Origin of the sequence: Paraburkholderia sp. SIMBA_053 (genome assembly GCF_046534895.1) — a bacterium.
GTDB classification, from domain to species: Bacteria; Pseudomonadota; Gammaproteobacteria; order Burkholderiales; family Burkholderiaceae; genus Paraburkholderia; species Paraburkholderia caledonica.
In genome coordinates this window covers 1-57,439 of the sequence record NZ_JAWRXU010000007.1, presented here as the reverse complement: position 1 = coordinate 57,439, position 57,439 = coordinate 1, and the positions used below count along the sequence as shown (strand labels likewise).

Here is a 57,439-nt window from a genome sequence, read left to right as displayed (position 1 = left end):
ATGCCGAACTCGTCGGCTTCACTGTGATGGCTATGCCCGTGCGCGTGCTCGTGTTCATCGCTGTTGAGCACGGCAAGCCAGCCAGGCGTGCTCGACGCCTCGTCGAAATCAAAGCGGCCCGTGTTCAGCACCTGATCGAGCGGCACGGCGCCGAAGCGGCTCACCACCTGCACCGCCCGCGGGTTGATTCGCGCGAGGATGCGTTGCAGACGCGTGAGTTCGTCGGCGCTGACCAGATCGGCCTTGTTCACCACGAGCACGTCGCAGAATTCAATTTGCTCGACCAGCAACTCGACCAGCGTGCGGTCGTCCTCTTCGGTGGCGGCAATGCCCCGTTCGGCAAGCGCATCTGCGGAGCCGTAATCGCGCAGGAAGTTGAACGCGTCGACCACCGTCACCATCGTATCGAGCCGCGCGACGTCGGATAGCGACGCGCCGTCGTCGTCGACGAACGTGAATGTTTCAGCGATCGGCATGGGCTCGGCCACGCCGGTCGACTCGATCAGAATCGCGTCGAAGCGTTTTTCCGCGGCGAGGCGTTTGATCTCGACCAGCAGATCGTCGCGCAGCGTGCAGCAGATGCAGCCATTCGACAATTCGACCAGCTTCTCTTCGCTATGCGAAAGCGCGGCGGCGTCTCGTACCAGCGTCGCGTCGATATTGACGGCGGCCAGATCGTTGACGATCACGGCGACCCGCAAGCCGGCGCGATTCGCGAGGATGTGGTTCAGGAGCGTGGTCTTGCCGGCGCCCAGAAAACCGGAGAGCACGGTGACGGGCAATGGCGGCTGGTTCATCGCAGTACGGGAAAGCTGGAAATTGGAGGGCTTGCCGGGCGCAGCATTGCTGCGTGAGCGTCGAAACGGGATCGACGCTCGAGCGCCGGCGGCAGCACGAAGCCGCATTGTGCATCAAATCGTGGGAGGTAAGCGGACGTTGGCCGCCAGCCGGCTACGGAACGGGTCGCTCTGCGGGCGGATCAACGGGCAGTCAATGGGCCAATCAGCGTGCCGCTACGAGGGCGAGTCACAACCCAATCAACGTGCTGATCAGCGCGCAGCCGGCATCAGGTTCCACTTGCGCAGAATCGCGGCGATCTGTTGCGCGTACTTGTCGCGCAACGAGGGCGTCTCCGAGTGATACGCGCCGATCGCTTGCCACGTATTGCCGTACTTGTTCATCTGACGGCGCAGATGCCAGGCCGCGATATAGACGTTCTTGCACGGCTCCATCAGCGTGCCCTGCGAGATGCCGTATTGAGCAAGCGTGGGCAAGTGAATCGAGTTGATCTGCATGACGCCGTAGTCGGTCGAACCATTCGCATTCTTGTGCTGCGCGTCCGGCCGGTTGTGCGACTCCTGCCACGCGATCGCGCGCAGAATCAGCGGATTGACCTTCTGATATTTCGCTGCCTCGTCGAAACAATCGGCGCGCGCCGGCCCGGCTAATGCCAACAAGGTAATTCCTGCCAGGGCGGTAACGAGGGATCGATTCATCGGTCAAGCTGACTTGGCAAAACCGCAAGGGTAAGGCTTCGTAATGCATTGCGTCGGCCATTGTTCAGACGCAGGAAGCCGGAAACCGCACTGTGGTCGGGCGTTGGCGCAACATCGGGGAAAACCCGCGTTGGCAACAGCGAACCGGCGGCTCGAACGGCTCGTATGATACCGGCAGGCCGATACCCGTCAAGTTGGCTAACAGACATAAGAGCGCGGAACACGAAGTTCCGGCGCGGTTTTCAGTGCGTATCGGTTGCCTTTCAATGTCCCGACGAAGCGGGCGGATGCTGGAGGAAACTCTCGGCGCCTTTCCATTTGTGACAAATCCGACATGAAAAACTGTTACTGTTCACTTTTTTCGGACATTGGATGGCCAGCATTTTAGGGCGGGATTCCGCCCACCTGGCCCGCCAGCAGACCGACAGACCGGCGCTCTGCTCCCATGTCCGCGCTGCATGACCGCCGGCGGCTCGAGCTGCCGGCATCGACATTACATTCCATGAGAAGAAATCGTATGGCTTTGCGTCGCGTCGCAACGGCGTTGCTGGTGGCTGGACTGATCACTGCGCAGACGGCGGACGCACAGGTGACCCTCAACTTCGTCAACGCCGACATCGACCAGGTGGCCAAGGCGATAGGCGCTGCGACCGGCAAGACGATCATCGTCGACCCGCGTGTCAAAGGTCAGTTGAATCTCGTGTCGGAAAACGCGGTGCCCGAGGACCAGGCGCTGAAGACGCTGCAATCCGCGCTGCGCATGCAAGGCTTCGCGCTGGTACAAGACCACGGCGTACTGAAAGTCGTACCCGAAGCCGACGCCAAATTGCAGGGCGTGCCGACCTACGTCGGCAACGCGCCGACTGCGCGAGGCGACCAGGTCGTCACGCAGGTATTCGTGCTGAAAAACGAGTCGGCCAACAATCTGTTGCCGGTGCTGCGCCCGCTGATTTCGCCGAACAACACGGTGGCCGCTTACCCCGCCAACAACACGATTGTCGTGACGGACTACGCGGACAACGTGCGGCGCATCGCGCAGATCATTGCCGGCGTCGATACGGCGGCCGGCCAGTCGGTGTCGGTCGTGCAACTGAAAAACGCCAACGCGCTCGACATTGCCGCGCAACTGAACAAGATGCTCGACCCGGGCGCGATCGGCAGCACGGACGCGACGCTCAAAGTGTCGATTACCGCCGACCCGCGCACTAACTCGCTGCTGATCCGCGCGTCGAACGGCGCGCGTCTTGCCGCCGCGAGAACGCTCGCGCGCGAACTCGACGCGCCCACCAGCATGCCAGGCAACATGCACGTCGTGCCGTTGCGCAACGCCGAGGCGACCAAGCTCGCGAAGACCTTGCGCGGCATGCTGGGCAAAGGCGGCGAAAGCGGCTCGTCGGGAGGAACGAACGAGGCGAACGCGTTCAATCAGAACACCGGCGGTGGGCTCGGCGGCAACAATTCGACGGGCACCTCCGGCACTCCGCCGCTGCCCTCGGGCGGGCTCAACAGCAGTTCCATGTCCTCGCCGATGGGCGGCTCCGGTGCGGGCGGTTATGGCTCGAACAGCGGCAATGCTGCGGGCGGGCTGCTCGGTGGCGACAAGGACAAGAACGACGACAATCAGCCGGGCGGCATGATCCAGGCGGACGCCGCGACCAACTCGCTGATCATCACCGCGTCGGAACCTGTGTACCGCAATCTGCGCACGGTGATCGATCAGCTCGACGCGCGCCGCGCGCAGGTCTATATCGAAGCGCTGATCGTGGAACTGAATTCGAACACGAGCGGTAATCTCGGCATTCAGTGGCAGGTCGCGAACAATTCGCTTTTCGCGGGCACCAACCTAGCAACCGGTTCGAGCAACAGCATCATCAACCTGACCGCGGGCGCCGCGGCGGCCGGAGCCACAGGCGGTCTCGCCACGGCGCTGGCCACGCAAGGCGTGCAGCAGGGTTTGAACATCGGCTGGCTTCACAACATTTTCGGCGTGCAGGGTCTCGGCGCATTGCTGCAGGCGCTCTCGCAGACCGCCGACGCGAACGTGCTGTCCACACCTAACCTGATCACGCTCGACAACGAAGAAGCGAAGATCGTCGTCGGCACGAACATACCTATCCAGACAGGTTCGTATTCGAACCTGACGAGCGGAAGTGCAAGCTCGGCCTTCAACACGTACGACCGCGTCGACGTGGGCCTGACGCTGCACGTCAAACCGCAGATCACCGACGGCGGCATCCTCAAGCTGCAGCTCTACACGGAAGACTCGGCGATCGTGAACGGCACGACCAACGCGACGACGAACCCGGCCGGCCCGCAGTTCACGAAGCGCTCGATCCAGTCGACGGTGCTCGCGGACAACGGTGAAATCATCGTGCTCGGCGGTCTCATGCAGGATAACTACCAGGTCAGCAACAGCAAGGTGCCGCTGCTTGGCGACATTCCGTGGATCGGCCAGCTGTTCCGCTCGGAGCAGAAGAACCGCAACAAGACGAACCTGATGGTGTTTCTGCGCCCCGTGATCATTAGCGATCGCGACACCGCGCAGGCTGTCACGTCCAACCGTTACGACTATATTCAAGGTGTGCAGGGCGCCTACCGGCAGGACAACAACCTGATGAAGGACAAGGACGACCCGGTGGTTCCGCCGATGCCCGTCGGCCCGAGCCAGGGCGGATCGCCGTTGAATCTGTTCGATCTCGACCAGATGCGCCGTCAGCAGATGCAGCCGCCTCAGCCACGTTCGTCCGCGCCGCAGCCGAATAACGGCACGCCCTACACAGCGCCCGCCGCCCCCGCGGTGAACGGCGCCGTGCAGAGCAACCCAGTGCCGGTTGCGCCGTCCACCGCATCGCCAGGAGTTCAGCCGTGAATACGCCGTCCATGCCGCCGTCAGCCTCAACGTCGCCGGCATCGTCGCGGGCCGCCGGAGTTGCATCGGCGGCAATGATAGAGCACGCCGATCATGCGGAGCGCGCGGCGCCGTCGGCGATCGCCGCGAGGCTCGTGCCCTATGGCTTCGCGCGCAGCGGCCAGATTCTGGTCGCGCATCAGCACGCCGACAGCCTCGAAGTGTGGATCAGCGAGCGTACGAGTGAAGCCGCGCTCGCCGAAGTGGCGCGCAATTTCGGCGCGGTGTCCGTGGTGCGTATTCCCGCCGACGAACTCGCGCAGGCGATCAACCAGGCCTATGCGCGCCAGGACGGCAGCGCGGCACAGGTGGTCGGTGAAGTGGAAGGCGAAGTGGATCTGTCTCGCCTCATGCAGGACATTCCCGAGGTGGAAGACCTGCTGGAATCCGAAGACGACGCACCGATCATCCGCATGATCAATGCGCTGCTCACGCAGGCGGCGCGCGAACAGGCGTCGGACATTCACATCGAGCCGTTCGAAACGTCGTCGGTGGTGCGTTTTCGCGTCGACGGTACGTTGCGCGACGTCGTCCGTCCGAAGAAAGCGTTGCATGGCGCGCTGATCTCGCGGATCAAGATCATGGCGCAGCTCGATATCGCCGAGAAACGTCTGCCACAAGACGGCCGTATCACGCTGCGCGTGGGCGGGCGTCCGGTGGACGTGCGTGTGTCGACTCTGCCGACTGGCCACGGCGAACGCGCGGTGCTTCGTTTGCTCGAAAAGGACGCGACGCGCCTGAATCTCGAAGCGCTCGGCATGGGAGCCGACACGCTCGGCAAGTTCGACAAGCTGATCGGCAGGCCGCACGGCATCGTGCTGGTAACGGGCCCAACCGGCTCGGGCAAGACGACCACGCTATACGCGTCGATGTCGCGGCTCGAAACGGCGACCACCAACATCATGACGGTGGAAGACCCGATCGAATACGACCTGGCAGGCATCGGCCAGACCCAGGTGAACGAGCGGATCGGCATGAACTTCGCGCGCGCGCTGCGCTCGATTCTGCGTCAGGATCCGGACATCATCATGATCGGGGAAATCCGCGACCTCGAAACTGCGCAGATCGCGGTGCAGGCTTCGCTCACCGGCCACCTCGTGCTGGCTACGCTGCATACCAACGACGCCGCGTCCGCCGTCACGCGTTTGACCGACATGGGTGTCGAGCCGTATCTGCTCGCGTCGTCGCTGCTAGGTGTGCTGGCGCAGCGGCTCGTGCGGCGTTTGTGTCCGGTGTGCCGCGAAAAGCGCGTCGAAGAAGACGGTCGCGTGCATTGGCATCCGGTCGGTTGCGACAAATGCGGCCAGTCCGGTTATGCAGGCCGCCGCGGCGTGTATGAACTGCTGCTGATCGACGACGAAATCCGCACGCTGATTCACCGTAATGCGTCCGACGCGGACATCCTCGCGGCAGGCCGCGCGCAAGGCATGCTCACGCTGCGCGAGGACGCGGAGCGCTGGCTCGCTTCGGGGCTGACGTCGCTTGAAGAAGTGATCCGCGTGACGGGCGGAGCATAAGCGCATGCCGGCATTTCGTTTTGAAGCGATCGACGCGGCGGGCAAGGCGCAAAAAGGCGTGCTCGACGCCGACAGCGCGCGCGGTGCCCGCACCAACCTCCGTTCGCAGGGACTCACGCCGCTTGTGGTCGAACCGGCGGCCACACGCACGCGCGGCGAGCGCAATCAACGTCTGTCGTTGGGACGGCGGTTGTCGCAGCGCGAGCAGGCGATTCTCACGCGTCAGCTGGCCAGTCTGCTGATTGCCGGCCTGCCGCTCGACGAAGCGCTCTCGGTGCTCACCGAACAATCGGAGCGCGACTACATTCGCGAACTGATGGCCGCGATCCGCGCGGAAGTGCTCGGCGGCCACTCGCTCGCGAATGCGCTGACGCAGCATCCGAAAGACTTTCCCGAGATTTATCGCGCGCTGGTTGCTGCCGGCGAACATACCGGCAAGCTCGGACTCGTGCTGTCGCGGCTGGCCGACTACATCGAGCAACGCAACGCGCTCAAGCAGAAGATCGTGCTCGCGTTCACGTACCCGACCATCGTCACAATCATCGCGTTCGGCATCGTCACGTTTCTGTTGAGTTACGTGGTGCCGCAAGTGGTCAACGTGTTCGCAAGCACCAAGCAGCAACTGCCCTTCCTCACGATCATGATGATGGCGCTGTCCGGTTTCGTGCGGAACTGGTGGTGGGCCGTGCTGATCGCGGTGGCGATTCTCTTCTATGCAGTGCGTTCGACGCTCAGACAAGCCGGCCCGCGCCTCGCGTTCGACCGCTGGCTGCTCACCGCCCCGCTACTCGGCAAACTCGTGCGCGGCTACAACACGGTGCGTTTTGCGAGCACGCTCGGCATTCTGACGGCGGCCGGCGTGCCGATTCTGCGGGCGCTGCAGGCCGCGGCTGAAACGCTCAGCAATACGGCCATGCGCGGGAACATCGACGACGCGATCGTTCGTGTTCGTGAAGGCACGTCGCTCTCCCGCGCGCTCGGCAATACGAAGACGTTTCCGCCGGTGCTGGTTCACCTGATCCGTTCGGGCGAAGCGACCGGCGACGTCACGACCATGCTCGACCGAGCGGCGGACGGCGAAGCGCGCGAACTCGAGCGTCGCACGATGTTTCTGACGAGTTTGCTGGAGCCGCTGCTTATTCTGGCGATGGGCGGCGTGGTGCTGGTGATCGTGCTGGCGGTGATGCTGCCGATCATCGAGTTGAACAACCTGGTGCAGTGAGGGCGGCGTCGCGGCGCTTTTGTGCGGCGGGTGCTGCGGGTCGATGCGAAGCGGCGTGCGTGTCGCCCCGCTCTGCTCCGTTTTAGCGAACGTAGATCGTGGGACCCGCCGCGTTGGCCGGCAGGAATACTTCGGAATGCGCGCCATTGCGGTCGATAACGATCGAACGGGCGCGGACTTCGGAGAGTTTGGCGCCTTGCATCAGTGTGCTGCCGAGCGATACCGCACGCGGAGGTTCGCCGCCCACGCTGACGATGGCCGCGGCGCCTTCACGCAAAGCAAGAATGCCGAACAGATGCACGTCCTGGTTCGCGGTGCGCGTGAGCTGGCCGCCGAACAGCGTGGCGGCCTGGTCGGTCGAGACCTGCGCGTGCGCGGCGGCTGCGGGCAACGGTGCGCCCGACGTCGTGGTGAGCGTGATGATCCAGTAGGTCAGCGTCGCGCAGAACACGGCGAACAGCGCAAGCGACAGAAGGCGGATTTGGATGGCGTTCATGCGCATCATTGTACGGACTATTGTGAAAATTGCGTTGGGTTGAAACCCCGCGATTGCATGACATTAAAATGACCGGCCGGGCGTGTTCAATGGCACCGAAAGTGCTGGACGCGAATCCCGCCCAGTCGAAAATTCACCTGAAAAGAGGTAGCAAGCTATGCAACTGTCGACCACTCGCCGCACAGCAATCGCGGGTCCGCGCAGCCGTCGTCAACGCGGCTTTACGCTGATCGAAATCATGGTCGTGATCGCGATTCTCGGCATTCTGGCCGCGTTGATCGTGCCCAAAATCATGAGCCGTCCGGACGAAGCGCGGCGCGTTGCCGCGAAGCAGGACATCGGCACCGTGATGCAGGCGCTCAAGCTTTATCGTCTGGACAACGGCCGTTATCCGACTCAGGAGCAGGGCCTGCGCGCATTGATCGAAAAGCCGGCCACCGATCCGGTGCCGAACAACTGGAAAGACGGCGGCTACCTCGAACGTCTGCCGAACGATCCGTGGGGCAACGGCTACCAGTATCTGAATCCGGGCGTGCACGGCGAGATCGACGTGTTCAGCTACGGCGCGGACGGCAAGGCGGGCGGCGAAGGCAATGACGCCGATGTGGGCTCGTGGCAATAGACGACAGCAAAGCACGCGTGACGATCGAGCCGCCGCTCGCCGCGGCCGGCACGGCTACGCACGCGCGTGACTGCCGCCGTTCGGCTGCATGGAGCGCAATGAGTGCGAGAGCCGGCCGTCGACGCGCGGCGGGTTTCACACTGCTGGAAATGATGGTGGTGCTGGTGATCGCAGGCTTGCTGGTGTCCTTGACCGCATTGACGATGACGCGCAATCCGCGCACCGATCTGAACGAAGAAGCGCAACGTCTCGCGTTGCTGTTCGAGTCGGCCGGCGACGAAGCGCAGGTGCGCGCGCGTCCCATCGCATGGCAACCACTGGACGGTGGCTTTCGTTTCGACATGCGTACCGAAGACGGCTGGCGTCCGCTGCGCGACGATCTGCTGAAGCCCCGTCAGTGGGAAGGCGGCGTGACCGGCGTGACGATCGACTATCCGGGTTCGAGTTCGCAAGCAAGCCGTGTTGTGTTCGGCACCGAGGCGATCGACGTGCCGGTGCGCATCACGCTCTTCTCCGCTGCGGGGCGCGCGACGATCGTCGGCACCGGCAACGGCCGCTACGAGGTTCACTGACATGCGTCGTTGCAGCAGCACGGCGGCGCGCAAGGCCGCTAAGCGCCAGCGCGGTTTCACGATGATCGAGGTGCTCGTCGCGCTTGCGATCATCGCGGTGGCTCTCGCCGCATCGTTGCGCGCGGTGGGCAGTCTCGCGAGCGGCGAAGCCGATCTTCACCGGCGCCTGCTGGCTGGCTGGAGCGCGGACAACACGCTCGCGCAATTGCGTCTTACGCATGCATGGCCGAACGTCGGCTCGACGAGCTTCGATTGTTCGCAAGGCAATCTGCAGTTGATCTGTACCGAGCATGTGACGTCGACGCCGAACCCGGTGTTTCGTCGCGTGGAAGTCATGGTGACGATGCCTGGGCGTTCCGGCAACCTCGCTCAGATGGTCACGGTGGTCGCGAATGAAAACAACCGTTCGCTCTGAGCGCCGCCGCCGTGCGGGCGCGCATGGCTTCACGCTGATCGAGCTGCTGGTCGCGATTGCGATCATGGCGGTGATCGCGGTGTTGTCGTGGCGTGGACTCGACCAGATCATTCGCGGCCGGCAGACCATCACGAATGCAATGGAAGACGAGCGGGTCTTCGCGCAGCTGTTCGACCAGATGCGTATCGACGCACGTCAGGCCGCCTCGGACGACGAATCCGGCCAACCCGCGGTCTCGCTCGCGGGCGGCGGCTTGCAGATCGTGCGGCAATTGACCTTGCCCGGCTCCGCGCCGCGTTTGCAGGTCGTGCGTTACCGCGTCACCGAAGGACGCGTGATTCGCTATGCGTCGCCGCCGCTTGCGAGCGTCGGCGATCTACGCTCGGCGCTGCGCGGCGGCGAAAGCGAAGGTTGGACCGGCTTGCCTTTGATGGGTGGCGTCGGCGCGATTTCCGCGCGCCTCTACGTGCCGAGAGTCGGCTGGACGACGCAGATGAAAGACGTGCAGGGCGCAATCACGGAGGCCGACAATAACCTCAAGGTGCCGCAACTCGGCAATGCGCCGTTGCCGCGTTCGGTGACCGGACTTGAAGTGAGCGTGGGCGCGAAGTCGCTCGCGCGGCCCATCACTCGCGTTTTTTTGATTGGAGAATGACATGAGATTCTCCTCGCCTCATACGCGACGTTCTGCCGTTTGTTCAGCCTCGATCGATGGCTCGCGTGGCTTGGCGCAACATCGGACGAAGCGAGGCGGACGTGGCGGCCAGGGACGTGCACAACAACGTGCACAACAGCGCGGCGCGGCCATTATCAGCGCGTTGCTGGTAGTGGCGTTGTCGGCGATTCTGGTCTCCGGCATGCTGTGGCGCCAGCAGGTTCAGGTTCGCCGAATCGAGAATCAGCGCCTGCTCGCGCAGGCCCAATGGGTCTCGCGCGGTGCGCTCGACTGGACGCGTCTGATTCTTCGCTCTGAAGGCGATACCTCCGCAGGCATTACGTATCTGGGCGGCGTGTGGGGCGTGCCGATCGCAAAGACGAGGCTCTCCGATTTCCTCGGCCAGATCGGCGAGGTCCGCGCTCAGCAGGGCGCCGCCACCTACCTGTCGGGATCCATTGAAGACGCTCAGGCCAAGTTCAATCTTCGCAACCTGGTCGCGAGCCCCGCGCCCGGGGTCATGCAACTGGACACGGAGCAGATCGGCGCATACCAGCGTCTGCTCGTGTCGCTCGGCCTGAGCGGCCAGCTCGCCAAGAACACCGCCGTGCAGGTGCGTGCGAGCCTCGCACAGTCGGCAACGCGTTTTCAGACTGTCACGTCGACGTCCGGCACGACAGCGACGGCGCCCATTCAAGGCGGCGCAACGAGCGGCGGCTTCACCGACAAGCCCGGTATCGAAGACGGCGACGACAGCGCGGCGCACGCGCCGTTGCAAATGACCAGCGTCGACTCGCTGCTCGACATTCCCGGCTATACGCCGGAGATGGTCGCGCGCTTGCGGCCCTTCGTCACCGTGCTGCCTACGGTGTCCGCGGTCAACATGAACACGGCCTCCGCGGAGGTCATCGCCGCGATTGTGCCGGGCATGAGTCTCTCGTCCGCGCAAGCATTCGTCGCGCGCCGGCAGACAGTGTTTTTCCATAATGCCGGCGACGTGCAGCTTGCTTTGCGCGGCGCGGGTGCGCAGACCGTCTCGGTCGATCCGAATCAGTACGACGTCAATACGAACTACTTTCTGATCCACGGGCGCGTGCAGCACGAGCGCGCCGAGGTGGACCGCACGACGCTCGTCTATCGCGATGCTTTGACTCACACTACGCGTATCGTGCGGGTGCAAGACCAACTATGAATAACGCCTTTCCCAAAGAGAGTGGCCTTTGAGCACGCTGATCGTCTTATTGCCGCCGCGTGATCCGGCGGTGCCGTCGCAGGAATGGCAACTGCCGGACTTGCCATTCGTGCTACTCGACAAGTCGGGACGCACGCAACGCGCCGGCCGCTCGGCGCTTGCGCTGCTGCCGCGCGCAACGTCGACGGTGCTGATGGTTGCCGCGCGCGACCTGCTGATGATGCCCGCCACGCTGCCGCCGCTGCGCGGCCCGAAGCTGCGCCAGGCATTGCCCAATATCGTCGAGGATCAGCTGATCCAGGACCCGCAAACCTGCCATATTGCCGTCGATTCGCAATCGGCCGCGGGCGGTCGTCAAATGCTGGCGATCATCGACCGTGGATGGTTCCGCTTCATCTACGAGGCTTTTTCCGCAGCCGGCCACCGGAGTCTGCGCGCCGTGCCGGTCACGCGTTGTCTGCCGGAAGCAACGTTGCCCGCCGTGCCGGCCGAAGTTGCCGAAACTGTGAGCGCGACCGAGCCGGCCATGGCGGGCGCGTCGCTCGCCGACGCTGCGCCGGTGCCGGTTGCGGCCGACACTGCGCCCCAAGTCGTGCCGATGGTGGCGGCGGTGCTCGGCACCGTGGTGCAAACTGCGCCCGCAATGCTGCTGGAAGGCGCCGTCGAAAGCGGCATGCCGCGCGTGGAGCTGGCGATTGCCCGCGGCGCGCAAGGCGAAGGCCTTGCCGTGCCTGCGAATGCGGTGAACGCGACGCTTGCCGCGCTCGCCGGCGCAACGCCGGTTTCGCTCTATATGCTGACCGAGGTTCCGGGCAACGAGCCGAGTCTTGGTGCGAGCAGTCCGGCACGTCTCGGCGCGCTCGTGCACGGCGCGAGTCCGCTGCCCTTCGAGCAGCTTGCGCGTCGCGCGCTCACATGCCGCTTCGATCTCTGCCAGTTCGAATTTGCGTCGCAGCCATGGCGGCTCGACCGCGCGACGCTGCGCCGTCTGCGCCTGCCGGTGCTGCTGGCGCTCGGCGCGCTGGTCGTCGCCATCGTCGGTGCAAATGTGCAGTGGTTGATGCTTTCACGTCAGCGCGACGCGATCAGCACGCAGATGACCGAGCTTTTGCTGACCACCTTTCCGAAGACGACGGTCGTGCTCGATGCGCCCGATCAGATGTCGCGTCAGTTGCAGCAGCTGCGCGTGGCCGCCGGTGAGCTTTCGCCGGGCGATTTTCTGTCGCTCGCCGATGGCCTCGCAAGGTCGCTCCCGCCTGTGCCGGTCAACGGCATCGCCGCGCTCGATTATCACGACCGGCGTCTCGACGTTACCTTCAAACCCGAAGTGAAGCTGGACCCCGACTTCGCCAAACGCCTTGCGCGCAACGGACTGAGCGGCGCGATCGACAGCAACACCGGCAAGTGGACCATCAGGAACGGACAATGAAAGCTGAACTCGCGCAAACCTGGGCAGGCTTCTGGTACCAGCGAACCGACCGCGAAAAAGCGTTGCTGACGTGGGGCGGCGGCGTGCTCGCAGTGGTGATCGCGTGGTCGGTGCTGTGGGCGCCGGCACAGGAGGGCCGCGCGCGGCTGCGTGAATCGCTGCCCACCTTGCAGCGGCAGCTCGCGCAAATGACCGCGCAGGCCAACGAAGCGCGCCAGCTTTCGGCGGCGGCACAGGGCGTTGCGCCGACCGGCGGTGCGCTGAAGGACGCGCTCACCGCGTCGCTGAGCGATCATGGCCTTGCGGCCACGCAAGTGCAGGTGATCGGCAACGCGGTGCAGGTGCAGATGAAGAACGCGTCGTTTCCCGCGTGGACGGCCTGGGTCGACGACGTGCGCCGCCAGTTCAAGGTGCAGGTCTCCGAGGCGCACGTGACCGCGCTGAAAGAAGACGGCCAGGTGGATGTCACTGCGTCCTTGCAGCCATCCACGGCGAAATGACCGCGCTGTCACGGGATCTCGCATGACTTACTGGATGCGGCGCCTTCGCGCCGTGCTGCCCTGGGTGCTGGTTGCGGTTCTCTCGAACGCCGCCGTGATGCTCGCGCTGTTACCCGCTGCGTGGATCACGCCGCAATTTGCCCGCCAGAGCGGCGGCCATGTGAACCTCGTCGACCCGAGCGGTTCGCTCTGGCACGGCTCGGCTACGCTGATGCTGGCGGCCGGCTCCGACATGAGCGCCGCGACGCTGCTGCCGGGACGGATCGAATGGCGCACGGCGTTCTGGCCGCTCTTCACCGGCCGTGTGCGCATGACCATGCGCCATAGCGAGGCAATGCCCGATCCGATTACCATCGACGCGACGCCGCGCAGCGCCAACGTCACCCCCGGCACGATAGGCGTCCCTGCTTCGCTGCTAAGCGGTCTGGGCGCGCCGTTCAACACGCTGGATCTGCAGGGCGACGTGCGGCTTTCGTGGTCCGACTGGCGCAGCTTCAACCGCGAGGCGTTCGGCCAGCTGACGGTAGCGCTCAGCGACGTGAGTTCGCGCGTATCGCCGGTGAAGCCGCTGGGCTCGTACCAGCTCGTGTTCCAGGCGGAGGGTGTCTCGTCGACAATCGAGTTGCGCACAGTCAAGGGCCCGCTGATGCTGAACGGCCGCGGTGTCGTGTCGCCGGCTTCCACGTCATTTCACGGAACGGCGACGTCCGCGCCCGAGGCTCGCGACAATCTTGCGGGACTGCTGAATTTGCTGGGACGGCCGAGCGGACCGGACACCGTCACGTTGTCTTTCGCTCATTGAGCGCGGTGTGGCGCGGCAAGAGGAAGGTCGCACTTACGTCACGCTGCGCGAGTTCTCAGACAGAATAAAAAAGAGGCATGTCCGGCTCCGTTAGCCGCTCATGCCTCTTTCGTATTTCAGCGCCGTGCGGCGCTTGCTCACGCCTGCGAGTTCTATTTGCTTTGCGCTTGTATCTGCGCCTGAGCGGGCATTGACGCCTGCGGGGCATCGCTTCGCGCAACCGGCGTCGCCGGTGACGTGGATGACGCTGGCAATGGTGCTGGTGCGGCCACATCGCCGGTTTCGCGGTTCATCTGCGTGACGTCCCAGCCACCGCCCAGCGCCTTGACCAGACCGACCGACGACACCATCCGCTGACCTGCGATGGTCTGCAGCTTCTGTTCGGCCGTGAACGCCGTGGTTTGTGCGGCGAGGACGTTCACGAAGCCCACCGTGCCGGCCTTGTATTCGTTCGTCACGATGGCAAGCGCCTGGCGCGCCGATTCCACGGCCTGCTGCTGCACCACGATTTCCTGTTCGAGGATGCGCTGCGACGCGAGGTTGTCCTCGACGTCCTGGAACGCGGTCAGCACCGTTTGGCGATAGGTCGCGACGTTCTGGTCATAGGCGGCCCGGGCGGCTTCGGTTTGCGCGCGGCGCAGCCCGGCGTCGAACAGGGTCGCCGCGAGTTGCGGACCGACGGTCCAGAAGCGCGACGGCGCGGTCAGCAGTTGCGAGAACAACGAACTCTGGAAGCCGCCGCTCGCCGACAACGTGAGCGATGGGAAGAAGGCGGCAATTGCGATGCCGATCTGCTCGTTGGCCGCCGCAGCCTTGCGCTCCGCAGACGCGATGTCGGGCCGCCGCTCCAGCAGTGCGGACGGCATTTGCGCGGGCACGGCGGGCGGCGTCGCGGTGAGCGGCATCGGCGGAATTGAAAACGTGGAAGCCGGTTCGCCCACGAGCACTGCGATCGCGTGTTCGTCCTGCGCGCGCTGAACGCCGTTGTCGATCGCGGAGGCCTGCGCCGATTGCAGCTGCGTTTGCGCCTGAATGACGTCGGAGCGCGCGGCCACGCCCGCGGCGTACTGGTTCTGCGTGAGTTGCAGCGAGCGTTGATAGGCGGCGACGGTTTCGTCGAGCAGCTTCTGGTTCGAATCGAGCGAGCGGAGCGCGAAGTACGTCTGCGCGAGCGTGGCCTGCGCCGACAGACGCGCGTTGGCCAGATCGGCGGCCGCGCTTTGTTGGCCCGCCTTCTGCGCGTTCACGGAACGACCCACCGAGCCCCATAGATCGGGTTCCCAGCTGGCGTCGAGTTGCAGGTTGTAGCTGTTGATGACGCCCGAGCGGTTGCTCCCGCTCGCTGCAACCGCATTCGACGAAACACCGCTGCCGGAGCGCGTAGCGCCCGCGGACAAGCCGACGGTCGGGAAATACGCCGCGCGCGCCTCACCGACCAGCGCGCGGGCCTGACGGTACGCGGCGGCAAACTGGGCGACGGTCTGATTCGCGGCGTTCAGCTTGTCTTCGAGCGCATCGAGCTGTGGATCCTGATAGACGGTCCACCATGCGCCGCGATCCTGCTGATCCGACGGTTGCGCGACTTTCCAGCCGGGTGCGGCTTCCTTGTACGAGGCGGGAATCTCGGCGTCTGGGCGCTTGTAATCTGGACCGACCGCGCACGCGGCCACGAGGCCCGCGACGGACACCGCTACCGCGAGGGTCAGGACGCGCGGCGCAAAGGTCCGCGCGGACGAGATTCGGTCAGACTGCATGCATGATTTCCTTCTGGACGCCGCGATGCCGCCGATGACGGCGCCGGCCGGTATGGTTTGCCGGCATGTTAGCGTAAGAGCCCGCTGGGCGCGGGAAACAGAAAGGTTAATGCGGCGAGCGATGTAGGTGTGTTACCGACGGTGTCGCGAAGGTTACGCGCTGTTACCGGCGAGCGACGCCACCCATCACGCCCGCGAGTCGACCCGCGATTCCGCCGATGCCGGCTTGCGCGCGAGCTTGCCTGCGGCTGCCCGGCATGGGGCGTCGCCGCGCGATTGGCAGGCGCTCGCCGGATTGTGCGCGGGGGCGGCGGCAGTGCCGACCAGGCGCACCGGCTCCGCTGCGATTTCGACAGATGTGCTGCTCGAACTCTTGCGCCCACGCCGATGCTCGACCCACGCCAGAATCGCGACCCCTACCGATCCGCCGGGCAGTACGAACAACACTGCAAATAGCGCGAGCTTCCACCAGCGATGCGGGCCCTGGAAGCTATGCAAAGCTGAATCGGTCAATGAGCGGCCTAAACCGCCGAGGGTATTTTTGAGGTACAGCATGGGAGGAACATCCTTGGGTCACGCCGCATCGGCGGCGGACAGAAAAGCGGTCAGAACATAGTCTCGGGTGGCGCGGAACGCGTAACTCGTTGCTTTGTATAATATTGACTATGCAAGTAAATTTCAAGATACTGATGCGCGATATGTGGGTGCGCTGTTGTTTTTCGGCGGTTCCTTCTGGGCGGCCTGCGAAAATCGCCATTGATCTTCCTGCTTAGGCAGCTAAACTTCGCTTGCCCAGCGATGTTCCGGATACAAGATGACAGACGGCCCCTACAAAGCAGATGAAATTCGGCTCGAGTCCAGTCTCGGCTATTACCTGTCGAAGGCTCGCAACGTGCTGGTTGAGCGCACCGACCGCGCGGTGAAGCCGCTTGGGCTGACCGCCCAGCAGATCGGCGTCATTCTGATGCTGGCCGCCGGCCGGGCGAACACGCCGTTCGAGTTGTCTCGCGTTATGTCGTACGACAGCGGTTCGATGACGCGTCTTCTTGATCGCCTTGAAAACAAGGGCTTTGTGTCGCGCACGCGCAGTGACGCGGATCGACGCATGATCAAGCTGGAACTGACGCCGCGAGGTCACGACGCGGCGCGCCAGTTGCCGGACATTGGCGCTGCGGTGCTGAACGAACAGTTGCGCGGCTTCACCGCCGCTGACCTTGCCACGCTGATCGATCTGCTCGGCCGTTTCATTGCGAACGGCGTCGATCCGGATTCGAGCGCCGGTTGTGGCCTGTGTTCGCCAGATGAGTTGCCTGACGAGCCGCTTCAGGATTCATCGCCGGAAAACGGCAAGCAGTAGCTGGAGCGCGAATTACAGGGCTGTACTGCACATATATCTCTGTCTGGGCAGAGTGTGATGGTGCATATATGCGTGATGGCTGGATCGACGCGATAAACGTGGCACAACAATCTTTTCCGCGCTGAGGAGAAAAACATATGGACGCTACGGCTTCCAACGCTACTGGACCGGCGGCCCAACCCGCCACCCCGCCCGCAGCCGAGCCGGCGCCGCTTATGGGCGGCGCGCTTGCGCTGCTGACGGTGGGCCTCGCGCTCGGCACCTTCATGGAGGTGCTGGACACGTCGATTGCCAACGTGGCCGTGCCGACCATCTCCGGCAGTCTCGGCGTAGCGACCAGCCAGGGCACGTGGGTGATCTCGTCGTATTCGGTTGCGTCGGCGATTGCTGTGCCGCTCACCGGATGGCTGGCACGGCGCGTCGGCGAAGTGCGGCTCTTCACACTGTCCGTTCTGCTTTTTACGATCGCCTCGGCGCTGTGCGGTTTCGCGCAGAATTTCGAGTCGCTGATCATGTTTCGCCTGGTTCAAGGCCTTGTGTCCGGGCCGATGGTGCCGCTTTCGCAGACCATTCTGATGCGCTCCTATCCGCCGGAAAAACGCGGGCTCGCACTCGGCCTTTGGGCGATGACCGTCATCTGTGCGCCGATTTTCGGGCCAGTGATGGGCGGCTATATCACCGACAACTACACGTGGCCGTGGATCTTCTACATCAACGTGCCGATCGGCCTTTTCTCCGCGGGCTGCGCGTTCGTGCTGCTGCGCGGCCGGGAAACGAAGACCACGCAGCAGCGTATCGACGCGGTTGGTCTTACGTTGCTCGTAATCGGCGTGGCGTGCCTGCAGATGGTGCTCGACCTCGGCAAGGACCGCGACTGGTTCAACTCGACATTTATCGTGACGCTTGCAGTGATCGCGGTCGTGTCGATTGCGTTCATGCTCGTGTGGGAGATGACCGAGAAAGAACCCGTGGTCGACCTTTCGCTGTTCAAGGACCGCAACTTCGCGCTTGGCGTGCTGATCATCTCGTTCGGCTTCATGGCGTTCTTCGGCTCGGTGGTGATTTTCCCGCTATGGCTGCAAACCGTGATGGGCTACACCGCGGGCCTCGCCGGTCTCGCCACCGCGCCGGTCGGCTTACTCGCCCTCTTTCTCTCGCCGATGATCGGCAAGAACATGCATCGTTTGAATTTGCGCGTGGTGGCGAGTTTCGCGTTTATCGTGTTCGCGTTCGTGTCGTTCTGGAACTCCACTTTCACGCTCGACGTGCCGTTTAACCACGTCATCTGGCCGCGTATCGTGCAGGGTATCGGCGTGGCGTGCTTCTTTGTGCCGATGACAACCATCACCCTATCGAGCGTATCCGACGAACGGCTCGCAAGCGCGTCGGGTTTATCGAACTTTTTCCGGACCTTGTCGGGGGCGATCGGAACTGCGATCAGTACGACGTATTGGGAAAACGATACGATTCGCCATCATGCGATGCTGGTCGACAACGTGAACGTCTACACGCCGAATACGAATGCGTACACCGATGCACTCGCCGGCGTCGGCTTTTCCGGTGGCAGCATTACCGCGCAGCTCGAGCAGGTGGTGACTGCGCAGGCTTATATGCTCGCCACGAACGACTTCTTCCGCATATCGTGCGCGGCGTTCCTCGTGCTTGCGGTGCTCGTGTGGATCACCAAACCGCGCAAAGGCGTCGGTCCTTCAATGGGACATTGATCGGCGCAACGCTTCGCTCATTGACTGACGGCTTCGCCGGTCGTTGGCGTCACCGACTGCCCCTGCAACGCGTCGGGGTGCATGGCGGTGGGGGCGGGCTGCGACGGCTTCACATCGGGTTTCTGTGTGCCCGCCGCGGTGCCTCGAACGTATTGCTTGAAGTCGGCGCCCGCTTCCCACGGGTTCGGCGTGCAGCCAAGCGATCCATCGCAATGTGCGGCGAAGCCGATCGTCGCGGTGCCGTCGGGATTTGCGGTGCGGGTGATCTGATACGCGAGCGCGCGTTTGCCGCCATCGGGGGCGGCCGTCTGAATCAGCGTGTCGGTCGCGGATTCGACTTTATATTTTGAGTTGTTCGTGACCCACGTCTGCGCGCGCTGCCACCAGAGGTCGCACTGAGCTTTGTTCGAACACGTCAGGGGCGTGGTTGCAATCTGCATAACGTCGGGATCGACTTGTCCTTGCGTTGAACATGCGGTCGCGGCAACCGCCGCCGTCGCAATGCACAGTGCGGCCAACAGACTTTGCTTCATCACGTTGATCCTCCCTCTCGCTAGCGTGTCGTAACAGTTTGGACCGTTACGCGCGGAGGGCGTTTCCTTTACGTCAAAGAAACCTGCAAGTCGCGAAGGTTCTGCCGACGCGCCCGCTGTTGTGCGCGTCGCGTTGTGCGCGTCGATTACGTAGCCGTTACCGCGCATGCACCGCGCAATAAAAAAAGCGGCTACTCGAGCCGCTTTCGCACGTTGCTTCGCGCACGTGAGCCGGTGTGTTCAGACGCTGAAACGATTCAACGTATACGCCCGATAAGCTGCGACAAATGCATCGAACGAGCCTACTTCTTCGCGTTCGAGCTTCGCCTGCTCGTCGAGCGATTGTTTGGCCAGTTCTGCAAACTCCTTGGCCTCGCCCGGCTCCAGCGGACGCGCGCGGAAGTAGGCCGCGTGCGCTTCGCTTAGTTCCAGACCGAATTCGAGGAAGCTCTGCTGCTTGTCGCGCATCGTCTGCAACACCCGCGCCGATGGCGTAAGCGACGGATCGGCAAGTTTCGCCCGTTGAATGGCAACCGAGCGCGCGTGCGCGTCGCCGCCCTGCAGTGCGTCGAGCGTGGCTGCCGCGGCTTCGATCTTGACGAATAGCTCTTCGGCCCACTCGATCATCGCGAGCGGATGGCCGTCACGGACCAGTTCGAGGCCGGGCTTGCGCCCTTCGGTCGTTACGCGCGCGAAGTTCTGGTTGGCCTCCGCGTAGGGCTGCGGCGGCAATGGCGCGCTGTCGTCGAGCGCGCACACAAGCAGATAGGCGTCGAGAAAGCGTGACGTCTCCAGAGAAATACCAACCGGCTCGAATGGGTCGATGTCCATGCAGCGCACTTCGACGTATTGCACGCCGCGCGCGGCCAGCGCATGCAAAGGACGCTCGCCGGGATACGTGACGCGCTTCGGACGGATCGTCGAGTAGAACTCGTTTTCGATCTGCAGCACGTTCGTGTTGATCTGCACCCACTCGCCGTTTCGCTGCGTACCGATTGCCTCGTATGCCGGATACGGCTGGCTGACGGCCTTCGCAAGTGCGTCGAGATAACCGGGCAGCGTGTCGTAGTCGGCATGCAGCGCCGCTTGCGCGGTGGTGTTCGAGTAGCCGAGATCGCTCATGCGCAGGCTGGTTGCATACGGACGGTACAACGTGTCTGCGTCGAAGGTTTCGAGCGTATGTTTACGCCCGCGCAAGAAGCGGCGGTCGAGCGCCGGCGACGCGCCGAACAGATACATCAGCAGCCAGTTTGTGCGGCGGAAATTGCGAATCAGCGCGAGATAACGATCCGACTGGAAATCGACGGCGCTTGCGGTGGATTGCTGATCGGCATGCAACAGCCGCCAGACTTCCTCGTTCAGCGAATAGTTGTAGTGGATGCCGGCAATGCATTGCATCGTGCGACCGTAACGCAGCGCAAGGCCGATCCGATAGACGTACTTCAGCTTGCCGATATTGGAGGTGCCGTAGTTCGCGATTGGAATGCCGTCGTCGGTATCGGGCAAGAGGCCGGGCATTGAGTTGTTCCACAGAATCTCGTCGCCGAGTTCTGCGTACACAAAGCGATGCAGCCGGTCGAGCTTATCGAGCGTCAGCGCGACGTCCTGCTCGGCCGGCGTGATCAGTTCGAGCAGCGCTTCGGAATAGTCGGTGGTCAGCGAAGGATGCGTGAGCGCCGATCCGAGCGCGCGCGGATGCGGCGTCAGCGCGAGTTCTCCGTTATGGTTCACGCGCAGGCTTTCTCTTTCTATGCCGCGCAGGCCGTGCAGCAGCGCATCGCGTTGCGGGCCAGAAGTCAGCACGGACAGGCGGTGCGAGAACGCGTCGGTCGTGCGGGATTGTGTGGTGTTTGGCATTGATGCGAGTCGGGCGTTGTCGGCCGCCATGTGCCGCTTCGCTGCTCACTGGCAGCATGGTGCGGTCGACAACGTTCGGCGGAATTTTCAGTAGCGGGCACTTTAACATCTCGCCACGGCGCCTGCTTGAGGCCGCCTCGGCGGGCTGTTCCGGCCGGTCTGACCGACTGTTTTCACGCCGGATTCGCGAATCTGGCCACGGGAATTCGGGTTATTGCGGGTATTGCGGCGGTGAGGTTTTTAGCGGGCGGCGGTGCGTGCCGCACCCGCGTTCGATGCGGCGGGACGGAGCAACCTGCGCGTGTTGCTACCCACGCGAGCTAGCAAGCAAAGTTAACCGCCACGCGCGGCGCCGGCGCGGTCCGCTACTTCATTCCACAGATGCATCGCCGCGTAAGCACGCCACGGTCGCCATGCGTCGGTGCGTGCGCGTTGCTGGGTCGCCCGCACGAGCGACGGATCGCGCGCGGAGATCGACTGCATCAACACGAGGTCGAGCGCGGGCCACGCGTCGGCATCGCGCCACGCACGCATCGCGACGTATTCGACCGTCCACGGGCCGATGCCCGGCAAGGCGAGTAATTCCGTGCGCAGGCTGTGAGCGTCGGCGGTTGCGCTGTCGAGCGGTACGTCGCCGCTCGCGACGGCGCGCGCGAAACCCTGCAACGCCGCGACGCGTTTGCCCGGCATGCCGATTTGCGCGAGATCGACTGTTGCCAGGGCGTCTGGCGTCGGAAAACGCCACGCGGTGCTTGCGTGCGGATGCCCTTCGATACGCTCGCCCGCGCGCTGTACCAGTCGTCCGATGATGGTTGTCGCGGCCTTCACGCTGACCTGCTGGCCGACGATCGCACGTACCACGAGTTCGAAACCGGACCACGCGCCCGGCACGCGCAGACCTGGCGCCGCTTCGATCAGCGGCGCGAGCCAGGGGTCGGCGGCCAGGGCGGCACCGATCTTCTTCGGCTCCGCGTGCAGATCGAAGATCCTCGCGATGGGTGCTGCAAGCGCGTCGGCGTGACGGCTCACCGGTCCCTCGATGCTTGCGACGAGGCAGCGCTTGCGTGGGTGCTGGCGCACGCTGAGCGTGCCACTGTCGCCGTCCCATTCGATTGCGCGGCGATAGGCGCCGTCTTCGACCGTCTCGACGCCGGGCGTCGCCCGTCCGCCGAAAAAGCGCAGCAGGCGCGGCCAGTCGAACGGCGATTTGTACGGCAGTTCCAGGGTTGCGACTTCGTCAAGCGTGCTCACGCGGCGTGGTCCAGTTTGGTAGCGACGGTTTCAGTAGGACCCGTCTGGGAATGGCTGGGTTCATCTGCGGAAACGTTGCGCGCGTGCTGCGCCTCGTTGTCCAGAAGAGCGGCCTTGCGCGGCAAGCCCCAGCGATAGCCCGCAAGCGCCCCGCCCTTTTGCACGACGCGATGACACGGAATGGCGAGCGCAACCGGGTTCGTCGCGCACGCGCTCGCCACGGCGCGCACGGCCCGCGGCGCGCCGACCGCCTCGGCGATCTCCGTGTAGCTGCGCGTCTGTCCATACGGAATGCGCCGCAGCGCGTCCCAGACACGCTGACGGAAGGCGGTCGCGGCAATATCGAGCGGCAGGTCGAAGTCCTGACGCGTGCCGCGCAGGTACGCGTCGATTTGAGCGATGAACGGCGCGAGCCGCTCGGGATCGTCGAGCAGGGCCGCGTTGGCGAATTCGCCGCGCAATTCGTCGACGAGGAAGGCGGCGTCGTCGCCAAAGCCGATTTTGCAGATGCCTTTGTCGGTCGCGGCCACCAGCACGAAGCCGAGCGACGTCGGCGCGCTCGCGTAGCGGACGGTCAGTCCCGCACCCTTGCGGCGATATTCCGACGGCGCCATGCCCAATTCCGCCGATGCGCTGTCGTACATCCGCGAAGGCGAATTGAAGCCGGCGTCCAGCGTCGCACGCGTGACGTCCGCGCCGCTCTTGAGCGCGTCGCGCAACGCGGCGCCGCGCTGCGCGGCCTGATACTGACGTGGCGACACGCCAACCACGCGCTTGAACAGCCGCTGCAGATGAAACGGGCTCACGTGCACAGCGTCGCTCAATTGCGCGAGCGTGAGACGTTGCTGCGGATCGGCGTCGAGCGCGGCGCACGCCCGGTTCACGATCTCCAGTTCGCGCGGCAATCCGCCCGGCTGGCAGCGCTTGCAATCGCGAAAGCCCGCGGCGCGGGCGCCGCCGGCGTCTGCGAAGAAGGCGACATTCTCACGACGCGGCTGGCGCGAAGCGCAGGACGGACGGCAGAACACACCCGTCGTCTTCACGCCGTAGAAGAAAGCGCCGTCCGCGAGCGGATCGCGGCGAGTGACGGCTTCCCAACGCTCGTCGTCGGAATTCCAGGCGGCGGTCTCGGCGGTAAGGCTAGTGTCAACAGGCTTGGCAGCGCGGTTCATGATGGTCCCGGATAGGTGCTCTCGATGCTCACCAATGTAGGCCGCATGCCGACACACTACGCTCCGGTTCTTGCTGTGTCATTGCGGTTTCCCAATGGCGGACGGTCGTCGAATCCCCGCCAGGCACTCGTTTCGCCGCAAAGTGCGACAAATTTGCACGATATCGGGTTTTCCCTTAAAAAGTTATTGCGTCGCACCAACCCCGTGTGTATATTAGTACCTGTCTCCTCCATGTCTCCTCCTGATATGGATTCAGCCCGCTCCAAGCAGAGCGGGCTTTTTTTCGTCTGTACGCTCTGCATCTGGGCCTCACCGCAAGGCTTCCAGAGCCGCCGCTTTCTCATAAACTGGTGGTTCATCCGTTCCGTAAGCCGGCCAGAGGAAACGTTCCAAATGAAAATCCATATTCGCGAGATCGACCACGTGGTGATTCGGGCGTCGAATGTCGAGGTCATGGCGCGCTTCTACTGCGAGGTGCTCGGTTGCAGCCTCGAGAAGGAGCAGCGCGAGCTGGGTCTCACGCAGTTGCGCGCGGGCCGTTCGCTGATCGACCTGCTGCAGGTGGGCGCGAAGCTCGATCGCCCGGAAAACGGCGCGGTCGGCGCAGGGCGAAACATGGATCACGTGTGTTTGCGCGTGGAACCGTTTGATGTAGACGCGCTCAAGGCGCATCTCGGCGAGCACGGCGCACGGCTTGGCGAGCAGGCGGTTCGCTACGGCGCGGACGGCTACGGCCCGTCGCTATATCTGTTCGACCCGGAGGGCAACATGGTCGAACTGAAAGGGCCGCCGGAAGCGGCTCGGGTCACGTCGCTCTGAAGGCGAGCCGCAAGGTCAGCCGCGAGCTGCCGACGTCCTAGCCGTTGGCGGGCGCCTTCAACACCGTCCACTCGATTTTCACCGCGTCGGCTTCCGCGCTGCCGAGCCACGCTTCGCCGTCCTGTACGGTGCATTGAAGCCGCATCGTGCGCTCGGCAAGCGCGCCCAACTCTGCCGCGACGTTCTCGCCAAGCGACCAGACCGTCACATTGCGCATGCGCTCAACCTTGTTGCGCACGCCCTGCCACCAGATATCCGAAGTACGTCCGCCGTACGCAATCACGATCACGTCGTTCGAACGGCCGCTCGCCTTTGCGATGCGCCGCTCGTCGGGCTGGCCGACTTCGATCCACGTTTCAATCGCGCCGGTCAGATCTTTCTGCCACAGATCGGGTTCGTCGACATCCGACAATCCCTTGCAGAACTCGAGCCGTTCCTGCGCAAAGAGCGCGAACGCGGCGACGCGGACCATCATCCGTTCGTCGGTTTCCGACGGATGACGCGCGATGGTGAGCGAATGGTCGGCGTAATAGTGCCGGTCCATGTTGGCGATCTGCAATTCCGCCTTGTAAATCGTCGATTTGAGAGCCATGCCGTTGCTAAACCAGACGCTCGCTCCAGCGGAGCGAACCGAAAATGAGTCGTCGACGGCGCGCTGCCGTCTTCCGTGTTTGTTGTACATTTTGTCTCCCTCCCGTGCCGTCCACCGGCCACCACATAGACGGGAAGAAGCATTTAACGAGCCAAGGCCTGCTCTGCGGGAGCGCCATAAACCTCGCCGGCCGCCTCGCGCAACGCGTCGAGCACCACTGAGGCCGCGGGAGAAAGCAGGTGCGACTGGCGCGTGATGATACCGAATGTATCCATCCTGCACGGTAAATCGATCGGCAAGCGCTTCAACACGCCGTACTGTTGGTACTGACGCGCCACTTCGTCGGGCAAAACCGCCAACATGTCGCTCTGGAGCAGCAAACTGGAAATCGCGAGGAAGTTGTTGGTGTTCACCACGTTCTGCGGCGGATTCAGGCCGATCTGCGAAAACATCAGGTCAAAGCGATGCCGCAAAACACTGCCCGGCGGATGCAATACCCAACTCGCGTTGACAATGCCGCGCAGCGTCAGGCCCGCTTCGTTTTCCAGAGGATGGCCTGGCCGCGCGACCACGCACAGCGGTTCGTCGGCGAGCGGTTCGTAGCGAACTTCGGTTTTGAACTGGTTCTGGCGCTCGAGCACGCGGCCGATCATGATGTCGAGTTCACCTTCGGCAAGCCGCGGCAGCATCACATCTGACGTTTCGACTTCCGCCCAGATCTGCAACTGCGGATAACGCTCCTTCACACTCGCGATGGCACGCGGCACCATGGTTGCAGCCGCCGCTGCGATCACGCCGATGCGCACCTGCCCGGCGAGTCCCGCGCGCAGCGCCGAGATTTCGTCGTGCGCGTGGCTGAGATTGGACAGCACCATGCGCGCATGACGGATCATGACCTCGCCGTACAGCGTTGCATGCATGCCGTGCGGCGTTCGGTCGAAGAGGCTCACGCCCAGCATGTCTTCGAGTTCTTTCAGCAGGCGGGAAGCCGCCGGCTGCGTCATGCCGAGCACGTCGGCGGCGCGCCGCACGTTGCCCTCTTCTTCCATTGCGGCGAGCAGCAGCAACTGCCGCGTCTTGAGTCGCGCACGGACGAACCAGTTCGAGTAGCTACGCGTCATCGCCTGTCTCCAAAGCATTTTTTCGAATCGCCCCAATCATGCCATACCGAAATTGTTATCGGTGTAGCCCAAAAAGGGATTGGAAAGTTATTGCGCGCACTCATACCATTCGTGGACTTTAAGCTTCTCATGTGGCGCCTTTCCGTCGATGAACCGCGATCCGCTCGTCCCGCTCGTTGCCAGCCCGCTGCGCCATTACATCAATGGCGGATGGGAGACGGGTGCGACCACGGGTGTCTCGCTCAATCCGTCGGATCTGGACGAACCCGTCGGCGAATATGTCCGTGCCGACGTCCGGCAAACCGATAGCGCGATCGAAGCGGCAAGCGCGGCCTTCCGCGAATGGGCGCTCAGTTCGGCGCAGCGTCGCGCCGACGCGCTCGACGCAATCGGCAGCGAAATGCTGGTGCGCCGCGACGAACTCGGCCGACTGCTCGCGCGCGAAGTCGGCAAGACATTGCCCGAGGCGCTGGCCGAGGCGACGCGCGCAGGTCAGACGTTCAAGCTGTTCGCCGCCGATGCACAGCGCGCGTATGCCGAACCGCTTGCGTCGGCGCGCGCGGGCGTCGAAATCGACATGACGCGCGAACCGCTCGGCGTGGTCGGCATCATCGCGCCGTGGAGCGCGCCGCTCGCAATCGCCGCAGCGAAGATCGGCGCGGCGCTGGCGCACGGCAATTGCGTGGTCTACAAGCCGGCTGAATCCACACCGGCTTGCGCGGCGGCGCTCGCGTCGATCGTGAGCCGCGCCGGTTTGCCCGCGGGTGTCTTCAATCTCGTGATGGGCAGCGGCCGGCAGGTCGGCGCGCGAATCGTCGCTCATCCGCTCGTTGCGGCGATCAGCTTCAGCGGTTCGGCGGAAACCGGCACGCGCGTGTTGCAAGCTGCTGCCGCGCGCCAGGCGCGCGTGCAACTGGAAATGGGCGGCAAGAATCCCTTTGTCGTGCTGGCCGACGCCGATCTCGACAGCGCGGTCGATGCCGCATTGACCGGCGCGTACGGCTCGACCGGCCAGCGCAGCACAGCGGCGGCGCGGTTGATCGTCGAACGTTCGATGTTCGAGCCGTTCGTCGACGCATTGCAGACGAAGCTCGCCAGGCTCAACGTGGACCACGCGCTCAAGCACGGCGCGGACATGGGCCCGGTAGCGAACGCCGCGCAACTCGAACGCGATCTCGACTACGTGGAAATCGGCAAGCAGGAAGGCGCGCAATTGCTGCACGGCGGCCGTCAACTGGAACGCGCGACACGCGGCTACTTTTTCGAGCCCGCGCTGTTCGTCGGCGAGCCGGAACATCGCATTGCGCGCGAGGAAATCTTCGGTCCGCTCGCGGTCGTGCTCCGCGCCGACGACTACGATCACGCGCTGCATCTCGCGAACGACACCGCTTACGGTCTATGCGCCGGCATCTGTACGCGCTCGCTCAGCCGCGCGCGGCATTTCCGCCGTCACGTGCATAGCGGTCTCGTCACGATCAACCTGCCGACCTCGGCCGTGGAGCATCACGCGCCTGGTGGCGGGCGCAAGGCGTCCGCGTACGGCTCGACCGACGCAGCATTCTGGACGGCCGTGAAAACGGCGTACGTCGCGAGCTGATCGTGAAGACCTTTTTGCGCGCGGCCGCCCGCCTCGATTCCATAGCCAAGTTTTTACGCCCCGGCTAGCGCCGCCGCGTATCGCCTCGCTGCACATAAACGAAATCAATGCAGCTTTTCAACCTCAGGAGACAGAAATGACCAGCAAGCTTCGCCGTTTGACGCTAACCGCGATCGCCGCCGCCGCAATCGCCGCGCCGTTCGCCGCCCAACTTTCCGCGCACGCGGACCAGCCGCTCAAAGTAGGCTTCCTCGTGAAGATGCCGGAGCAGGCGTGGTTTATCAACGAACAGAAAGCCGCGACCGCGCTCGGTCAGAAGGACGGCTTTTCGGTGGTGAACATCGGCACGCCGGACGGCGAGAAAGTGCTGTCCGCGATCGACAATCTCGGCGCCCAGGGCGCGAAGGGCTTCGTGATCTGCGCGCCTGACGTGCGTCTCGGACCGGCCATTCAGGCGCGCGCCAAGCGCTACAACATGAAGTTCGTCACCGTCGACGATCAACTGGTCGATTCCAGCGGCAAGCCGCTCGCGAATGTGCCGCACCTCGGCATGTCCGCGTTCAAGATCGGCAATCAGGTCGGCCAGGCAATCAGCGACGAAATGAAGCGCCGCGGCTGGAAGCCCGAGGAAGTCGGCGCACTGCGCATCACGAACTACGAACTGCCGACCGCGAAATTGCGTACCGACGGCGCGACGGAAACGCTGCTCGCCGGCGGCTTCAAGAAGGAAAACATTTTCGACGCCCCGCAAAAGACGACCGACGACGAAGGCGGCTTCAACGCGTCGTCGCCGGTGTTGGCCAAGCATCCGAACATCAAGAAGTGGGTGATCTTTGCGCTCAACGAGGAAAGCGTGCTGGGCGGCGTGCGTGCTACCGAGCAGCTGCATATTCCGGCAGCGGACGTGATCGGTGTCGGCATCAACGGTGCAGGCGAGGCTTTCGCCGAGTTCCAGAAGAAAGAGCCGACGGGCTTCTACGGCACGATCGCCGTCAGCTCGACGATGCACGGCAAGGAGAGCACCGAGAACCTCGTGGAATGGATCAAGGACGGCAAGCAGCCGCCCGCCGATACGCAGACCACCGGCAAGTTGATGGTGCGCGGCAACTGGCAGGACGTGCGTAAAGAACTCGGCATTTAAGCCGCGTTCGACTTCGCACGCGGCGGGCCGCGCCTCGCATTTGCCTGACGCGAGAGCGGCCCGCACAGCTTGTCCACCATTGAGGTTTTTTGATGACGTCCTCACACACTGCGACATCCCTTAGCGGTGCCGACGCGCCGCTACAGACGCCCTCGCCTGTGCCCGCTTCGACCGAGCCGTATCTGCAACTCGACGGCATCACCGTGCGCTTTCCCGGCGTGCTCGCGCTCGACCAGGTGTCGCTCGAAGTGCGTCGCGGCGAAGTGCACGGCCTCATGGGTGAAAACGGCGCCGGCAAATCGACGCTGCTCAAGGTCTTGTCCGGCGTGAACCAGCCGGCGGCGGGCACGTTGTCGCTCGATGGCGTGGAGCAGCAGTTCACCACGACGAAGGCGGCAATTGCGGCGGGTGTCGCGATCATCTATCAGGAACTGCACCTCGTGCCGGAATTGACGGTGGCCGAAAACCTGATGCTCGGCGCGCTGCCCAACCGCTTCGGTGTGCTGGACGAAAAGGCGCTCGTCGCGCGCGCGGTGCGCGAACTCGAACGCCTCGGCGAAAAAATCGATCCGTCGCAGCAGGTGAAAAATCTGTCGATCGGTCAGCGTCAGATGATCGAAATCGGCAAGGCGCTGATGCGCGATGCGCGCGTGATCGCATTCGACGAACCGACGAGTTCGTTGTCGTCGCGCGAGACCACGCAACTGTTCCGGATCATTCGCGCGTTGCGTGCCGAAGGCCGCGCGATCATCTACGTCACGCATCGGATGGATGAAGTCTACGAACTGTGCGATCGCGTCACCGTGTTTCGCGACGGCCGTCGCATCGACACGTTTGACGCAGGCGCAGGCCTCGACCGTGACCGTCTGATCAGCTGCATGGTGGGCCGTTCGATCGCCGACGTGTATGGCTATCGCATGCGCGATGTCGGCGACGTGCAACTCGACGTCAAGGGATTGATGGGACCCGGCCTGCGCGAACCCGCCACATTCTCCGCACGCAAAGGCGAAATCGTCGGCTTCTTCGGACTCGTCGGGGCCGGGCGCTCCGAACTGATGAAGCTCATCTACGGCGCGGTCAAACCCACGGCCGGCGACATCACGCTCAAAGGTAAGCAGGTGCGCTTCGCCACGCCGCGCGACGCAGTGCGCGCGGGCGTCGCGCTGTGTCCCGAAGATCGCAAGCAGGAAGGCATCGTTTCGATCGCTTCGGTTTCGGACAACCTCAACATCAGTTGCCGCCGGCACTTCAGCCGCTTCAACGTGCTCAACGGACGCAAGGAAGCGCAGACCGCGAAAGAGTTCATCGGCAAGCTCGCGATCAAGACGCGCAACGGCGAGACGCCGATAGGTACGCTCTCGGGCGGCAATCAGCAGAAGGTGATTCTGTCGCGCTGGCTCGCGGAAGACATCGACGTGTTCCTGATGGACGAACCCACGCGCGGCATCGATGTCGGCGCGCGCAGCGAAATTTACGGTCTGCTGTATGGGCTCGCGGACGCGGGACGTACGGTGATCGTGGTGTCGAGCGATCTTGCCGAAGTAATCGGCGTGACCGACCGCGTGATCGTCATGAAGGAAGGCCGCCTGGTCGGCGATCTGCCGAAAGCACAGGCGACACCCGATGCGCTCATCAAGCTCGCGCTGCCTCGCTAGAACACATGCTGGCCTCAGGTGCCAGACAAATGAAGGCCCCTGAAGAAGGCACCTGAACCGAACGCAACTGAATCGCGCCGTCGAACCGAACCACGCGGCATTGAAACGGAACACACATCATGCACACACCATCGACCGACCCCTCCACGCCAGCCGTCGCTTCCGCGGGCCTGAGCGCGCGCGCCGCGCGGACCTGGGATCTGATCAACAAGTCCGGCATCGTGATGGTCTTCATCATCCTGTTTGCGGTGCTGTCGTTCACCGTGCCCGACTTCCTGAGTTCACGAAACATTCAGGGCCTGCTGCTTTCCGTCACGCTGATCGGTTCGATCTCCGTGACCATGATGTTCGTGCTCGCGCTCGGCGAGGTCGATCTGTCGGTCGCGTCGATCGTGGCGTTTGCGGGGGTCGTGGCATCCACGTTGATCACCGTGACGCATAGCGTATTGCTCGGCGTTGCCGCGGGCGTGCTTGCCGGCGGCGCGGTCGGGCTCGTGAACGGCGTGCTGGTCGCGCGCTACAAGATCAATTCGCTGATCGTCACGCTCGCGATGATGGAAGTCGTGCGAGGCCTCGCCTTCATCACGTCGAGCGGCGACGCGGTGATGATTTCGGAAGAACGCTTCTTCGATCTGGGCGGCGGCTCCTTCCTCGGCATTTCGTATCCGATCTGGAGCAACATCATCGGCTTCGTGGTGTTCGGTTTTCTGCTGAAGAAAACCGTGTTCGGCAAGAACGTGCTGGCGGTCGGCGGCAACAGCGAGGCGGCCCTGCTCGCGGGTCTGCCCGTCACGCGTATCAAGATCACCGTGTTCGTGCTGCAAGGGCTCGTCACCGGCTTTGCGGGCGTGATGCTTGCGTCGCGTATGAGTCTCGGCGATCCGAAGACGTCGGTCGGTCTCGAACTCGGCGTGATCTCCGCGTGCGTGCTCGGCGGCGTGTCGCTGACGGGCGGCGTCGCGACGATTTCCGGCGTGCTGGTGGGCGTGCTGATCATGGGTTCCGTGCAGGACGCAATGAGCCTGATGAACGTGCCGACTTTTTATCAATACCTGATTCGCGGCGGGATCCTGCTGCTCGCGGTGCTGTTCGACCAGTTCCGCCGCAGCAAGCGCGTGCACTAAGCGTGCAATGACGCGCGCCCTGCCCTACATGTTTGCCAACAGGAGATTTCATGGCTGATTCCAACCAGACTAAAAAGCCGCTGCGCAGCCAGGCGTGGTTTGGCCTCAAGGACCGCGACGGGTTTCTGCATCGCTCGTGGATGAAAAACCAGGGCATTCCGCACGACGAATTCGACGGACGTCCGGTAATCGGCATCTGCAATACATGGTCGGAACTGACGCCCTGCAACGCGCATTTTCGCGAGCTCGCGGAATACGTGAAAAAAGGCGTGCATGAAGCGGGCGGTTTGCCGCTGGAGTTTCCGGTGATGTCGCTCGGCGAGACCAATTTGCGACCGACGGCCATGCTGTTCCGCAACCTCGCTTCGATGGACGTCGAGGAATCGATTCGCGGCAATCCGATGGACGGCGTGATTCTGCTCGTCGGCTGCGACAAGACTACGCCTGCGCTGCTGATGGGCGCGGCGTCGTGCAACCTGCCCGCGCTCGCAGTGTCGGGTGGACCCATGCTGAACGGCCGGTTCCGCGGCAAGCATATCGGCTCGGGCACAGGCGTGTGGCAGATGTCCGAGGAAGTGCGCGCCGGTTCGATGACGCAGGAAGAATTCACCGAGGCGGAGTCGTGCATGAACCGCTCGCGCGGCCACTGCATGACGATGGGCACGGCGTCGACGATGGCTTCCATGGTCGAATCGCTCGGCATGGGCTTGCCGCACAACGCCGCCATTCCCGCAGTCGACGCACGACGCCAGGTGCTCGCGCATCTGGCCGGGCGGCGCATCGTCGACATGGTTCGCGAAGATCTGACGATGGACAAGATTCTCACGCGCCAGGCCTTCGAAAACGCGATCCGCACGAATGCGGCGATTGGCGGCTCGACCAACGCCGTCGTGCATCTGATCGCGCTCGCGAAGCGCATTGGCGTAGAGCTTTCGCTGGAAGACTGGGAGCTTGGCTCCAACGTGCCGTGTCTCGTGAATCTGCAACCGTCAGGCGAATACCTGATGGAAGACTTCTACTACGCGGGCGGTTTGCCGGCGGTGCTCAAGCAACTGGGCGAGCAAGGGCTGCTGCATCGCGAGGCGCTGACCGTGAACGGCAAGACGATCTGGGACAACGTGCGCAACGCGCCCAACCATGACGAGAAAGTCATCACGACGTTCGCCGAGCCGTTCAAGCCGAAGGCGGGCATCGCGGTCCTCAAGGGCAACCTGGCGCCGAACGGCGCCGTGATCAAGCCGTCGGCGGCCACTGCGGAACTGCTGAAGCACCGAGGCCGCGCGGTCGTGTTCGAAAACATCGAAGAGCTGCACGCGAAGATCGACGACGAGTCGCTCGACATCGACGAAAACTGCATCATGGTGCTCAAAGGCGCAGGGCCGAAGGGTTATCCGGGCTTCGCCGAAGTGGGCAATATGCCGTTGCCGAAAAAGGTGCTGCAAAAAGGCATTACCGACATGGTGCGTATTTCCGACGGACGCATGAGCGGCACAGCGTACGGCGCGGTGGTGTTGCACGTGTCGCCCGAAGCAGCCGCGGGCGGTCCGCTGGCTTTCGTGCAGACCGGCGACATGATCGAGCTGGATGTCGAAGCGCGACGCCTGCATCTCGACGTAAGCGACGACGAACTCGCGCGCCGGCGAGCCGCGTGGCAGGCGCCCGAGTCGCCGAAGCGCGGTTACTACAAGCTCTACGTCGAGCACGTGCTGCAGGCGGATCAGGGCGCGGATCTCGACTTCCTGGTGGGCTCCAGCGGCGCGCCGGTACCGCGCGACTCGCACTGAGCGGCGCGAGTCGTTTGAAGAGTTAAACGGTTGTTCCTGCGCTTTGCGAGAAGGCGTGCTGCCGATGCGGTTCCACATAACCGCATCGGCTTTTTTACGGGCATCGCACGTACACGTCGCACAAACAAAAATCGGCCGGACATTAAAAAATGTCCAACCGATTTTTTTAAGCACAAGACTCACAGTCTCCGGCGTTTAAAGCCAGAGAATTCACTGGAGCGCATGTCGTTCCGGCAACTCGCCGAAAGTCTGCGCACTCAGTGTTCTATAAGATCATTGCTTGATGAATCGATCGTTCGCCCAGAGGCCTTGCGTGTCGCTATTGCTGGCATTCACGAACTCGAAGTCGTGACCGACGACACGCACGACGCGGAAGCTCGAATTCTCCGGCGTCGAAACGCATTGATACCCGGAGAAGAACTCCTGCATTTTCTGCTGTTCACCGGCTTGCGCGTGCTCATTGACGGCGTCGAGCTTGTCTTTCGACAAACAGCCGTACGAGTTGGCTTTGAACTGAATGGTTTGCTGCGGCTTGATCATGACGTCTTGCGCCTGAACACTTGCGGCAGCCAGACTTGCAACGGCGAAAACCAGGGCGAGTCGAGTTTTCATATGTTCCTCCGGGTGCGGGCCGAATGCTCAGGTTAGCTATGTATTTAACTCCATCGTCTAGCCCGCACCTTGCACTTTAGGAGAACGTGCAGGAACCACAAGCACATCTTGTGTGCGGTCGCAACAGTGGCAGATTGTCGCACCGTGCGCGTTATATGAAGGATGGTTCGGCGACGCATCAAAGACACCAAATTAAGCGGGATAACTAAGCGACTCCATCCGCGCACGGCTTTAACCAGTAATGCTTTGCGGGCCGTATTAGCGTTAACGCGATATTCGATTTAAGCGATTTATTAGTAACGGCAAGGGCGCTTGGTGCATTGCACACAAAGTCATTTCGCCCACCTGTTAAAGCGGCGGATATAACGGTGTAAATGCAGAAGATAAACGATGCCAGGCATCGTTCAGCGTTATGCGCCGCACCTGGACGGCAACTGGCCGACATTGCAGGTACGTGCGGTGCTCTACAATAAAAACCATGCAACGTGAGAACGGAGGCCGCCGTGCTCGAGAACCTCATATTGGGCGTTTTTCTCGTCCTGCCGCTGCTGATCGTCGCGTTTCTTTTCTCCGACGAATTGTGGCAGGAACACCGGCATCTGCACGACACGCGCCCCATGCAAGCGAGACCGCGTCGCGTCGACTGGCGTCATCCGCTGCGCCGCTCGCGGCATCGGCTGTAACGCGGCGCCCGTGCGCTGCGGTGAGCGCACTCTACGAGCGCGCCGCATGTCACCGAAGACTGAAGACTCGCAGCTCAGTCCGCTCGCCAATGCGCGCGAATGCGTTTGGCCAGCGCTTCGAGTGTGTCTGCGTCCGCGACGTCGCGCGCGTGCATGCGTAAAGGCTGACCTTCCCAGCGCGGAATCACGTGAAAGTGCACATGCGGCACCGTCTGTCCGGCAGCCGCGCCATTGAACTGGCCGATGAACACGCCGTCCGGGCGCAACGCCGCGCGCACGGCGATGGCAAGCTTTTGCGTCATGCGCATACATGCCACGGTCGCCGCGTCCGACAGGTCGAAGATCTCCGCAGCCGCTTCCTTCGGCACGACGAGCAAATGGCCGTCGGCTTGCGGCATCAGGTCCATGAAGGCGAGCGCGGCATCGGTTTCCGCGACCTTGATGCACGGTAGCTCGCCGCGCAGAATCTTCGCGAAGGGATTGCTGTCGTCGTAGTTCATCGCTTTTTCTCCTGATTTTTGTTGCACGCTTGTCGCGGGTAAGGTTTGACGCACGCCGTCGTGCCTATTGTCGGCCGCCACTATTACAGCAGCGCACCGCCTTGGTCGAAGCGAAATGAAGCGAGGCGCGGTGACGCGTCAGCGCCAGTCGGTCGCCACGTCGTCCGGGTCGGTCAGCGTCAATCCAGACGACGGCAGTGGCAGCGCCGTCTTATACCGCACTTGCTTGAGTGCAAAGCTGGAGCGGATGTTGGAAATGCCCGGAATCTTCGTCAAATGATCGACGATGAAGCGTTCCAATGTCTGCATATCGGGCATCACCACGCGCAGCAGGTAGTCGGCATCGCCCGTCATCAAATAGCACTCCATCACTTCCGGTCGCTCGGAAATGGCCTGCTCGAAACGCAGCAGCGCGTCCTCCACCTGTTTTTCCAGACTTACCTGAATGAACACGTTGATGCGTAGCCCGAGCGGCTCGGGGTTCAGCAGCGTGACCTGCTGCTTGAAGAGACCGAGCTTTTCGAGCGCGCGCACGCGGTTGAAGCACGGCGTGGGCGAGAGATTCACCGAGCGCGCCAGGTCGGCGTTAGTGATGCGCGCGTTTTGCTGCAACTGGCTCAGGATGCCGATGTCGATCCGATCGAGCCGTCTGGGTGGCGTGGTCATAGATGAAATATTCCGTGAGCAAGGCGAAATCCGGAATAAATAGCCTATCGCAGCCTGCGATGGCAAGCAAATGAGACGCTCATTTTGCAGGCTCGTAAGTACCATTGACTCACTCGATTTTGAACCGGCGTGTCGATGCGGAGTGGTGCTATGACGGATTTGTCCAGCGGTAGTGAGCAGGTACGGAGCCTCGGCGTTCAGCGCACGGAGGCGGCGGACGCCGATCCGCAGGAAACAGCGGAGTGGCTCGAGGCGCTCGACGCTGTCGTGGAACACGTGGGCCGCGAGCGCGCGCAGTTTCTGTTCGACCGGCTGGCGAGTCACGCGGTGTCGCTCGGCGTCGAATCGGCGCGTACCAACGTCACGCCATATCGCAACACGATCGCGCCCGAAGATCAGCCGCGCTATCCGGGCAATCTCGAACTCGAGGAGCGGCTTGCCGCGGCGCTGCGCTGGAACGCGCTTGCGATGGTGGTGCGCGCGAACAAGGCGTACGGCGAACTCGGCGGCCACATCGCGAGCTATGCATCGGCGGCCGATCTGTTCGAAGTCGGCTTCAACCATTTCTTTCGCGCGTCGATGCCGGGGGCGGGCGAGGGCACGGGCGATCTCGTGTATTTCCAGCCGCATTCGTCGCCGGGCGTGTATGCGCGCGCGTATCTGGAAGGTTTTCTCTCCGAGGACAATCTGCGGCATTACCGTCGCGAGATCGGCGGGCCGGGGCTCTGTTCGTATCCGCATCCTTGGCTGATGCCGGACTTCTGGCAGTTTCCCACCGGCTCGATGGGCATTGGGCCGATCAACGCGATTTATCAAGCGCGCTTCATGCGCTACCTCGCGAATCGCGGCCTCGCGCTCACTGAAGGCCGCAAGGTGTGGGGCTTTTTCGGCGACGGCGAAATGGACGAGCCGGAGTCGACCGGCGCATTGTCGCTGGCCGCGCGTGAAGGGCTCGACAATCTGGTGTTCGTCATCAACTGCAACCTGCAGCGCCTGGATGGTCCGGTGCGTAGCAATGGCCGGATCATCGACGAACTGGAGGCGCATTTTGTCGGCGCCGGCTGGAACGTGATCAAGGTGATCTGGGGCTCGGACTGGGACGCGCTGTTCTCGCGCGACCACAGCGGCGCTTTGCTGCGCGCGTTCGCGAATACGGTCGACGGCCAGTTCCAGACTTTTTCGGCGAACGACGGCGCGTACAACCGCGAGCGCTTCTTCGGCCAGAACCCCGAATTGGCCGCGCTCGCCGCACAACTGAGCGACGAGGAGATCGACCGCTTGCGGCGCGGCGGTCACGACGTGCGCAAGCTGCATGCGGCTTACGCAAAAGCGCTCGCGCATCGCGGCCAGCCGACCGTGATCCTCGCAAAGACGATGAAAGGCTTTGGCATGGGCACCGCTGGCCAGGGCCGCATGACCACGCACCAGCAGAAAAAGCTCGATTTCGACGACCTCAAGGCGTTTCGCGACCGGTTCCGTTTGCCGCTCACGGACGCGGACGTCGAACAGGTGAAGTTTTACAAACCCGCGGAAGACAGTCCGGAAATGCAATACCTGCATGCTCGCCGGGCCGCTCTCGGAGGCTATCTGCCCAGAAGGCGGAGAGTTGCGTCGGAGGGGCTGATCGTCCCGCCGATGTCCTCCTGGAGCCAGTTCGCGCTTGATTGCAACGGCCGCGAAATGTCTACGACGATGGCGCTCGTTCGGATGCTGACCGCGCTGCTGAAGGACGCGGGTCTCGGCCCACGCGTCGTACCGATTGTCGCTGACGAGGCGCGCACCTTCGGCATGGCGAACATGTTCCGCCAGGTCGGTATCTACTCGCCGTTGGGTCAGCTTTACGAGCCGGAAGACCTCGGCTCGATGCTGTATTACCGCGAGGACACGCAAGGGCAGATTCTGGAGGAGGGCATTTCGGAAGCGGGCGCGGTGTCGTCGTGGATCGCAGCAGCGACGTCGTACAGCGTGCACGACCTGCCGATGCTGCCGTTCTACATCTACTACTCGATGTTCGGTTTTCAGCGGATCGGCGATCTCATCTGGGCAGCCGCTGACCAGCGCGCACGCGGGTTCCTGATCGGTGCGACTTCGGGCAAGACGACGCTCGGCGGCGAGGGCTTGCAGCATCAGGACGGCACGAGCCATCTGGCGGCATCGACCGTTCCGAACTGCCGCGCGTACGATCCCGCATTCGCTTACGAAGTTGCGGTAATCGTCGACGAAGGGATGCGGGAGATGGTCGAGCGTCAGCGCGACGTGTTCTATTACGTCACGGTGATGAACGAGAACTACGCGCAGCCTTGTGCACCGGACGGCGATGTGGCTGCCATCCGCGAAGGTATTCTGAAGGGCATTTATCCGCTTGCCGCCGGTGCGGAGAAGGGCGCGCCGGCGCAAATTCAATTGCTCGGCGCCGGAGCTATTCTTGGCGAGGTCATCGCCGCGCAACGCATGCTGAAGGACGACTGGCAGATCGACGCCGCGGTGTGGAGCGTGACCAGCTTCAGCGAATTGCAGCGCGACGGCATGGCGGCGGAGCGGCTTGCGCGTTACGGCGATGCGTCGTCGGCCGTGCCTTACGTCGCGCGAGTGCTGGGCGAGTCGGCGGGGCCGATCGTCGCGGCAACGGATTATGTCCGAGCCGTGCCCGAGCTGATTCGCGCATACGTGCCGCGCCGCTACGTGACGCTCGGCACGGACGGTTTCGGCCGCAGCGATACACGTGAGGCTTTGCGCGAATTTTTCGAGGTGGATCGCAAGGCGATCGTCATGGCCGCGCTCAAAGCGCTAAAGGACGAAGGCGTGCTTGAGGGGCATGTTCTGAGCGATGCGCGTCAGCGGTATTACGACGATGCGCCGGTGCAAGCGGCGTCGTGGGAACGTTGATCCGACCGGCTGATAGTGGTGGTTACACAGGTAATGTGTCGTTACCACTTGCAGCATCTATTTCTGCGCGCGTAGCCGACAATTCGTTCCATGCCTGAACGGCGGGAGCGAAAAATGAAAAAGTTAGCAGTGGCGTTAGTGATGGTGGGCAGCTTGAGCGTCGCGGGGCAAGCGTCGGCTCATGGTCATGGCGGTGGCGGCGGCGATGTAGTGGGCGCACTGATCGGCGGCGCGGTGCTGGGCGCGGTCGTGACGTCGATATTGAATCCTGCGCCCGCGGTGGCCTATCAACAGCCGGTCTATGCGCAGCCTGTCTATGCACAGCCGGTGTACCAGCCGGCACCGGCTTACGCGGGCCCGCCCCCGGGCTACTGCTACGACCAGTACCAGCGCGGCTATGTGGCGTGCGGAGCGCCGCAGCAGCAGTACGAGTATGGTGAGCCTGCGCCCAGGTGGTAAGTGGTAGGCGCGTCGTAACTGCACGCTGCAGACAGAAAGGCCGTCGCTCACTGCGACGGCCTTTTGTTTTGACGCCGCAAGGCGTCGGCTTCAGTGCTTGTGATGCAGCCACTCAGCGTAGTGCGTATCGAGCCAGCGCTCGAGCTTTTGCGGTCCCGCCTTGTGGTGATAGCGGGAGGCCGCCCAGATTGCTCCGCCGACCAGCAGCATCACGGTCGGCCCAAGCAGGTAAGCGATCAACGATTCAGACATGGCAGCCTCCACGAAAAGGTTGCATCGTTGCTCCAGTGTAGGCGATCAGTCGCAGGAGAGAAGCGCCGCGTGATGCGAGGGCATGGCTTGGCGCTTTTGCGCTAGTGGCGATGTATTAATAACCTCGTGAACTACGCCCGTTTTCTTTACAGGGCAGTCGCTTGGAGCAGCCTGCCGTGTCTTTGTGTACCTAAAATTGCAGGTCGCGGGCATTTCGCCTTTACGTGCGTCCTGCTCCTTCGATCATCCCGCGCCCACGGCTCTTTTCCGCGCTCCGTCGAGCTCTGCATCGACGAAATCGGCCCATTGCTGGGCGATTTGCCGCTGCTCGGTCGGATCGGATTCAGGCTCGCCTTGCGACTCGCTTTGTCGCGTTTGCGCTGATGTTTTGTCCCGTTGTGCATGCTCTGTCATCTCGCGCAGATGCGCCCACGCCGTCCGGCGGAAGTCGTGAAGAACGAAATGTTCGACTTCCAGGCCAAGCGCCTTCACCGCCTGGTTTAGCATGCTCTTTGCAATCGGCCGGTCGTCGCCCCTTACGCTCGGAAAGACGAAGGTTTTGCTTGCTCGCGTGCGGTGCAACTGTTGCAGCATCGCGACCGCTTGCTGAGGCAGGTAGACGATCCGATCCGTATCTTGATGCAGACGCGCGGCGGAGATGCGCCACAGCGCGCGGTCGAGATCGAACTCGTCCCACGTCGCCTCCACGAGGTCCGATTTGCGTACCATCGTCAGCACCAGCAGATGCAGCGCTATCTTGAGCGGCTGGCGGATGCTCGACGTTTCGATCGAATGCAGCATCGTGCCGATCTCCTCGCCGGAAAGCACGCGAGTGCGGCTCTCGAAGGTGGCGATGGAGCGCGCCGGCACGACTTCCGCCGGGTTCGCGGTTGCCAGTTGGCGAGCGATCAGATACTCGTAGAGTCGCTTGATGACGTTGCGGGTATGCAGCGCCATCTTCGGCGAGCCACGGCTTTTGATCGCCTCGCAGATGGCGACGACATGCTCCGCGGTCACCGCCTTGACCCGCATGCCGCCGATTGCGGGCAACACGTCTTTGTCGAGCGCGCGGCGCGTGGTGCGTCGATATTCATCCGACTTCCCGGCCATCTCGGTCGCCATATAAAGCTCGGCTGCTTCACGCAGTACGTCGGCTTTCGCTTCGGCTCCGCGGTCGCGGCGCGCAGTGGCGACCGGCGAAATGCCTTGCGCAACGAGTTCCGCGTACTTGTGCGCCTTCGCTCGGGCAACGCGCAGCGAAATCATCCGGTAATCGCCGATGGTCGCAAGCGGCTGGCGCTTGCCGTTCAGCGAATACCGGAAGCGCCAGATCTTCGTGCCCGTGGTCATCACTTCGATCACGAGGCCGTTGCCGTCGGCGACGCTGTAGCGGGCGGCGCGCGGTTCAAGTGCGCGTATCTGGGATTCGGTGAGCGGGGCGGCTAGGCGAGGCATGTTGGAGTGGCTGGTACGCGACAGAGCGAGTTTAAACTGTTTGCGTTTGTGTACCAATATTAACTGGTGTTATTGGTCTACAAAGCGTGTTGATCCGTTTCGCTTACAACGCGTTCAAGCGGCTTTCGGTCCCGTCTTAGGCATTTGAGGGCGGCTTGCATGCCCAGTTCTACTTGCCGATACAAAACCTGCTGAAAATCACTCCCAACAGATCGTCGGAGCTGAATTCGCCAGTGATTGAGTTGAGCTGGTCCTGCGCGAGTCTCAGTTCTTCGGCGAAAAGATCCAGCGCCTGCGAGTTTTGATCGGCATGCGCGGCGGCCGTCGCAAGGTGGTCCTGCGCGGCGCGCAACGCAATCAGATGACGTTCGCGCGCAAGGTAGACGCTCTCCGCGCCGGCCTGCCAACCGGCGATGCGCAGGAGTTCGTCGCGCAACAAGCTCACGCCGTCGCCTTGTTTCGCCGACAGGCGCACTTCGCTCAGGTCGAAATCGGCATCGAGCGCGCGAGCCTCCGGCGGCAAGCCGACAAGGTCCGTCTTGTTCAACACGCGCACGACCGGAACACCGGCCGGGAAGCGCCCGGCAATGGTTTCGTCTTCCACGGTCATGCCCGTGCGCGCATCCAGCAGATGCAGCACCACGTCCGCGCGCTCGATCTCGCTCCACGTCCGCGCAATGCCGATTTTCTCGACTTCGTCTTCGGTATCGCGCAGGCCTGCGGTGTCGATCACGTGCAGCGGAATGCCTTGGATCTGGATGGTCTGTGCGACCTTGTCACGCGTCGTGCCCGCAATCGGCGTGACGATAGCGAGTTCAGCGCCGGCAAGTGCATTGAGCAACGAAGATTTGCCGACGTTCGGCTGACCGGCCAGCACCACCGACAATCCCTCGCGCAGCAGCGCACCTTGCCGTGCCTCGGCGAGCACGTGCGCGAGACGCTCGCGAATGCGCGTGAGCTTGCCGCGGGCGTCGGCAGCTTCGAGGAAATCGATCTCTTCTTCGGGGAAATCCAGCGTTGCCTCGACGAGCATGCGCAGCGTGATCACTTCTTCGACCAAAGCATGGATGTCGCGCGAAAACGTGCCGTCGAGCGAACGACCTGCCGAGCGCGCAGCGGCCTCGGTGCTCGCTTCGATCAGATCGGCCACCGCTTCAGCCTGCGCGAGATCCAGCTTGTCGTTCAGAAAGGCGCGGCGCGTGAACTCGCCGGGCTCGGCGAGCCGCAGGCCAAATCCGCGCCCCGCGTCGATGCAACGTTGCAGCAGCAGTTGCAGCACGACCGGCCCGCCATGGCCCTGTAACTCCAATACGTGTTCGCCGGTGTACGAATGCGGCGCGGGAAAGTAAAGGGCAATGCCGCGATCGAGCGCGTTGCCGCCGTCGTCGAAAAAAGGCACATAACTCGCGTGACGAGGCGCGAGCGCTTGTCCGGTCAGCACCTGCATCAGCGGCTGCGCCGCGGCCTCGCCCGCGCGTCCAAATGAAATGCGCACGACGCCGATGCCTCCCCGGCCGGGCGCGGTGGCAATGGCGACGATGGGATCGGAGTCGGTGGTCAGCATGAGTGAGGCGGCGAAATCGGAAGAGTGGGGCAGGGCGGCGCGGACATTTCCGGGGCGCCGGGCATTGTAACGCGGGCTATGTGCCGGCCGGTCTGCGCGTCACCTGACGACCAGAACGTGCTTTCTGGGTCGCCGTTGAGATTGATCCTAAACAAGCTAGGATTTTTACTTGATGAATAGGACTGAGCCAGACTCAACGAGAACATGGTGCCGTGCAGACGCGCGTCCCACATGGAAAAGTCGCAAAAATTGACATTGCGCTGGATCGCCGCTGTGCTGCGGCACGCAAGCTAAAATTATCTCAAATACGTTCAACATGAGCCTGATCAGTTGTCAACTGGGAGGACGCTGAATTGCACAATCTGGCCCATGCCAACCCCGAAAGAAAAAGCTGCCTTCTCGAAGAGGCTGAAGGAAACATTGGAGCCGCTGAAGATTCGCGGCGGGACCAAGCTCGCCGAACAGTTCAACCTTCGCTATCGCGGTGACCGTCCGGTTACTCCACAAACCGCGCACAAGTGGCTCACGGGTACGACGATCCCAAAGCCCGATAAGTTGCGCACGCTTGCCGAGTGGTTGAACGTGAAGGAGCACTGGCTGCACTACGGGCCTTCGCCCGGTGCGAGCGCCAGACCGATGGCCCGCGGCGAGAAGTATCCGCCTTCTCAGGAAACGATCGAACTGGCGTCCAAGATCGAATCGTTGACGCCGAAAGACCGTTTTCTCGTCGAAGAAATGATTGGGCGCTTTTACGGTGAGGATACCGAAGAAGAGTAGCGCGTGCGCCGTCTGCCCACACAGATCGCATGAAAAAAGCCGCCCGGTTCGTTTGAACCGGGCGGCTTTGTTTTTGCAGGCAAGGCGACTTGCCCTCAGCGCTTCAAGCAGGGATCAGGCCGGCTTCGCCTTCGACTGACCCATCATGCGCGTGATGTAGTACTGCTGCGCGATCGACAGCACGTTGTTCACGACGTAGTACAGCACCAGACCGGCCGGGAAGAAGAAGAACATAACCGAGAACGCAATCGGCATGAACATCATCATCTTCGCCTGAACCGGGTCCGGCGGCGTCGGGTTGAGCTTCGTCTGCAGGAACATGGAAACAGCCATCAGCACCGGCAGGATGAAGAACGGGTCCTGCTGCGACAGATCGTGAATCCACAGAATCCAGGGCGCGCCGCGCATTTCGACCGACGACAGCAGCACCCAGTACAGCGAGATGAACACCGGAATCTGCACCACGACTGGCAGACAGCCGCCGAACGGGTTCACCTTCTCGGTTTTGTAGAGTTCCATGAGCGCGGCATTCATCTTCTGCGGATCGCCCTTGAAGCGTTCGCGCAGCGCCTGCATGCGTGGCGTGATCGCCTTCATACGCGCCATGGACTTATAGCTTGCGGCCGAGAGCGGGAAGAACACTGCCTTGATCAACAGCGTGAGCAGCACGATCGCCCAGCCCCAGTTGCCGACATAGCTGTGGATCTTTTCGAGCAGCCAGAAAAGCGGCTTCGCGATGATCGTCACCCAGCCGTAGTCCTTCACCAGTTCGAGACCCGGTGCGATGCCTTCCAGCATGCGCTCTTCTTCCGGACCGGCGAAGAGGCGCGCGGACACGTCGACCGTCTGGCCCGGCGCGATGGCCGCAACCGGCTGCTTGACGCCAACGCGATAGAGCGTCGGATCGATCTTCTCGACGTAGATGTCGCGCTTCACGCCCTGCTGCGGAATCCACGCCGACGCGAAGTAGTGCTGCACCATCGCGATCCAGCCGTTGTCGGCTTGCTTCGTGAAGTCTTCCTTGTTCTTGTCGATGTCGCCGAACGTCATCTTCTGGAAGTGGTGCTGGTCGGTGTAGACAGCCGGGCCGATGAACGTGTGCGAGAAGCGCGGCGTTTCCACCGGCTGGTCGTCACGCACCAGTTCCATATAAACCGACGGGCTCACCGGCGCCGTGCCGACGTTCTGGATCTTCGTATCGACGCCGATCACATAGCTGCCGCGCGTGAACGTGTAGGTCTTGATGACTTTCAGGCCGCCCTTAACCGGCGACTCGAAGCTGAGCTGGAACGATTTGGCGTCGCCCGTCAGGTCATGCGGCTGGTTGGGCAACGGCGTGAAGATGTCGTTGTGATTCGGGAAATCGCCGCCGAGCAGACCCGTACGCGCCAGATACGTGTGATTCGCGGTGCGGTCGAACAGCGTGATGACGAGATCCGGCTGCTTGCCGTCGCCTTGCTTGACGAGCGACAGCTTCGACAGCGTGCCGCCGCGAGTGTCGATTTCGCCGTTGTAGACGTCGGTGCTGAACTTGACGAGTTGCGACTGCGTAGCCGCCGGCGTGTTGGCCGGCGCTGCTGCGTTGGTGGCCGGCAAATCGGCGGGCTGGGTTCCCGGCGTCGTGGTTCCCGGTGCGGCGCTACCGACCGTCTTGGTCGGCGTGGCGCTCGGGAAGAACATCGACGGGCGTCCGTGGTCGCGTTGCCAGTTGTCGAACAGCATGACCGCTGACATGAAGAAGATGACCCATAGGACGGTGCGTTTGATATCCATGCGTTGTCTCAGTGTCGATGGAACGGCGCGTCAGCGCTTTTCAGAAGTGGGAGGCGGGACGAGATCGATGCCGCCCGCGGAAAACGGGTGGCAACGGCAAATACGCCTGGCGGCGAGATAAGTCCCGCGCGCGGCGCCATGATACTGGATTGCTTCGCGCGCGTAATCAGAGCAGGAAGGGTAAAAACGGCACCGATTGCCGAGCATTGGACTCACGGCAAGCTTGTAAAAACGCAGTAAAGCGATGAGTACCGTTTGCATGGCTGGTGCGGCCGGACAGCGCCGCGCAACGTGGAGTACCGGACGACACCCGCTGTTCAAGACTGCCGGAGCTACTGCAGCCTGAGGGAAAAAGCGGGCGGTCACCTGAGCGTCATTCCGTCTTGGGCGCGTCCGCGGGCGGCGCCTGACGACGGGCAATTTCGCGTGCTGCCTTGTCGAGCAACGACTCGATTTCACTGCGGCACAACGCCTTTAACGGCGGCGACGCGGCGCTCGGCAAAGCCTTTTTGTCGAAGCGCGTGTGCAAACGCAGCAGCACGTCCCAACCGCCGAATTCCGCGCGACGCACCCGAAAGGCTTCACGCGCGACTCGACGTACCAGATTACGCGTGGCCGCGCGCGGCGCATACTTCTTGCCGATCACGAGGCCGAGGCGAGCCTCGTTGCCGGTAGGCCGGCCGTACACCACGAAGTGCGCAGTGCGGCGCCACGGGCGCAAACGAAAAACGGATGAAAATTCATCCGTTTTCAGTAGCCTTGCGGCTTTGGGGAAGGCGGCTTGCGCTCGCAACGGTACCGAGCCCTGCTGCGGCGCCTCTGCCGGTCCCGCTTCGCCACCGGTCTTGCCCGGTACGGACAGAGCGCGCAATCCGCTCGCCTGCCTTAGATGGCGAGGCGCTTGCGGCCCTTCGCGCGACGTGCGTTGATGACCTTGCGGCCGCCAGCGGTCTTCATGCGAACGCGGAAGCCGTGGGTACGCTTGCGACGGGTAACGGAAGGTTGGTAAGTACGTTTCATGTTGCTCTCACTTGATCGAAAAAAAACCGCGCGATCATCGCTGAAAGCGCAATGGCCGGAGGTTTGCTGAATTGGTTTTCGCGGAACCCGCTATTTAAACCCGTTTTTCGTTGACCGTCAATACTTTAGCCGGTGCGGTACGGGCGCGCGGTGCGTTTGCGGAGTTGATCCGTCCCTGTGGATAACTCACTTCCGGCTCCCGTTTGGCGTTAGAATCTCGCCTTACTTCCCAAAAATGATGCACGCCGCTCCGGCTCGCTTGCCCGCAAATCCTTTGTGGCACAGGCGCCTGGGGCTGTTACGCCTGGCTGCTTCGGGCCTTGTTGCGTGCGCGCGACGGGGGCGCCGGCGAACCTCGTGCACACCATAACGACAGCAACTCGATGAACGAATTCTGGCAACACTGTTCCGCATTGCTGGAGCGTGAACTCACGCCCCAGCAGTACGTGACGTGGATCAAACCGTTGGCCCCGGTCGCCTTCGACGCCGCTGCGAACACGCTCAGCATTGCTGCGCCGAACCGCTTCAAGCTCGACTGGGTCAAGAGCCAGTTCTCCGGCCGCATCGCGGATATGGCCCGCGATTTCTGGCAAACCCCGGTCGACGTGCAATTCGTACTGGATCCCAAAGCCGGCATGCGCGCCCCTGCGGCAGCCGCGCCGGCTGCGCCGCGTCCGGCTTCGGCGCCTCATTCCATGGGCGGTAGCGCGGGCAACGGCGCTGCCGTGGATGCGGCCGTTGGCGCCGTACAAGCGGCGCACGCCGCGCGCGCGAACGGCGCCAACAGCGCCAACAGCGCGATGGCGAACCTCAACGCGAACGCCCGCGCGGCAGCTGAGCACAATGCAAACGCTCGCGCCGCAGCCGAAGATTCCGCCGACCTGGACCTGCCGAGCCTCGACGCAAACGAAGCCGCGGCCGCGCGCCGCACATGGCGTCCGGGCCAGAGCGCGAGCTCCAATGGCAACGGCGACAACGACTCGATGTACGAGCGCTCCAAGCTGAACCCGGTCCTGACTTTCGACAACTTCGTGACCGGTAAGGCGAACCAGTTGGCGCGTGCAGCGGCGATTCAGGTCGCGGACAATCCCGGCATCTCGTACAACCCGCTGTTCCTGTACGGCGGAGTGGGCCTCGGCAAGACCCACCTGATCCACGCAATCGGCAATCAGCTTCTGATGGACAAAGCGGGCGCGCGCATCCGCTACATTCACGCGGAACAGTACGTGTCGGACGTCGTGAAGGCGTACCAGCGCAAGGCGTTCGACGACTTCAAGCGCTACTACCACTCGTTGGATCTGCTGCTGATCGACGATATTCAGTTCTTTTCGGGCAAGTCGCGCACGCAGGAGGAGTTCTTCTACGCGTTCGAGGCGCTGGTCGCGAACAAGGCGCAGGTGATTATCACCAGCGACACGTATCCGAAGGAAATTTCGGGTATCGACGACCGTCTCATTTCGCGCTTCGACTCCGGCCTGACGGTGGCGATCGAGCCGCCCGAGCTCGAGATGCGCGTCGCGATTTTGATGCGCAAGGCGCAATCGGAATTCGTGAGCCTCAATGAAGACGTCGCGTTTTTCGTCGCCAAGCATCTGCGCTCCAACGTGCGGGAACTCGAAGGCGCGTTGCGCAAAATTCTGGCGTACTCGAAGTTCCACGGGCGCGAAATCACTATCGAACTGACGAAAGAAGCGCTGAAAGATCTGCTGACAGTGCAGAACCGCCAGATCTCCGTGGAGAACATTCAGAAGACCGTGGCGGACTTTTACAGCATCAAGGTCGCGGACATGTATTCGAAAAAGCGGCCGGCGAACATCGCGCGGCCGCGGCAGATCGCCATGTATCTCGCGAAAGAGCTCACGCAGAAGAGCTTGCCGGAAATCGGCGAGTTGTTCGGCGGACGCGACCACACCACGGTGCTGCACGCGGTGCGAAAAATCGCCGACGAGCGCAGCAAGGACGCTCAACTGAACCACGAGCTGCACGTGCTGGAGCAGACGCTGAAAGGCTGAGCGGTACCGACGGAAAAATCGACCTGTTTATTTCGTAACTCGCCCCCATTTTAGTGAGGCGGTTCCTTTTTCAGGCACAATACAGGTTTAACCGCCCGGCGGCCGCGGGCGGATTTCACGCCGTGACGGGCGCTGCGTGGCGCCGGCGGGGAGCTGCGGTTGCGTGCCGGAAAAATGCCCAAAAGGGCTGAAAGGCGCGTGGGCCGTTATATCAACGAAGGAACTCTATGCAACTGGTCAAGACCGAACGCGATAACCTCCTCAGGCCGCTGCAAACCGTGAGCGGCATCGTCGAACGCCGCCATACGTTGCCGATCCTCGCCAATTTGCTGATTACCAAGAACGGCCCGGACGTGTCGTTCCTGTCGACCGACCTGGAGTTGCAGATCACCACGCGCGCCGATTTCGGCGTGGGCGGCGATTCGGTGGCCACCACGGTGGCAGCACGAAAGCTCCTCGACATTCTGCGCGCCATGCCCGACGGCCAGGTCACGCTTACGCTGAATGACAAGCGTCTGACGGTGCAATCCGGCAAGAGCCGCTTTGCACTGCAAACGCTGGCTGCAGACGAGTTCCCAACGGTCGCGCAAGCTAAAGACTACGGCGCGAGCCTCGTGGTTCCGCAAAAGACGTTCCGCCAGTTGCTCGGCATGGTCCATTTTTCGATGGCCCAGCAGGACATTCGCTACTACCTGAACGGCATGCTGCTGGTGGTAGACGGCGACCAGTTGATGGCGGTCGCAACCGACGGCCACCGCTTGGCGTTTTCGTCGATGAAGATCGAAGGTGCGTTCGCGCGCCAGGAAGTGATCATTCCGCGCAAGACGATTCTCGAGTTGCAGCGTCTGCTGGAAGACATCGACGACACGCTGAACATCGACATCGCGCAAACGCAGGTGAAATTCACGTTCGGTCAGGTCGAACTGGTGTCGAAACTGGTCGAAGGAAAATTCCCCGACTTCCAGCGTGTGATTCCGAAGTCGCATAAGAACCAGTTCGTGATCGGCCGGGAAGAACTGCAGCGTTCGCTGCAACGCGCCGCGATTTTGACGTCGGACAAATTCAAGGGCGTGCGCTGCATTATCGAGCCGGGCCAGTTGAAGATCATGTCGACCAACGCCGATCAGGAAGAGGCGCAAGAAGAACTGGAAATCGCGTACGACGGCGACAGCGTCGATATCGGGTTCAACGTCACGTATCTGCTCGACGTGCTCGCGAACCTGAAGGTCGACATGTTGCAAGTGAGCCTTGGCGATGCCAGCTCCAGCGCGTTGATCACGATTCCCGAGAACGACGAATTCAAATACGTCGTGATGCCAATGCGCATCTAACGCGTCCAAAAACCAGAACACACCAAGGGGCGCAGCGCCCCTTTGGCGTTTTTATGGCATTTTGAAAAGTCCCGAGCAGCAACCCAGCAGTAATGCAGAACCGGAAAAAATCCATGACTGAAACGAACAATACGCAACCCGACAACAGCTACGGCGCCTCGTCCATTCAGATCCTCGAAGGTCTGGAGGCGGTGCGCAAGCGGCCGGGGATGTACATCGGGGATACATCGGATGGCACTGGTTTGCACCACCTCGTGTTCGAAGTGCTCGACAACTCGATCGACGAAGCGTTGGCCGGATACTGCAACGACATTCAGGTGATCATTCACGCTGACAACTCCATCTCGATCACCGACAACGGCCGCGGCGTGCCGACCGGCCTGAAAATGGACGACAAGCACGAGCCGAAGCGCAGCGCCGCCGAAATCGTGATGACCGAACTGCATGCCGGCGGCAAGTTCGACCAGAACAGCTACAAGGTGTCGGGCGGCCTGCACGGCGTGGGCGTGTCGTGCGTGAACGCATTGTCCGCATGGCTGCGTTTGACGGTTCGTCGCGACGGCAAGAAGCACTTCATGGAATTCCACCGTGGCGTGCCGCAAAACCGTGTGATCGAAGAGATCGGCGGCATCGCGGTGTCGCCTATCCAGGTGGTGGGCGAGACCGAAAATCGCGGCACCGAAGTGCATTTCATGGCGGACGAGACGATCTTCGGCAATGTCGAATATCACTACGACATTCTGGCCAAGCGGATTCGCGAGTTGTCGTTCCTGAATAACGGCGTGCGGATTCGCCTGACCGATCAGCGTTCGGGCAAGGAAGACGATTTCGCGTTTGTCGGCGGCGTAAAGGGTTTTGTCGAGTACATCAACAAAACCAAGAGCGTGCTGCACCCGACCATTTTCCATGTGAGCGGCGAGAAGGACGGCGTGGGCGTGGAAGTGGCAATGCAGTGGAACGACAGCTACAACGAAAACGTGCTCTGCTTCACGAACAACATTCCGCAGCGCGACGGCGGCACGCACTTGACCGGCTTGCGCGCAGCGATGACGCGCGTGTTGAACAAGTACATTGCCGATCACGAAGTCGCGAAGAAAGCGAAGGTCGAGACGTCGGGCGACGACATGCGCGAAGGGCTTTCGTGCGTGCTGTCGGTGAAGGTGCCGGAGCCGAAGTTCAGCGCGCAGACGAAGGACAAGCTGGTGTCGTCCGAAGTGCGCGCGCCGGTGGAAGATGTGGTCGCGAAGGCGCTCGAAGAATTCCTGCTCGAGACGCCGAACGACGCGAAGATTATCTGCAGCAAGATCGTCGATGCAGCGCGTGCTCGCGACGCCGCTCGCAAGGCGCGTGAGATGACGCGTCGCAAGGGCGTGCTCGATGGCGTTGGTTTGCCGGGCAAGCTCGCGGATTGTCAGGAAAAGGATCCGGCGAAGTCGGAGATATACATCGTCGAGGGCGATTCGGCAGGCGGGTCGGCGAAGCAGGGCCGCGACCGCAAGTTTCAGGCGATCTTGCCGCTGCGCGGCAAGGTGCTCAACGTGGAGAAGGCGCGTTACGACAAGCTGCTTTCTTCGGAGCAGATCGTGACGCTGATTACGGCGCTGGGTTGCGGTATCGGCAAAGAGGATTACAACCTCGACAAGCTGCGTTATCACCGCATCATCATCATGACGGACGCCGACGTGGACGGCGCGCACATCCGGACACTGCTGCTGACGTTCTTCTATCGGCAAATGCCGGAGATGATCGAGCGCGGGTATATCTATATCGCGCAGCCGCCGCTGTACAAAATCAAGGCGGGTAAGGACGAGCGGTATTTGAAGGACGAGAACGAGGTCAATGCTCACATTCTGAAGCTCGCGTTACAGGGCTCGGAATTGTTGCCGTCTGAAAATGGCACGGCAATTACTGGCGATGCATTGGGCGAGTTGGCGCGTGCTTATCTGCTTGCGCAGGCGGTGGTTAACCGGTTGAGCAGGCTGTATGACGCTGGAGCGCTCGAGGCTGTGATGGATGGCGTCGTCGTCGATCTCTCTAGCGAAGATGCCGCTGAGGCTTCGGCCAAAGCGCTCGAGGCTAAGCTGCGGGACGACGCGCTGAAGCCCGAAGTCACCGTTACGACGATGTATGACCCGGTGCGCGAGTTGCGGTCGCTGCGCGTGGCGAGGACGCATCACGGGAATCAGAAGGTTTCGGTGCTGGACGAAGAATTTCAGCTGACGGCCGATTATCAGCAACTGGTCAATACCGCTAATACATTCAAGGGATTGATTGGTCCTGGTGCCGTTATCAAGCGCGGTGAGCGGAGTATGGCTGTTAGCGACTTCAAGTCTGCGATGAAGTGGTTGTTGGCTGATGCCGAGCGTAACGTTTCCAAGCAGCGTTATAAGGGTCTTGGTGAGATGAATCCTGGGCAGCTTTGGGAGACGACTATGGATCCGGCTGTGCGTCGTTTGCTGAGAGTGCAGATCGAAGATGCTATTGCGGCTGATGGGATCTTTACTACGCTGATGGGGGATGATGTGGAGCCGCGGCGGGCTTTCATCGAGTCGAATGCGCTTAGGGCGGGGAATATTGATGTTTGAGGGTTGTGTAGCGGGGACCATAATGTGAGATTTTGGGAAGCATCCATTGAGACATTTATCGATGGATGCGCTCCGATAGCTCACATGGCGGAACCTGATTGACGTCACAATCGCAAGAGCGACGGCCACCTTTTTGATGTGGCCGTCCTTTTCTCAGTCTCGCCAAATCATGAGGTGGCATTTTTCGGCCAAGTATGCCGTCAGTGCTGCTCGGCATTTTCGTCAGAGCAGTCTGGTGAACTTGGGTTCGTCGTTTCTGGTCGTAGGCGACAGCACGACGCCCACCGCGTTCGAAAGTCTGCGAGCGGGATTAGCCGTTGACGCCTTCCTATCGAACGTCGACAACACGCGGAATCTGGCGAAGTCTGTGACGGTGGAGCGAATAGGCGACGGAAAAGTGGTCTCTTGGCAATACGGATTAGAAGTCGTTACACAATGCCGAAATCTCTGGCGAAGAAGCCGTTACACGACTTCGAGCACTTGATTTTGCAATGTAAACACTTCTAATCCAGCGACACCGAATCACCCGCTCTCGAAGGTGAAATTCCCCAAAAGTGTTTGGGAATGAATCCATCAAGCGGGCGGGCCGGGGCTTCGGCCCCGGTCTCTCCCTCCCGCTCGCACCGCAATTTCACCCGCAAGATTGCCGTCTAACCACTCGCCTCGCGCTTCCTCATTATTTGGGGACTGCAACGTCGTAGCCGAGCGCACGCAATGCTTTGCTAGTTCGGCCGTTCCGCGGCGGAAAGCGGTTTGGCAACGCCCACCCTGCCATCTCACCCAGGGTGCTAATCCCCATGCCCTGAATTTGCCATCTCGGCTCTTCAACTGCGTCCCACAGCCGGGCCGCGATGTCCGCGTCAGGCCCCCCGTAAAGTACGAAATAGATAGTGTCGAGGATGGATTTGCCCTCGGCCGATTTCCGCGGGTACTGGCAGCGTGCGAACGCTTCTGCCTTGAGTTCATAATCGCGAACATCCGGCGACAGCCCGATGCTCACAGATGGTTGGCGGAAAGCGTAATCGCGCAGGGCGTAGATGTTTTTTGCGACTTCAGTGAAGTCGACTTGGGACAGCCCACGAAGCAGCGACTTCGATAGATTTGCCTCCATGAGGGGCGCGCGCTGTAGTGCGGCTGCTTCGGCTGTGTATCCATAGCCGCCTGATGGCCAATTCCAGCCGTTTTTCCACCACTCAAACGCCTCAGCCAAAGCTGCTTCACGGCTCAGGTGGTTAGATTGAAAAAAGGACTCAACCGGATATGAGTTTCCCTCACGGACGCGTTGGAAATAGTATGCATGCAGGAACTGGTCGGCTTGCAAGCCTTCCGGCGTGTTCGGGTCAATCCAATCAGGGCGATTCGTCGGCTGACTCACGTGATACGCAAGGTCCCGCATGACCTGCAAGGTCGAGCCCCATTCTTTAATAAATATATCGCGACGCTTGTCGGCACCTTTTTTTACTGGAGCATACAGCCCCTCGTTTTTCGGAATGCGGCTTTTGCGCTTGTTTTCAAAATCGTTCCGTAGCGAAGCCTCAATCGGTCCAAGCCTCTTTTGGCGTTCGTCGCGGACCTGTTTAAGATGTGTGTAGTGCCCCTCTTCCAACTGAACCGCATGGGTTTCCAACACGTCGAAGAAGTTAATCAGCTCATCTCGAAAGCCGTTTTCGTCAAGGTCCGATTCTTCGACGAAAACGCCTGCCTCAATGTTGTCATACCACGCGCGGTCGCTCAGGTTTGCGGACCCGACGTAGACCCCGACTCCTTCCCACCAGATGACCTTAGCATGAAGGATGTCCGGAACCAGTTTGCACACTAGGGCTGGCGACCGCTCCGCTAGGAACCAGTAAAGGACCTCTGGTGAGACAGGTACAGTCTCGTCATATCGCCCGTAATAGGTCAATTGTTTGCCCGCAGACTTGCACGCCTCAAATAGTTCAACGTGTCCAGTGTTCGCGTTCGCATAGGCAACCGCGGCTCGTACCTGCGTGCAATAGGTGATGGCGCCGTGCAGCACATCTCGAAGTAGAACGTTGTTGACAGGTCCCGCCACAAATTTCATACAGCTCCCCGCGTAGTTTTAAGGCCGAACAGCCCTGAATTGACGGTACCGGCTGGGCCCGAAAGAACAGCTAGTTGTCCGCGCGCCGAGTCCACGTATCAGCCGGTCCTTACCGACTGCCGCCCGTGAAGCGGATTTAAGTCGGCGTGTCCGCATGAAAGTTGCCGGCATGCTCCCCGCAACGCCGCTTTCCGCGGTGCGGCGGTGCGCAGTCATTTCAGCGCAGCCACCGCATTCCGCAGGTGGTCACGCGCCGCGTCAATCTTGTCGGGGTGCGTTTTCTCGTTTAGGTCAGCGCGGTCCTTCTCGCCCAGGAAATACGCCGCGCGGTCCGGTTCCTCCTTACGTGGATGCGGGATGCCATGAAGCACGCGCTCCTCATTTATGAAGCCTTCCTTGGTCAGCCATTCGACGCCTCTCGACGCGGCCGCTCCCACCGTGATGAAGACGGCTTCTGGCATGGCTTTGGCCATCTTCCCGAAGTAGTTTCGCATTTGCAGGCGCAGCATCGGGTCTCTTTCGGGATGCCACCCGGCCCTGAAGTTTTCGCCGCTTTTGAACACGGGAAACTGAAGCACGGACGACACCTGCAACATGCCGCCCGCTTCGCCGAACAAGTCTGCACTGGAGCTCAGACTCAACCACTGATGCACGCCAATATGGTCGAGAAGCGCAACGACGCGTTGGCGCGTCACCCCGCAAAGTCGGCCGCGAGATTGGCGCGGCGTAGCACCTCGGAGGTAGGAGCACCCTCAAACAGTGCACGGTTCGCCTCGGTCAATGCAATGTCGGCCTGCGCCTTCCAAGGCGTGGCGTCCACGAGAACGAGCTTCGCCGTGGGGTTCATCCACCCGAACCGCCCGTAATATACGACTAGGTCGCCGTTGCAGTGCATGCGAAGGGATGCGGATTGCGGGTCTCCTTGTGGGCCTCGGTAGTCCCGGATTGCAGATTCATACTCCTCGTAAGCTCGAAATTCACTATGCATAGCCTACAAAGCTATATTTTTGTTTCGTCGAAAACTTTTGCAAGAACCTTGTTTAAAAAATGCTAAATTTTTTGGTATACGCTTTTGTAAGCGCACATATAACATCGAAATTTCAGCGCCCAGTTCAAAAAATGCACGGACCAAGGCAATAGCTTCGGCCGCGATAAAATCCGAGGGGACCTGACCAGTGACCATCATCCAAGAAATCTACCAGTGGTCGAAGACTCTTTCGGCCTGGCAGCAAGACGCTATTGCTCGGCTGTACGTGAATCGCGAGCTCCTTCCTGAAGACGTCGAGGACATTTACGCGCTTGCGAAGGCTGAAGCCGGCATCCCAGACGAGGATGGTCGAGTGGCGAGGAAGTTGGAGAGCGCCGAGGTTGCGCCCCAGACCAATCCCACCCGGCTCGTCCAGATTGTCGCCGTCAAGGACGTGCAGCACGTCAACGCCTTGGTTCCCGGAGGTCGTCTCCCGATTTCGCCGACCGGCCTGACCGTCATCTACGGCGAGAATGGCGCTGGCAAATCCGGCTATTCGAGAATCTTCAAACATGCCTGCCGCGCGCGCGACCGACGGGAGCCCATCCTCCCCAACGCCCGCCTCGACCCGAAGGAGGTCGGCACTGCTCAAGCTGTGTTTGAGGCTATCGTCGATGGCACAACGGTTGACTTCATATGGAAGCATCGAACTGAGCCGCCTTTGCCGCTCGCAGACATCTCGATTTTCGACACCCACTGCGCGCGGGCGTATATCGATAATCATGGTGACTTTGCGTACGTGCCATACGGGCTCGATATTCTCGAAGGCCTGGTGACACTGTGCGGGAAGCTGAGGGCTCGTGTGACGAAAGAGAAGTCCGATGGGTCACCGAGCGATGCGGCATACGCGACGCTCATCAATCAGACCACCGCCGTCGGTCGCGCACTCAGTGGCGTCGGCAAGAAGACCACCGCAGAAGAGATTGAGAAGCTGGCCGCCCTGTCGGACGAAGACGTTGCACGCCGAGATGTCTTGACCAAGACGCTTTCCGAGGCCGACCCAAAGACCAAAGCGCGAGAGATTCGTAATAAGGGGCTTCGCATAAAAGGATTGAAGACGCAGATTGAGTCGAAGTTCGTGCCTGTTTCCGTCGAAAAGCTCAAGAATCTACAGGAGCTGATAAATAAGTCGAACACCGCGAAGAAAGTCGCGGAGACCGCCGCGGAAGCATTCCGAAGTGAACCAGGTCAATTAGCTGGGACTGGGGACGACGAGTGGAAAGCGCTGTTCGAAGCAGCTCGTGAGTTCGCAGCCATATCTCACGTTGGTCACGATATTTCTGGTCTCGCCGCGGACGCTAAGTGTCCTCTCTGTCAGAACGAACTTGGCCCGGAAGGTGCGGGCCGTCTTGGTCGCTTCGACGCGTTCATCAAGGACAAGTTCGAGCAGGCTGCAAAGGATGCTCGAAACCTAGCTAAGGAAGCATTCACCGCAGTAAAGAATGCGAAGCTCGACATCACGATTGACACTGCAATGAAAGAGGAGCTGAACGCACTGGACGCACAGTTGCTGCCGCTCTGCGAGCTGTCGGAGACCCGCCTGAAGACCCGACAAACCCAAGCGCTGCTCGCGTCTGGGGGCGCCTTGGACTGGGATGATGTGTCCGCAGCCGAGAACGACGCAACTGTTCGGCTCGGCGAGGTTGCTGATGCGCTGGAAGCCCAGGCAAAGACCCTCGAGGCGTCCGCCGATGAGGTCGCCCGCGCCAAACTCGTGGCTGAGCGCGCGGAGCTCGACGCACGCCACAAGCTCAGTGAAGTGAAGAACGCGGTACTTGAAGCAATCTCGAAATACGAGTATTGCGCAAAGTTGCAGAAGTGCATCGATGGCACAGACACGCGCGGGATTTCCCGCAAATCAACGGAGCTATCGCGAACCTTGGCAAGCAAGGAACTGGCTGATGCGCTGAACGAGGAGCTCAAAAAGCTCAAGTGTCATGAGCTCGAGGTCTTCATGAAGCCTGAGTCGCCGGGGGGGCGCACGCAGTTCAAGTTGACCCTTCAACTTCCGGGTAGTGCAACGCCTGCGGCCGTTCTTAGTGAGGGCGAACAGCGCGCTATCGCAATCGCATCCTTCCTCGCCGAAATCAAGCTCAGTGGTGGGCGCGGCGGCATCGTCTTCGACGACCCCGTCTCGTCGCTCGACCACCGCCGGCGATGGGAGGTTGCCGAACGGCTGGTCGAAGAGTCACTCAAGCGCCAGGTCATTGTGTTCACCCACGACATCTACTTTCTGTGCATCCTTGAGCAGAAGGCTGACGAGCTCAAAGCGGCGCTTCAACCCAACTATATTCGCCGAACAGCCGACGGATTTGGCGCTCATGCCGAAGGACTTCCCTTCGACGTACTCGGGACGAAAAACCGGGTCGGCAGGCTCCGTCAAATGCTTGTGTGTTGATTTGCGCCGGAAACTGACCCACTTTTTGCATCTAGAATTGACCCACCCTTGATGCTCATAAACATCACTC

General features: G+C 62.0%; 50 protein-coding genes (1 of these 50 cut by a window edge). 27 read left to right on the top strand and 23 right to left on the bottom strand.

The window, feature by feature from the left end; genetic code table 11:
- Positions 1-797 carry the 5' portion of a GTP-binding protein gene (locus SB753_RS21350; RefSeq protein WP_410801696.1) on the bottom strand. Its footprint begins 532 nt before the window's first position, so only the first 797 of its 1,329 coding nucleotides appear in the window; its start codon is at positions 795-797; its stop codon lies beyond the left edge, outside the window.
- Positions 798-1,049: 252 nt separating this feature from the next.
- A complete protein-coding gene (locus SB753_RS21345; RefSeq protein WP_087752400.1) occupies positions 1,050-1,496 on the bottom strand; it encodes a lytic transglycosylase domain-containing protein in 447 nt (148 codons plus the stop codon).
- Positions 1,497-2,013: 517 nt separating this feature from the next.
- Between SB753_RS21345 and gspD the strand changes: the two genes are divergently transcribed.
- The 3 genes from gspD to gspF are packed head-to-tail and all read left to right on the top strand — an operon-like array spanning position 2,014 to position 7,143.
- Positions 2,014-4,365 carry a type II secretion system secretin GspD gene (gene gspD / locus SB753_RS21340; RefSeq protein WP_020067389.1) on the top strand — a complete coding sequence of 784 codons (2,352 nt, stop codon included), beginning with the start codon at positions 2,014-2,016 and terminating at the stop codon, positions 4,363-4,365.
- Positions 4,362-5,921: a type II secretion system ATPase GspE gene (gene gspE / locus SB753_RS21335; RefSeq protein WP_410801695.1), complete on the top strand. Its 1,560-nt coding sequence runs from the start codon at positions 4,362-4,364 to the stop codon at positions 5,919-5,921. Before gspD ends, gspE begins: the two co-directional genes overlap by 4 nt.
- 4 nt (positions 5,922-5,925) lie before the next feature.
- On the top strand, positions 5,926-7,143 hold the full coding sequence (gene gspF / locus SB753_RS21330; protein ID WP_027776886.1) for a type II secretion system inner membrane protein GspF: 1,218 nt from the start codon (positions 5,926-5,928) through the stop codon (positions 7,141-7,143).
- An 82-nt stretch (positions 7,144-7,225) separates the two neighbouring features.
- On the opposite strand, the gene SB753_RS21325 is transcribed toward gspF, so the two are convergent.
- Complete coding sequence (locus tag SB753_RS21325; protein WP_027776885.1) at positions 7,226-7,639, bottom strand: type II secretion system protein N; 414 nt, start codon at positions 7,637-7,639, stop codon at positions 7,226-7,228.
- 157 nt (positions 7,640-7,796) lie between these two features.
- Between SB753_RS21325 and gspG the strand changes: the two genes are divergently transcribed.
- Genes gspG through SB753_RS21285 form a run of 8 tightly spaced genes read left to right on the top strand, consistent with a single transcriptional unit; the run spans position 7,797 to position 13,826 of the window.
- Entirely contained in the window at positions 7,797-8,261 is a 465-nt protein-coding gene (gene gspG / locus SB753_RS21320) for a type II secretion system major pseudopilin GspG (RefSeq protein WP_020067385.1), read from the top strand.
- Positions 8,252-8,833 carry a GspH/FimT family pseudopilin gene (locus tag SB753_RS21315; protein WP_088176210.1) on the top strand — a complete coding sequence of 194 codons (582 nt, stop codon included), beginning with the start codon at positions 8,252-8,254 and terminating at the stop codon, positions 8,831-8,833. The genes gspG and SB753_RS21315 overlap by 10 nt, the downstream gene beginning before the upstream one ends.
- Before the next feature lies 1 nt (position 8,834).
- Complete coding sequence (gene gspI / locus SB753_RS21310) at positions 8,835-9,248, top strand: type II secretion system minor pseudopilin GspI (protein ID WP_410801692.1); 414 nt, start codon at positions 8,835-8,837, stop codon at positions 9,246-9,248.
- A complete protein-coding gene (locus tag SB753_RS21305; RefSeq protein WP_027776882.1) occupies positions 9,226-9,903 on the top strand; it encodes a type II secretion system protein J in 678 nt (225 codons plus the stop codon). Before gspI ends, SB753_RS21305 begins: the two co-directional genes overlap by 23 nt.
- A gap of 1 nt (position 9,904) precedes the next feature.
- Positions 9,905-11,095, top strand: coding sequence for a type II secretion system minor pseudopilin GspK (gene gspK, locus SB753_RS21300; RefSeq protein ID WP_410801690.1), 1,191 nt, complete (start codon positions 9,905-9,907; stop codon positions 11,093-11,095).
- A gap of 28 nt (positions 11,096-11,123) precedes the next feature.
- The gene (gene gspL / locus SB753_RS21295) at positions 11,124-12,524 is read left to right on the top strand and encodes a type II secretion system protein GspL (RefSeq protein WP_020067380.1); all 1,401 of its coding nucleotides are present in this window, start codon (positions 11,124-11,126) and stop codon (positions 12,522-12,524) included.
- Positions 12,521-13,024, top strand: a complete 504-nt coding sequence (locus tag SB753_RS21290; RefSeq protein ID WP_020067379.1) for a type II secretion system protein M — start codon at positions 12,521-12,523, stop codon at positions 13,022-13,024. The genes gspL and SB753_RS21290 overlap by 4 nt, the downstream gene beginning before the upstream one ends.
- Positions 13,025-13,046: 22 nt before the next feature.
- A complete protein-coding gene (locus tag SB753_RS21285; protein ID WP_204522595.1) occupies positions 13,047-13,826 on the top strand; it encodes a type II secretion system protein N in 780 nt (259 codons plus the stop codon).
- A gap of 152 nt (positions 13,827-13,978) precedes the next feature.
- Here SB753_RS21285 and SB753_RS21280 read toward each other — a convergent pair whose 3' ends face one another.
- Together SB753_RS21280 and SB753_RS21275 are read right to left on the bottom strand one after the other, a co-directional pair.
- Positions 13,979-15,580: an efflux transporter outer membrane subunit gene (locus SB753_RS21280; protein ID WP_410801688.1), complete on the bottom strand. Its 1,602-nt coding sequence runs from the start codon at positions 15,578-15,580 to the stop codon at positions 13,979-13,981.
- A 186-nt stretch (positions 15,581-15,766) separates the two neighbouring features.
- Positions 15,767-16,135 (bottom strand): hypothetical protein, encoded by a 369-nt coding sequence (locus SB753_RS21275; RefSeq protein ID WP_204522597.1) that lies wholly within the window; start codon positions 16,133-16,135, stop codon positions 15,767-15,769.
- 259 nt (positions 16,136-16,394) lie between these two features.
- Between SB753_RS21275 and SB753_RS21270 the strand changes: the two genes are divergently transcribed.
- Complete coding sequence (locus tag SB753_RS21270; protein WP_204522598.1) at positions 16,395-16,937, top strand: MarR family transcriptional regulator; 543 nt, start codon at positions 16,395-16,397, stop codon at positions 16,935-16,937.
- 137 nt (positions 16,938-17,074) lie between these two features.
- Positions 17,075-18,661, top strand: a complete 1,587-nt coding sequence (locus SB753_RS21265) for a DHA2 family efflux MFS transporter permease subunit (RefSeq protein ID WP_410801686.1) — start codon at positions 17,075-17,077, stop codon at positions 18,659-18,661.
- 17 nt (positions 18,662-18,678) lie between these two features.
- Here the strand turns inward: SB753_RS21265 and SB753_RS21260 are convergent, their stop codons facing one another.
- From SB753_RS21260 to ada, 4 genes are all read right to left on the bottom strand, one after another.
- Positions 18,679-19,194 carry a hypothetical protein gene (locus tag SB753_RS21260; RefSeq protein WP_410801684.1) on the bottom strand — a complete coding sequence of 172 codons (516 nt, stop codon included), beginning with the start codon at positions 19,192-19,194 and terminating at the stop codon, positions 18,679-18,681.
- Between the two features lie 240 nt (positions 19,195-19,434).
- Entirely contained in the window at positions 19,435-21,051 is a 1,617-nt protein-coding gene (gene gshA, locus SB753_RS21255) for a glutamate--cysteine ligase (RefSeq protein WP_410801682.1), read from the bottom strand.
- Between the two features lie 333 nt (positions 21,052-21,384).
- Positions 21,385-22,302: a DNA-3-methyladenine glycosylase family protein gene (locus tag SB753_RS21250; RefSeq protein ID WP_408170779.1), complete on the bottom strand. Its 918-nt coding sequence runs from the start codon at positions 22,300-22,302 to the stop codon at positions 21,385-21,387.
- Complete coding sequence (gene ada / locus SB753_RS21245; protein WP_410801680.1) at positions 22,299-23,474, bottom strand: bifunctional DNA-binding transcriptional regulator/O6-methylguanine-DNA methyltransferase Ada; 1,176 nt, start codon at positions 23,472-23,474, stop codon at positions 22,299-22,301. The genes SB753_RS21250 and ada overlap by 4 nt, the downstream gene beginning before the upstream one ends.
- Before the next feature lie 393 nt (positions 23,475-23,867).
- Here ada and SB753_RS21240 point away from each other — a divergent pair, with 393 nt between their 5' ends.
- Entirely contained in the window at positions 23,868-24,293 is a 426-nt protein-coding gene (locus tag SB753_RS21240) for a VOC family protein (protein ID WP_310065977.1), read from the top strand.
- Between the two features lie 37 nt (positions 24,294-24,330).
- On the opposite strand, the gene SB753_RS21235 is transcribed toward SB753_RS21240, so the two are convergent.
- Together SB753_RS21235 and SB753_RS21230 are read right to left on the bottom strand one after the other, a co-directional pair.
- Positions 24,331-24,885, bottom strand: a complete 555-nt coding sequence (locus SB753_RS21235) for a YaeQ family protein (protein WP_027776868.1) — start codon at positions 24,883-24,885, stop codon at positions 24,331-24,333.
- A 143-nt stretch (positions 24,886-25,028) separates the two neighbouring features.
- On the bottom strand, positions 25,029-26,006 hold the full coding sequence (locus SB753_RS21230) for a LysR family transcriptional regulator (RefSeq protein WP_020067367.1): 978 nt from the start codon (positions 26,004-26,006) through the stop codon (positions 25,029-25,031).
- A 148-nt stretch (positions 26,007-26,154) separates the two neighbouring features.
- Between SB753_RS21230 and SB753_RS21225 the strand changes: the two genes are divergently transcribed.
- The 5 genes from SB753_RS21225 to SB753_RS21205 all read left to right on the top strand — a co-directional run bounded on the left by SB753_RS21225 (position 26,155) and on the right by SB753_RS21205 (position 33,307).
- Positions 26,155-27,603 carry an aldehyde dehydrogenase family protein gene (locus SB753_RS21225; RefSeq protein ID WP_410801678.1) on the top strand — a complete coding sequence of 483 codons (1,449 nt, stop codon included), beginning with the start codon at positions 26,155-26,157 and terminating at the stop codon, positions 27,601-27,603.
- Between the two features lie 136 nt (positions 27,604-27,739).
- Complete coding sequence (locus tag SB753_RS21220; protein WP_020067365.1) at positions 27,740-28,744, top strand: arabinose ABC transporter substrate-binding protein; 1,005 nt, start codon at positions 27,740-27,742, stop codon at positions 28,742-28,744.
- A gap of 92 nt (positions 28,745-28,836) precedes the next feature.
- Complete coding sequence (araG, locus tag SB753_RS21215; protein WP_410801676.1) at positions 28,837-30,399, top strand: L-arabinose ABC transporter ATP-binding protein AraG; 1,563 nt, start codon at positions 28,837-28,839, stop codon at positions 30,397-30,399.
- A gap of 119 nt (positions 30,400-30,518) precedes the next feature.
- Positions 30,519-31,523: an L-arabinose ABC transporter permease AraH gene (araH, locus tag SB753_RS21210; protein WP_020067363.1), complete on the top strand. Its 1,005-nt coding sequence runs from the start codon at positions 30,519-30,521 to the stop codon at positions 31,521-31,523.
- A gap of 50 nt (positions 31,524-31,573) precedes the next feature.
- A complete protein-coding gene (locus SB753_RS21205) occupies positions 31,574-33,307 on the top strand; it encodes an IlvD/Edd family dehydratase (RefSeq protein WP_020067362.1) in 1,734 nt (577 codons plus the stop codon).
- 273 nt (positions 33,308-33,580) lie between these two features.
- Here SB753_RS21205 and sap1 read toward each other — a convergent pair whose 3' ends face one another.
- Positions 33,581-33,919 (bottom strand): surface attachment protein Sap1, encoded by a 339-nt coding sequence (gene sap1 / locus SB753_RS21200; RefSeq protein ID WP_020067361.1) that lies wholly within the window; start codon positions 33,917-33,919, stop codon positions 33,581-33,583.
- 503 nt (positions 33,920-34,422) lie between these two features.
- On the opposite strand from sap1, the gene SB753_RS21195 reads away from it, so the two are divergent.
- Positions 34,423-34,602, top strand: a complete 180-nt coding sequence (locus tag SB753_RS21195) for a hypothetical protein (RefSeq protein ID WP_088176051.1) — start codon at positions 34,423-34,425, stop codon at positions 34,600-34,602.
- Positions 34,603-34,676: 74 nt separating this feature from the next.
- Here SB753_RS21195 and SB753_RS21190 read toward each other — a convergent pair whose 3' ends face one another.
- Complete coding sequence (locus SB753_RS21190; protein ID WP_087752386.1) at positions 34,677-35,102, bottom strand: HIT family protein; 426 nt, start codon at positions 35,100-35,102, stop codon at positions 34,677-34,679.
- A gap of 138 nt (positions 35,103-35,240) precedes the next feature.
- Complete coding sequence (locus tag SB753_RS21185; protein WP_087752385.1) at positions 35,241-35,768, bottom strand: Lrp/AsnC family transcriptional regulator; 528 nt, start codon at positions 35,766-35,768, stop codon at positions 35,241-35,243.
- 150 nt (positions 35,769-35,918) lie between these two features.
- On the opposite strand from SB753_RS21185, the gene mdeB reads away from it, so the two are divergent.
- Together mdeB and SB753_RS21175 are read left to right on the top strand one after the other, a co-directional pair.
- Positions 35,919-38,654, top strand: coding sequence for an alpha-ketoglutarate dehydrogenase (mdeB, locus tag SB753_RS21180; protein WP_410801673.1), 2,736 nt, complete (start codon positions 35,919-35,921; stop codon positions 38,652-38,654).
- Positions 38,655-38,768: 114 nt separating this feature from the next.
- Positions 38,769-39,113 carry a hypothetical protein gene (locus SB753_RS21175; RefSeq protein WP_027776862.1) on the top strand — a complete coding sequence of 115 codons (345 nt, stop codon included), beginning with the start codon at positions 38,769-38,771 and terminating at the stop codon, positions 39,111-39,113.
- 90 nt (positions 39,114-39,203) lie between these two features.
- On the opposite strand, the gene SB753_RS21170 is transcribed toward SB753_RS21175, so the two are convergent.
- From SB753_RS21170 to mnmE, 3 genes are all read right to left on the bottom strand, one after another.
- Complete coding sequence (locus SB753_RS21170) at positions 39,204-39,365, bottom strand: hypothetical protein (RefSeq protein WP_165572585.1); 162 nt, start codon at positions 39,363-39,365, stop codon at positions 39,204-39,206.
- Positions 39,366-39,608: 243 nt separating this feature from the next.
- Positions 39,609-40,820: a tyrosine-type recombinase/integrase gene (locus SB753_RS21165; RefSeq protein WP_410801671.1), complete on the bottom strand. Its 1,212-nt coding sequence runs from the start codon at positions 40,818-40,820 to the stop codon at positions 39,609-39,611.
- Positions 40,821-40,989: 169 nt separating this feature from the next.
- The gene (mnmE, locus tag SB753_RS21160) at positions 40,990-42,384 is read right to left on the bottom strand and encodes a tRNA uridine-5-carboxymethylaminomethyl(34) synthesis GTPase MnmE (protein WP_310355349.1); all 1,395 of its coding nucleotides are present in this window, start codon (positions 42,382-42,384) and stop codon (positions 40,990-40,992) included.
- Positions 42,385-42,753: 369 nt separating this feature from the next.
- Between mnmE and SB753_RS21155 the strand changes: the two genes are divergently transcribed.
- Positions 42,754-43,161, top strand: coding sequence for a transcriptional regulator (locus SB753_RS21155; protein ID WP_027804514.1), 408 nt, complete (start codon positions 42,754-42,756; stop codon positions 43,159-43,161).
- Positions 43,162-43,275: 114 nt separating this feature from the next.
- On the opposite strand, the gene yidC is transcribed toward SB753_RS21155, so the two are convergent.
- The 4 genes from yidC to rpmH form a co-directional block, all read right to left on the bottom strand.
- Positions 43,276-44,934, bottom strand: coding sequence for a membrane protein insertase YidC (gene yidC / locus SB753_RS21150; protein WP_087752380.1), 1,659 nt, complete (start codon positions 44,932-44,934; stop codon positions 43,276-43,278).
- Between the two features lie 30 nt (positions 44,935-44,964).
- Positions 44,965-45,195 (bottom strand): membrane protein insertion efficiency factor YidD, encoded by a 231-nt coding sequence (yidD, locus tag SB753_RS21145; protein WP_006050604.1) that lies wholly within the window; start codon positions 45,193-45,195, stop codon positions 44,965-44,967.
- Between the two features lie 112 nt (positions 45,196-45,307).
- The gene (locus tag SB753_RS21140) at positions 45,308-45,805 is read right to left on the bottom strand and encodes a ribonuclease P protein component (protein ID WP_020067350.1); all 498 of its coding nucleotides are present in this window, start codon (positions 45,803-45,805) and stop codon (positions 45,308-45,310) included.
- Between the two features lie 14 nt (positions 45,806-45,819).
- On the bottom strand, positions 45,820-45,954 hold the full coding sequence (rpmH, locus tag SB753_RS21135; protein ID WP_004198824.1) for a 50S ribosomal protein L34: 135 nt from the start codon (positions 45,952-45,954) through the stop codon (positions 45,820-45,822).
- 383 nt (positions 45,955-46,337) lie between these two features.
- Between rpmH and dnaA the strand changes: the two genes are divergently transcribed.
- From dnaA to gyrB, 3 genes are all read left to right on the top strand, one after another.
- Complete coding sequence (dnaA, locus tag SB753_RS21130) at positions 46,338-47,966, top strand: chromosomal replication initiator protein DnaA (protein ID WP_410801668.1); 1,629 nt, start codon at positions 46,338-46,340, stop codon at positions 47,964-47,966.
- A gap of 227 nt (positions 47,967-48,193) precedes the next feature.
- Positions 48,194-49,297 (top strand): DNA polymerase III subunit beta, encoded by a 1,104-nt coding sequence (dnaN, locus tag SB753_RS21125; protein ID WP_020067348.1) that lies wholly within the window; start codon positions 48,194-48,196, stop codon positions 49,295-49,297.
- A 113-nt stretch (positions 49,298-49,410) separates the two neighbouring features.
- Positions 49,411-51,882, top strand: a complete 2,472-nt coding sequence (gene gyrB / locus SB753_RS21120) for a DNA topoisomerase (ATP-hydrolyzing) subunit B (RefSeq protein WP_087752378.1) — start codon at positions 49,411-49,413, stop codon at positions 51,880-51,882.
- Positions 51,883-52,558: 676 nt separating this feature from the next.
- Here gyrB and SB753_RS21115 read toward each other — a convergent pair.
- Positions 52,559-53,944: a phospholipase gene (locus SB753_RS21115; protein WP_410801666.1), complete on the bottom strand. Its 1,386-nt coding sequence runs from the start codon at positions 53,942-53,944 to the stop codon at positions 52,559-52,561.
- Between the two features lie 212 nt (positions 53,945-54,156).
- Positions 54,157-54,639 (bottom strand): hypothetical protein, encoded by a 483-nt coding sequence (locus SB753_RS21110; protein ID WP_410801664.1) that lies wholly within the window; start codon positions 54,637-54,639, stop codon positions 54,157-54,159.
- Between the two features lie 480 nt (positions 54,640-55,119).
- Here SB753_RS21110 and SB753_RS21105 point away from each other — a divergent pair, with 480 nt between their 5' ends.
- The gene (locus SB753_RS21105; protein ID WP_410801662.1) at positions 55,120-57,369 is read left to right on the top strand and encodes an AAA family ATPase; all 2,250 of its coding nucleotides are present in this window, start codon (positions 55,120-55,122) and stop codon (positions 57,367-57,369) included.
- Positions 57,370-57,439: the final 70 nt, after the last annotated feature.

What these genes read in the sequence shown, in the direction of transcription:
- araH (WP_020067363.1), top strand. Translation starts at nt 30,519, where the DNA reads ATGCACACACCATCGACCGACCCCTCCACGCCAGCCGTCGCTTCCGCG.
- SB753_RS21230 (WP_020067367.1), bottom strand. Translation starts at nt 26,006, where the DNA reads ATGACGCGTAGCTACTCGAACTGGTTCGTCCGTGCGCGACTCAAGACG.
- ada (WP_410801680.1), bottom strand. Translation starts at nt 23,474, where the DNA reads ATGAACCGCGCTGCCAAGCCTGTTGACACTAGCCTTACCGCCGAGACC.
- gspK (WP_410801690.1), top strand. Translation starts at nt 9,905, where the DNA reads ATGAGATTCTCCTCGCCTCATACGCGACGTTCTGCCGTTTGTTCAGCC.
- SB753_RS21225 (WP_410801678.1), top strand. Translation starts at nt 26,155, where the DNA reads ATGAACCGCGATCCGCTCGTCCCGCTCGTTGCCAGCCCGCTGCGCCAT.
- SB753_RS21305 (WP_027776882.1), top strand. Translation starts at nt 9,226, where the DNA reads ATGAAAACAACCGTTCGCTCTGAGCGCCGCCGCCGTGCGGGCGCGCAT.
- dnaN (WP_020067348.1), top strand. Translation starts at nt 48,194, where the DNA reads ATGCAACTGGTCAAGACCGAACGCGATAACCTCCTCAGGCCGCTGCAA.
- SB753_RS21220 (WP_020067365.1), top strand. Translation starts at nt 27,740, where the DNA reads ATGACCAGCAAGCTTCGCCGTTTGACGCTAACCGCGATCGCCGCCGCC.
- SB753_RS21325 (WP_027776885.1), bottom strand. Translation starts at nt 7,639, where the DNA reads ATGAACGCCATCCAAATCCGCCTTCTGTCGCTTGCGCTGTTCGCCGTG.
- SB753_RS21290 (WP_020067379.1), top strand. Translation starts at nt 12,521, where the DNA reads ATGAAAGCTGAACTCGCGCAAACCTGGGCAGGCTTCTGGTACCAGCGA.
- SB753_RS21185 (WP_087752385.1), bottom strand. Translation starts at nt 35,768, where the DNA reads ATGACCACGCCACCCAGACGGCTCGATCGGATCGACATCGGCATCCTG.
- sap1 (WP_020067361.1), bottom strand. Translation starts at nt 33,919, where the DNA reads ATGAAAACTCGACTCGCCCTGGTTTTCGCCGTTGCAAGTCTGGCTGCC.
- SB753_RS21265 (WP_410801686.1), top strand. Translation starts at nt 17,075, where the DNA reads ATGGACGCTACGGCTTCCAACGCTACTGGACCGGCGGCCCAACCCGCC.
- SB753_RS21190 (WP_087752386.1), bottom strand. Translation starts at nt 35,102, where the DNA reads ATGAACTACGACGACAGCAATCCCTTCGCGAAGATTCTGCGCGGCGAG.
- gshA (WP_410801682.1), bottom strand. Translation starts at nt 21,051, where the DNA reads ATGCCAAACACCACACAATCCCGCACGACCGACGCGTTCTCGCACCGC.
- SB753_RS21260 (WP_410801684.1), bottom strand. Translation starts at nt 19,194, where the DNA reads ATGAAGCAAAGTCTGTTGGCCGCACTGTGCATTGCGACGGCGGCGGTT.
- SB753_RS21170 (WP_165572585.1), bottom strand. Translation starts at nt 39,365, where the DNA reads ATGTCTGAATCGTTGATCGCTTACCTGCTTGGGCCGACCGTGATGCTG.
- yidD (WP_006050604.1), bottom strand. Translation starts at nt 45,195, where the DNA reads ATGCAAACGGTACTCATCGCTTTACTGCGTTTTTACAAGCTTGCCGTG.
- SB753_RS21275 (WP_204522597.1), bottom strand. Translation starts at nt 16,135, where the DNA reads ATGCTGTACCTCAAAAATACCCTCGGCGGTTTAGGCCGCTCATTGACC.
- SB753_RS21235 (WP_027776868.1), bottom strand. Translation starts at nt 24,885, where the DNA reads ATGGCTCTCAAATCGACGATTTACAAGGCGGAATTGCAGATCGCCAAC.
- mnmE (WP_310355349.1), bottom strand. Translation starts at nt 42,384, where the DNA reads ATGCTGACCACCGACTCCGATCCCATCGTCGCCATTGCCACCGCGCCC.
- SB753_RS21155 (WP_027804514.1), top strand. Translation starts at nt 42,754, where the DNA reads ATGCCAACCCCGAAAGAAAAAGCTGCCTTCTCGAAGAGGCTGAAGGAA.
- gspD (WP_020067389.1), top strand. Translation starts at nt 2,014, where the DNA reads ATGGCTTTGCGTCGCGTCGCAACGGCGTTGCTGGTGGCTGGACTGATC.
- SB753_RS21175 (WP_027776862.1), top strand. Translation starts at nt 38,769, where the DNA reads ATGAAAAAGTTAGCAGTGGCGTTAGTGATGGTGGGCAGCTTGAGCGTC.
- SB753_RS21280 (WP_410801688.1), bottom strand. Translation starts at nt 15,580, where the DNA reads ATGCAGTCTGACCGAATCTCGTCCGCGCGGACCTTTGCGCCGCGCGTC.
- SB753_RS21115 (WP_410801666.1), bottom strand. Translation starts at nt 53,944, where the DNA reads ATGAAATTTGTGGCGGGACCTGTCAACAACGTTCTACTTCGAGATGTG.
- gspI (WP_410801692.1), top strand. Translation starts at nt 8,835, where the DNA reads ATGCGTCGTTGCAGCAGCACGGCGGCGCGCAAGGCCGCTAAGCGCCAG.
- rpmH (WP_004198824.1), bottom strand. Translation starts at nt 45,954, where the DNA reads ATGAAACGTACTTACCAACCTTCCGTTACCCGTCGCAAGCGTACCCAC.
- dnaA (WP_410801668.1), top strand. Translation starts at nt 46,338, where the DNA reads ATGAACGAATTCTGGCAACACTGTTCCGCATTGCTGGAGCGTGAACTC.
- SB753_RS21165 (WP_410801671.1), bottom strand. Translation starts at nt 40,820, where the DNA reads ATGCCTCGCCTAGCCGCCCCGCTCACCGAATCCCAGATACGCGCACTT.
- araG (WP_410801676.1), top strand. Translation starts at nt 28,837, where the DNA reads ATGACGTCCTCACACACTGCGACATCCCTTAGCGGTGCCGACGCGCCG.
- SB753_RS21270 (WP_204522598.1), top strand. Translation starts at nt 16,395, where the DNA reads ATGACAGACGGCCCCTACAAAGCAGATGAAATTCGGCTCGAGTCCAGT.
- yidC (WP_087752380.1), bottom strand. Translation starts at nt 44,934, where the DNA reads ATGGATATCAAACGCACCGTCCTATGGGTCATCTTCTTCATGTCAGCG.
- gyrB (WP_087752378.1), top strand. Translation starts at nt 49,411, where the DNA reads ATGACTGAAACGAACAATACGCAACCCGACAACAGCTACGGCGCCTCG.
- SB753_RS21285 (WP_204522595.1), top strand. Translation starts at nt 13,047, where the DNA reads ATGACTTACTGGATGCGGCGCCTTCGCGCCGTGCTGCCCTGGGTGCTG.
- SB753_RS21345 (WP_087752400.1), bottom strand. Translation starts at nt 1,496, where the DNA reads ATGAATCGATCCCTCGTTACCGCCCTGGCAGGAATTACCTTGTTGGCA.
- gspF (WP_027776886.1), top strand. Translation starts at nt 5,926, where the DNA reads ATGCCGGCATTTCGTTTTGAAGCGATCGACGCGGCGGGCAAGGCGCAA.
- gspG (WP_020067385.1), top strand. Translation starts at nt 7,797, where the DNA reads ATGCAACTGTCGACCACTCGCCGCACAGCAATCGCGGGTCCGCGCAGC.
- SB753_RS21205 (WP_020067362.1), top strand. Translation starts at nt 31,574, where the DNA reads ATGGCTGATTCCAACCAGACTAAAAAGCCGCTGCGCAGCCAGGCGTGG.
- mdeB (WP_410801673.1), top strand. Translation starts at nt 35,919, where the DNA reads ATGACGGATTTGTCCAGCGGTAGTGAGCAGGTACGGAGCCTCGGCGTT.
- SB753_RS21240 (WP_310065977.1), top strand. Translation starts at nt 23,868, where the DNA reads ATGAAAATCCATATTCGCGAGATCGACCACGTGGTGATTCGGGCGTCG.